Origin of the sequence: Mesorhizobium sp. M0968 (genome assembly GCF_040319065.1) — a bacterium.
Lineage (GTDB): Bacteria > Pseudomonadota > Alphaproteobacteria > Rhizobiales > Rhizobiaceae > Mesorhizobium.
Map to the genome: position 1 here is coordinate 1 of NZ_JAMYNL010000029.1, position 52799 is coordinate 52799.

General features: G+C 59.9%; 35 protein-coding genes, 8 pseudogenes and 1 riboswitch. Of the genes and pseudogenes, 25 read left to right on the forward strand and 18 right to left on the reverse strand.

Features of this window, described 5'->3' with window-relative positions:
• The 8 genes and pseudogenes from NKH67_RS29025 to NKH67_RS29060 all read left to right on the forward strand — a co-directional run.
• On the forward strand, positions 1 to 728 hold a 728-nt coding region (locus tag NKH67_RS29025), incomplete at its 5' end, for a N,N-dimethylformamidase beta subunit family domain-containing protein (protein ID WP_353032330.1).
• A gap of 909 nt (positions 729 to 1637) precedes the next feature.
• A pseudogene (locus NKH67_RS29030) lies at positions 1638 to 1858 on the forward strand (helix-turn-helix domain-containing protein); the annotation flags it as partial.
• Between the two features lie 522 nt (positions 1859 to 2380).
• Positions 2381 to 3085, forward strand: coding sequence for a glycosyltransferase (locus NKH67_RS29035; protein WP_353032332.1), 705 nt, complete (start codon positions 2381 to 2383; stop codon positions 3083 to 3085).
• Entirely contained in the window at positions 3063 to 3578 is a 516-nt protein-coding gene (locus tag NKH67_RS29040; RefSeq protein ID WP_353032334.1) for a GtrA family protein, read from the forward strand. The genes NKH67_RS29035 and NKH67_RS29040 overlap by 23 nt, the downstream gene beginning before the upstream one ends.
• A 232-nt stretch (positions 3579 to 3810) precedes the next feature.
• Complete coding sequence (locus tag NKH67_RS29045) at positions 3811 to 4836, forward strand: glycosyltransferase family 2 protein (RefSeq protein WP_353032336.1); 1026 nt, start codon at positions 3811 to 3813, stop codon at positions 4834 to 4836.
• A complete protein-coding gene (locus tag NKH67_RS29050; protein ID WP_353032338.1) occupies positions 4817 to 5593 on the forward strand; it encodes a class I SAM-dependent methyltransferase in 777 nt (258 codons plus the stop codon). The genes NKH67_RS29045 and NKH67_RS29050 overlap by 20 nt, the downstream gene beginning before the upstream one ends.
• Positions 5594 to 5819: 226 nt before the next feature.
• Positions 5820 to 5981, forward strand: a pseudogene (locus NKH67_RS29055) (IS110 family transposase); the annotation flags it as partial.
• A gap of 447 nt (positions 5982 to 6428) precedes the next feature.
• Positions 6429 to 8264, forward strand: a complete 1836-nt coding sequence (locus tag NKH67_RS29060) for a hypothetical protein (RefSeq protein ID WP_353032340.1) — start codon at positions 6429 to 6431, stop codon at positions 8262 to 8264.
• A gap of 833 nt (positions 8265 to 9097) precedes the next feature.
• Here NKH67_RS29060 and NKH67_RS29065 read toward each other — a convergent pair.
• The 5 genes and pseudogenes from NKH67_RS29065 to NKH67_RS29085 all read right to left on the reverse strand — a co-directional run bounded on the left by NKH67_RS29065 (position 9098) and on the right by NKH67_RS29085 (position 16037).
• Positions 9098 to 9835: an SDR family NAD(P)-dependent oxidoreductase gene (locus NKH67_RS29065; protein ID WP_353032342.1), complete on the reverse strand. Its 738-nt coding sequence runs from the start codon at positions 9833 to 9835 to the stop codon at positions 9098 to 9100.
• A gap of 891 nt (positions 9836 to 10726) precedes the next feature.
• A pseudogene (nadA, locus tag NKH67_RS29070) lies at positions 10727 to 11698 on the reverse strand (quinolinate synthase NadA).
• A gap of 469 nt (positions 11699 to 12167) precedes the next feature.
• On the reverse strand, positions 12168 to 13289 hold the full coding sequence (locus NKH67_RS29075; RefSeq protein ID WP_353032344.1) for a tyramine oxidase subunit B: 1122 nt from the start codon (positions 13287 to 13289) through the stop codon (positions 12168 to 12170).
• Between the two features lie 61 nt (positions 13290 to 13350).
• Complete coding sequence (gene eno, locus NKH67_RS29080) at positions 13351 to 14625, reverse strand: phosphopyruvate hydratase (protein ID WP_353032346.1); 1275 nt, start codon at positions 14623 to 14625, stop codon at positions 13351 to 13353.
• Positions 14626 to 14627: 2 nt separating this feature from the next.
• Positions 14628 to 16037 (reverse strand): glycerate kinase type-2 family protein, encoded by a 1410-nt coding sequence (locus NKH67_RS29085; protein WP_353032348.1) that lies wholly within the window; start codon positions 16035 to 16037, stop codon positions 14628 to 14630.
• A 257-nt stretch (positions 16038 to 16294) separates the two neighbouring features.
• On the opposite strand from NKH67_RS29085, the gene NKH67_RS29090 reads away from it, so the two are divergent.
• The 6 genes and pseudogenes from NKH67_RS29090 to NKH67_RS29115 all read left to right on the forward strand — a co-directional run bounded on the left by NKH67_RS29090 (position 16295) and on the right by NKH67_RS29115 (position 23993).
• Positions 16295 to 17290: a glycine betaine ABC transporter substrate-binding protein gene (locus tag NKH67_RS29090; protein ID WP_353032350.1), complete on the forward strand. Its 996-nt coding sequence runs from the start codon at positions 16295 to 16297 to the stop codon at positions 17288 to 17290.
• A 193-nt stretch (positions 17291 to 17483) separates the two neighbouring features.
• On the forward strand, positions 17484 to 18371 hold the full coding sequence (locus tag NKH67_RS29095) for an ABC transporter permease (protein ID WP_353032352.1): 888 nt from the start codon (positions 17484 to 17486) through the stop codon (positions 18369 to 18371).
• Positions 18364 to 19494, forward strand: coding sequence for a quaternary amine ABC transporter ATP-binding protein (locus NKH67_RS29100; protein ID WP_353032354.1), 1131 nt, complete (start codon positions 18364 to 18366; stop codon positions 19492 to 19494). Before NKH67_RS29095 ends, NKH67_RS29100 begins: the two co-directional genes overlap by 8 nt.
• A gap of 358 nt (positions 19495 to 19852) precedes the next feature.
• The gene (locus tag NKH67_RS29105; protein ID WP_353032356.1) at positions 19853 to 21511 is read left to right on the forward strand and encodes an MFS transporter; all 1659 of its coding nucleotides are present in this window, start codon (positions 19853 to 19855) and stop codon (positions 21509 to 21511) included.
• Between the two features lie 282 nt (positions 21512 to 21793).
• On the forward strand, positions 21794 to 22522 hold the full coding sequence (locus NKH67_RS29110; protein ID WP_502893825.1) for a LuxR family transcriptional regulator: 729 nt from the start codon (positions 21794 to 21796) through the stop codon (positions 22520 to 22522).
• A gap of 1254 nt (positions 22523 to 23776) precedes the next feature.
• Positions 23777 to 23993: pseudogene (locus NKH67_RS29115) on the forward strand (helix-turn-helix transcriptional regulator).
• A gap of 386 nt (positions 23994 to 24379) precedes the next feature.
• Here NKH67_RS29115 and NKH67_RS29120 read toward each other — a convergent pair.
• The 3 genes and pseudogenes from NKH67_RS29120 to NKH67_RS29130 all read right to left on the reverse strand — a co-directional run bounded on the left by NKH67_RS29120 (position 24380) and on the right by NKH67_RS29130 (position 26065).
• On the reverse strand, positions 24380 to 25060 hold the full coding sequence (locus tag NKH67_RS29120) for an OmpW/AlkL family protein (RefSeq protein WP_352484833.1): 681 nt from the start codon (positions 25058 to 25060) through the stop codon (positions 24380 to 24382).
• Between the two features lie 167 nt (positions 25061 to 25227).
• Positions 25228 to 25626 (reverse strand): annotated as a pseudogene (locus NKH67_RS34225) (hypothetical protein); the annotation flags it as partial.
• Positions 25627 to 25750: 124 nt separating this feature from the next.
• Complete coding sequence (locus tag NKH67_RS29130) at positions 25751 to 26065, reverse strand: hypothetical protein (RefSeq protein WP_353032360.1); 315 nt, start codon at positions 26063 to 26065, stop codon at positions 25751 to 25753.
• A gap of 1125 nt (positions 26066 to 27190) precedes the next feature.
• Here NKH67_RS29130 and NKH67_RS29135 point away from each other — a divergent pair.
• The 3 genes from NKH67_RS29135 (at position 27191) to NKH67_RS29145 (ending at position 32123) form a co-directional block, all read left to right on the forward strand.
• Entirely contained in the window at positions 27191 to 28495 is a 1305-nt protein-coding gene (locus tag NKH67_RS29135; protein ID WP_353032362.1) for a lysine N(6)-hydroxylase/L-ornithine N(5)-oxygenase family protein, read from the forward strand.
• 506 nt (positions 28496 to 29001) lie between these two features.
• The gene (locus NKH67_RS29140) at positions 29002 to 29781 is read left to right on the forward strand and encodes a phytanoyl-CoA dioxygenase family protein (protein ID WP_353032364.1); all 780 of its coding nucleotides are present in this window, start codon (positions 29002 to 29004) and stop codon (positions 29779 to 29781) included.
• 338 nt (positions 29782 to 30119) lie between these two features.
• A complete protein-coding gene (locus tag NKH67_RS29145) occupies positions 30120 to 32123 on the forward strand; it encodes a class I tRNA ligase family protein (RefSeq protein ID WP_353032366.1) in 2004 nt (667 codons plus the stop codon).
• 476 nt (positions 32124 to 32599) lie between these two features.
• On the opposite strand, the gene NKH67_RS29150 is transcribed toward NKH67_RS29145, so the two are convergent.
• From NKH67_RS29150 to NKH67_RS29165, 4 genes are all read right to left on the reverse strand, one after another.
• Positions 32600 to 32812 (reverse strand): hypothetical protein, encoded by a 213-nt coding sequence (locus tag NKH67_RS29150; protein WP_353032368.1) that lies wholly within the window; start codon positions 32810 to 32812, stop codon positions 32600 to 32602.
• Positions 32813 to 32951: 139 nt separating this feature from the next.
• On the reverse strand, positions 32952 to 34409 hold the full coding sequence (locus NKH67_RS29155) for an NAD-dependent succinate-semialdehyde dehydrogenase (protein WP_502893826.1): 1458 nt from the start codon (positions 34407 to 34409) through the stop codon (positions 32952 to 32954).
• A 508-nt stretch (positions 34410 to 34917) separates the two neighbouring features.
• Positions 34918 to 36339, reverse strand: a complete 1422-nt coding sequence (locus NKH67_RS29160) for a M16 family metallopeptidase (protein WP_353032370.1) — start codon at positions 36337 to 36339, stop codon at positions 34918 to 34920.
• 958 nt (positions 36340 to 37297) lie between these two features.
• Positions 37298 to 37552 carry a hypothetical protein gene (locus NKH67_RS29165; protein WP_353032372.1) on the reverse strand — a complete coding sequence of 85 codons (255 nt, stop codon included), beginning with the start codon at positions 37550 to 37552 and terminating at the stop codon, positions 37298 to 37300.
• A gap of 345 nt (positions 37553 to 37897) precedes the next feature.
• Between NKH67_RS29165 and NKH67_RS29170 the strand changes: the two genes are divergently transcribed.
• A complete protein-coding gene (locus NKH67_RS29170) occupies positions 37898 to 38110 on the forward strand; it encodes a cold-shock protein (protein WP_023679670.1) in 213 nt (70 codons plus the stop codon).
• 226 nt (positions 38111 to 38336) lie between these two features.
• On the opposite strand, the gene NKH67_RS29175 is transcribed toward NKH67_RS29170, so the two are convergent.
• A complete protein-coding gene (locus tag NKH67_RS29175; protein WP_353032374.1) occupies positions 38337 to 38801 on the reverse strand; it encodes a Ros/MucR family transcriptional regulator in 465 nt (154 codons plus the stop codon).
• A gap of 493 nt (positions 38802 to 39294) precedes the next feature.
• A complete protein-coding gene (locus tag NKH67_RS29180) occupies positions 39295 to 39456 on the reverse strand; it encodes a hypothetical protein (protein WP_167391251.1) in 162 nt (53 codons plus the stop codon).
• Between NKH67_RS29180 and NKH67_RS29185 the strand changes: the two are divergent.
• A pseudogene (locus NKH67_RS29185) lies at positions 39443 to 40444 on the forward strand (IS256 family transposase); the annotation flags it as partial. The gene NKH67_RS29180 and the pseudogene NKH67_RS29185 overlap by 14 nt on opposite strands.
• A gap of 309 nt (positions 40445 to 40753) precedes the next feature.
• On the opposite strand, the gene NKH67_RS29190 reads toward NKH67_RS29185, so the two are convergent.
• The gene (locus tag NKH67_RS29190; RefSeq protein WP_352516397.1) at positions 40754 to 41971 is read right to left on the reverse strand and encodes an IS110 family RNA-guided transposase; all 1218 of its coding nucleotides are present in this window, start codon (positions 41969 to 41971) and stop codon (positions 40754 to 40756) included.
• Between the two features lie 265 nt (positions 41972 to 42236).
• Between NKH67_RS29190 and NKH67_RS29195 the strand changes: the two are divergent.
• The 3 genes and pseudogenes from NKH67_RS29195 to NKH67_RS29205 all read left to right on the forward strand — a co-directional run.
• Positions 42237 to 42452 (forward strand): annotated as a pseudogene (locus NKH67_RS29195) (transposase); the annotation flags it as partial.
• 150 nt (positions 42453 to 42602) lie between these two features.
• Positions 42603 to 42905: a DUF982 domain-containing protein gene (locus NKH67_RS29200; RefSeq protein ID WP_353032376.1), complete on the forward strand. Its 303-nt coding sequence runs from the start codon at positions 42603 to 42605 to the stop codon at positions 42903 to 42905.
• Positions 42906 to 43716: 811 nt separating this feature from the next.
• Positions 43717 to 44772, forward strand: coding sequence for a cytochrome-c peroxidase (locus NKH67_RS29205; RefSeq protein WP_353032378.1), 1056 nt, complete (start codon positions 43717 to 43719; stop codon positions 44770 to 44772).
• Between the two features lie 354 nt (positions 44773 to 45126).
• Here NKH67_RS29205 and NKH67_RS29210 read toward each other — a convergent pair.
• Together NKH67_RS29210 and pdxR are read right to left on the reverse strand one after the other, a co-directional pair.
• A pseudogene (locus tag NKH67_RS29210) lies at positions 45127 to 45204 on the reverse strand (MOSC domain-containing protein); the annotation flags it as partial.
• Between the two features lie 158 nt (positions 45205 to 45362).
• Complete coding sequence (gene pdxR, locus NKH67_RS29215) at positions 45363 to 46868, reverse strand: MocR-like pyridoxine biosynthesis transcription factor PdxR (RefSeq protein ID WP_353032388.1); 1506 nt, start codon at positions 46866 to 46868, stop codon at positions 45363 to 45365.
• Between the two features lie 74 nt (positions 46869 to 46942).
• On the opposite strand from pdxR, the gene NKH67_RS29220 reads away from it, so the two are divergent.
• From NKH67_RS29220 to NKH67_RS29230, 3 genes are read left to right on the forward strand one after another with little or no spacing between them, the layout of a single operon-like run.
• Positions 46943 to 48175, forward strand: a complete 1233-nt coding sequence (locus tag NKH67_RS29220; protein WP_353032380.1) for a trans-sulfuration enzyme family protein — start codon at positions 46943 to 46945, stop codon at positions 48173 to 48175.
• Between the two features lie 52 nt (positions 48176 to 48227).
• Positions 48228 to 49130, forward strand: coding sequence for a dihydrodipicolinate synthase family protein (locus NKH67_RS29225; protein ID WP_353032382.1), 903 nt, complete (start codon positions 48228 to 48230; stop codon positions 49128 to 49130).
• Positions 49131 to 49164: 34 nt separating this feature from the next.
• Complete coding sequence (locus tag NKH67_RS29230; protein WP_353032384.1) at positions 49165 to 49401, forward strand: FMN-binding negative transcriptional regulator; 237 nt, start codon at positions 49165 to 49167, stop codon at positions 49399 to 49401.
• A 79-nt stretch (positions 49402 to 49480) separates the two neighbouring features.
• Here the strand turns inward: NKH67_RS29230 and metE are convergent, their stop codons facing one another.
• On the reverse strand, positions 49481 to 51826 hold the full coding sequence (gene metE / locus NKH67_RS29235; protein ID WP_353032386.1) for a 5-methyltetrahydropteroyltriglutamate--homocysteine S-methyltransferase: 2346 nt from the start codon (positions 51824 to 51826) through the stop codon (positions 49481 to 49483).
• Positions 51827 to 51921: 95 nt separating this feature from the next.
• Positions 51922 to 52122, reverse strand: a riboswitch (cobalamin riboswitch).
• Between the last annotated feature and the right edge of the window lie 677 nt (positions 52123 to 52799).

A 52799-nucleotide genomic window follows, 5' to 3' on the forward strand; every position in this document is an offset into this window, starting at 1 on the left:
GTCATCCGGAGTATTGGTCGCTACCGATGTTGCAGGCTCTCGACGGCTTTCTAGCCAAGGGTGGGCGGCTCATGTATCTCGGCGGGAACGGGTTTGCTCACACGATCGATTTCCATCCGCGACGGCACGGCTTGGTAGAGCTCAGGCGGCGCAATTCAAAGATGGGGCGTGTCGACGGGGGCGACGCCCACAGCAGCTTCACTGGCCGGCTCTGCGGCCATTGGAGGGAGCTGGGGAGACCCGAACAATCTCTAGTGGGTGTCGGATACCGGGCGCAGGGTTTCGATCGCTGCAGTCATTATCGCCGCTTGCCGGCAAGCGACAACCCTCGCGCGCGCTTCATCTTCGAGGATATCACCGAAAACATCATTGGCGATTTTGGTATATTGGGCGGAGCCGCGGGTCTTGAGCTGGATGTGGTGGATGAAGCGCGTGGCACACCACGTCATGCGCTGGTGGTAGCCGCCTCTGAGGCCCATAGCAGCTCTTACACACGTGGACTCGGGAGTGATTTCTTCACCGCTCTTTGGAACGAAGCCCCAAGAGAGCCGATTCGTGCTGATATGACGTTCTTCGAGACGCCCGCAGGCGGCGCCGTCTTTTCTGTCGGCTCGATAGCGTGGGGCAGCTGCCTGCCGTATGCTGGCTACGCCAACAATGTCGCCCGCATTTCCGATAACGTGCTACGCCGGTTCCGCGATCCGTGCCCGTTTCAGATGCCGGCCTAGCGCAGCTGCGTTATACCGATTGGAGGTGTGCCGTAGGCGCAGGCTCAGTTTTGTTGCAACGGCTGAATAGGGGGCAACCGCCGTTCTCAGGCATTGCGGGCAACTTGTGTGGAACGCTTGAGAGGCATTCAACCGCAAGAGCAGGCGCCGCGTCGTCCCGGCCTTGATCGCGACCGCCTTCGCGCAGAAGACGCCGAAGCCGCCAGTGCCCAGGGGCGCGCCGTCGCAGAGCAGATCAGGCCGAAGGTGCCTAGCGCGGCGTCTAGCTCGGCGCGCGCTGACATAGTGACGAAGAATATTCGCCAGCTGACCACCGCGATGAGAGCGAGGAACTTCGCCAGCCTCTCTGCGGTCTCGAGCCTCGCGTCCTCGGCACGGCAGCCGCACTTCATGACCTTATGGAACACCTCCGCCTTACCAGCCGAGCTTCTCGACCACCACGGAGAGATCTTCGACCGGGAGGTTGGTTACCAGCTTCCAGTCGATCGGCTCGCGACCGGGCGGTGCGCGGCGACAAACAAGGTGAGATTCGGCTCATCCAGATTGTCGCGCTATAGGGCGGCGAATTCTCTTCGAGGGCATGGATGTAGGTCAGAACCTGCGGACTGCCGGCAAGGTGCGGCTGCGGATTCCGCTGACCACGCCGCCGACACTGGAGGCGGCGAGTGTGAAGGCGCTGGGCGTTGCATGATCCCGGTCCCGAGCTAGGTGCGGATCTTGTTGACGGACCGATATGCGTCGCGGAATGCAGGGTCTCGCATTCTCGCCGCATCATGTCTATGTCCGCAGCGGCCTGGCGATGCGTGGCGGCAACTTGCGAATGCCCCAGCCAAGCCTGGATGGTCAGAAGGTCCACCCCGGCCTGGCAGTAGCGTCAACGCGAGCGAGTGCCGAAGGATATGAGGCGAGATGGATTTGCGCGCCAGTTCCGGCCGCATCAACGTGGCTGTGGCGACGGCCGGCCGCGCCTTGCACCGAAACGCGTCGGCACTGTCGGTCATTGAGGGGCGTCTTTCCCAAGCCCATGCGGCGCGCGTCTACGGCGTGTCGGCCAAGATCGTGGCGCGCTGGGTCGAGAGGCCGAAGGGCGGGTCGGTATGGTCGATCGTTCCTCGCAGCCCGCCCATATGCTCCACCTATAGACTAGAGAGTGACGAGGTTGGAAATCGCGCAAACTGCGGCTGATCCTTGTCGATTTTCTGACAACCGTATGCAAGGGCTGTCGGGTTCAAAACACGGGCTGCTGTTTGCGCGTACAAACTATTTCAAAGTGAATCAGAAGCTTAAGGCAAGCGAACAGCCATGGCATGGCCGTTGCTAGGAGTGATGTGCTCGTTCCCTTGAAAAACGGTGCGCCCCGTTTTCTGAGAGAGAAGCGACATCGCACTAAGTCGTTCAGCATTTGGTGATGGCTTTGGAGAGCAACATGGCACTGCGTGTGGAGTCCCTCGCTCCTCCGATCAAAGTGGAGAGCTGGCTGGGCGGCCAGCCTCTCACGAGCTTCCAGCCCGGAAACGAGCGGCCGGGACGATCCTACCCGCCATCAGCGGCGGGATGCGCCTCTTGGCGGCTTGCTTCTTCGCCATCAAGAATGATCTTGGCGCCCGCGCCGGAAAATGCTGCTTCGAGCGCGCTCGCCTATGTGCGAGAGCATGGGCGGGCGTTTCATTTTCATTCTAGACTCGGTGATCCAACGCACCAGGACGGAAGTTAAAGTGTTGCCACTCTACCCGCTGGTCCTCCCGATATATAACGAAGAACAGGTGCTGCCCAGACTGGTCGAGCGAATCAGTTCGCTAATGTGCCGGTTGGACGGAGAGGCGGAAGCGATTTTCGTCGATGACGGAAGCGATGATGGAAGCGTAGAATATCTTTCGCATGCCGTCGCCGCTGACCCGCGTTTCCGGCTGATCGAGCTTTCCCGCAATTTCGGGCTCCAGATCGCGATAACGGCCGGCATTGACGCCGCTGCCGGTGGTGCCGTCATCGTCATGGATGCCGATCTGCAAGACCCACTGGAGGTCGTTCTTGATCTGGTGGCGAAGTGGAAGGAAGGTTTCGAAATTGCCTATGCTCGCCGTGTCAATCCTGGGGGCAAATCCTGGTTCAAGCGCTTCACGCGGCCGGGCGGCGTCGCCTGCATCATCGAGCACAATCCCTATAATCTTCTGACGCGTCTTGCGGTGTTCCGGTGTCCGTTCGATCAGGACGCGGTCCTGCTCAACGCCGCCAAAGCAAGGTGCCTTTTTCAGCATTTCCTGCTGCTGCCGTTGGCCAGGCCCTTCGCCAGAAAAATTGAACGGGCGCTCGCGCCGCTGCCACTGGGAGCACAGTATGCGTGTAGTACCCATCCCTGAGCATCGGTGTGCCGCCAGTGCTCGCCTGAAGCTTCTGGCGCGGTTCGGGTTGGTCGGCATCGCCGCGACAATCCTGTATGCCGCCTTGGCTGCAGCTTTCGCAAAATGGGAACGGATCGGGTTCACTCCCACCCAGGCGTCGCTTGCGGCGTACGTAGCAGCCGCCCTGTTTTCCTATCTCGCTCACAAATCCGTAACCTTCGTGTCGGTCGGATCGCATCAATCTGAAGCTCCGCGTTTTATTCTATTAGCGGCGACAGGCTTGGCCGTCGCCTATGGGGCTCCAGCGCTGTTGACGGTGAAGCTGGGCCTGCCGCTCATTATTCCCGTTCTGGCTACCTGCTTGCTTGTCCCGGCGATCAATTTTCTCGTGCTCGATCGATGGGTTTTTGCCAAGCGCAATTCAAATCAGCACGGCGACCGCTCCGCGTTGTCAGAGAAAACGAGCTCTAACGGCATCCAGCCGGAACGGCACCAACTTGATGGTTTTTGAAGATGTTGCTAGCGGCGGGGATGGGCGGAATTTCGTCGAGATGGTCGAAGCCCATTTCGAGTGCCTCCGCGTTGGCAAAAGCGGCGTGCCGATCACGAACGAGACTGTCGAGGCGTGGCAAGCTATCTCATCGCGGGCTTCTCCATTGGGGCACAGTCTATCGTCGTCAAAGGAGGCGAGTAGGGAAGGGAAATAGTCGTGGATTGACGTCTGGTCCCGGGTTTGGAGTTGGATGATGAGTTCGCAGAGAAAATCTTGGCTGATTTCATTAGTAGTTCCAGTGCTGAACGAACAGGACGCGATCGTACCGTTCCTCCGGCGCGTCATCCCCTGCCTGGAAGAGGCTGCCCGACGGATAAGCAACTGCGGGGCTTACGAGATCATCTTCGTCGACGATGGCAGCACGGACGCAACGCTCGCTGCGCTTTCCGCTGAACGGCGAAACAACTCTGCCATCAAGGTTGTCGTGCTTTCTCGAAATTTCGGCAAAGATGCCGCGTTGGCGGCGGGGCTGAATTATGCCCTGGGCGACGCCGTCATTCCAATCGACGTGGATCTTCAGGATCCACCGGAGACAATCCCGCTGCTGGTTGATAGCTGGCTGGAAGGCGCGAAGATCGTCAACGCGCTCCGCGTCGACCGGAGGGCAGATACGGCGCTGAAGCGGCTTACCGCGCGGGCCTTCTATTCCGCCTACAACTGGATGGCTGAACGACCAATACCCGCTGAGGTGGGCGATTTCCGCCTGATCGATCGCGAAGTGATCGAGGTTCTGAAGCTCTTGCCAGAGCGTGCGCGCTTTATGAAGGGCCTGGTCTCCTGGGTCGGGTTCCCGACCCAGGAAGTCCGTTATGTGAGGGAAGAGCGCGGAGCCGGCCTGACCAAATGGAACTACTGGAGACTGTGGAATTTCGCGCTCGACGGTGTTACCACCTCGACTACAGCCCCCGTGCGCATCTGGACCTACTTCGGCGCGGGGGTCTCCACAGTCGGTTTTGGTTATGCGCTCTTTATCGTCCTGCTAACTTTGATAGCTGGCCGCAGTGCGCCGGGCTATGCATCTCTTATGACCGCAATCCTGCTTCTCGGTGGCCTCAACCTTGTGTCGCTCGGCATCCTCGGTGAATACATCGGTCGCATTTTCAATGAAGTGAAAGGAAGGCCGCTATTCATCGTCCGCTCCACTGTTGGGATCGACACCGGGATTCCGACAAGCAAGCAGATTCCGGAGATGAGCGATGGACAGAATCATCTATGAGCGCTTGGCGGTCAACGAAGAAATTCATTGGTGGTTTACTGGCCGCCGCACCATAATCGAACGTCTCCTTGTCCAGCTTGGTCTGCCGCCGAAGGGCGAGGCACGTATCCTTGAGGTGGGGTGCGGAACTGGCGGAAACCTATGTCTTTTGCAAGAATTCGGCGCTGTCGACGCTGTCGAATTCGATGCTGCCGCGCGCGAGATCGCAAACCGCAAGAGCGGGCTCAGGATCGGCTTCGCGGCGCTGCCGGACCAGCTTGCAGCCCATGATGGCAGTTACGACCTGATCGCGCTGCTAGACGTGATCGAGCACATCGAGCAGGACGTCGCCTCGCTTGCGGCGCTAAAGCCCAAGCTGCGGCGCGCAGGGGCTATCTTGATCACGGTGCCCGCGCATCCATGGATGTGGTCGGCACATGACGAAGTGCATCACCACAAGCGACGGTATACCCGCGCCACGTTAAGATCGGCGATCGAGCGCGCTGGCCTGGTGACGGTTAATATTGGCTACTTCAATACATCTCTGTTTCCGCTGGGCTTGCTGCGCCGGCTAACAAGCAAGCTGACCGGCGGACAAACCCATGACGACATTCCGCCGTCGGCCCCTTTGAACCAACTCTTTGCCACGATATTCGCCTTCGAGCGTCACCTAGTGGGACGGGTTCCTTTGCCAATAGGGCTATCCTTGTTCGCAATGGCTCGGCGGTCCGAGGATCGAGAACCTACTTCGTCAGGCGGGCGAACTCTCTCAACATGACACCGAAAATTGCAAGCAGCGGCTCGACCATCGCCAACACCTCGGTGCACCCGTCAACTCACGCACGCTGAGGGCAATGCGCTGCGCGACGGCAGGCCCAGCTTGACGCCGGCCTCGCGAAGGATCGGCCGCAATAACAAATGAGTCGACGCGGCGGCCGCTCTTGCCGGCGCGCGCTAGAAGTTCCTCATTCCGTCGACGTGGCAGCGTTTTGCTGGCGCGATCGAAAGTGTCGAGCCTCAGAGAATGGGGCATGAACATCGCCAGGCGGCGCGGCATGGCACGAGCTTGGGTCGCGGTGGTCCGCAAACTGGCCGTCATTCTCCATCGCACGTGGACCGACGCGACCGAGTTCCGCTTTGGAAGGAGGGCCAGCCGCGTGAACTAAGACAGATCGAGGAGCAAACAACATGAAGAAGCTTCGTCCGGCAACACATTCGTCACCAAAATTTAAGGAATCTTTGCGGCCGCTGGCCCGTGAGAGTGGTACAAAGTCTGAAGTCTTCACGCTTAGACGGCCACACAGTAAGCAACGGAGGATCAACAGCCGATCACAAGAAGAGTGCCCATCCTGGTGAAGGCCATAGGAGTGTCTGCTATACGTGAAAGTGGCGGCCCAGCGTCTTGGTCCAAAGTCTGACCTGCTGCTCTCGACCATGTTGGAGGGCGAGTTTGACGCCTTCGTCCACGAGCGGTGCAAATATTGAGATCGGACCACAGGCGAACATCCTACCGATTCTCGTAGCCGATTGCGGGAGCTCAGGTTTGCTAGAAGCATCATTGATGCTGACATCAATTGCAATGGGCCTCGTCTAGGAGGCTGGAAGGAGGGCCTATGACAAGAGAGAACCACTTTGCCAATGGAAGGACGTCGTCGGTCTTCCTGGAGCGGACTTTGCTGACTCTGTCCGCCGTAACCACAGCAATCTTTTTCGCTTGGCTGCTATACTACAGCAGTTACGGCCTCAATCTCGAAGACGAAGGCTTATACCTTAACTTCATCGCGAACCCATTCCCCTACGCAATCAATATTCCGCCGTCCCTTTTCGGCTTCGTCTATCACTGGCCGTATCAGTGGGCGGGGGGCGATATTGCAGTGCTTCGCATGGCGAACGCTACCCTTACCATGGCGCTGGGCTGGATTCTCAGCTTCCTTGTGATCTGGCGCCTCTGGACAGTGGGCTTGCTGCAGGCGGTGGTGCTATCGGCAGGGATCGCCAGCATGGCATCACTCGCCCTTCGGAACGGGCTGCTCACCCCTAACTACTACACGCTGGCCTTCCATTCGCTCTTGATCGTGACGATCGGCTTGCTACTAGCCGACCGGCCAAGGCACTTGCTCCAAGTTTTGGGATGGGTCCTGGTCGGCGTTGGCGGCTGGTGCTGTTTCATGGCTAAGCCGACCACCGCTGCGGCCATTGCCCTCGTCGTTATACTCTATGTCGTCATTTTGCGCCGAAAGTCGTTGCTGCCCATGCTTGGCGCGGCGCTGGTCGCTCTCGCTCTACTGATTATTACCGCCTACTTGATCGATGGCGGCATCACCGGGCTGGTGACCCGGATGATTAACAGCGCTGAGATGGAAATCCTGTTGGGTGACGGCCACGAGGTGTTTCGCAGCTTGCGGATCGACTGGCTACCCACCAGCCGCGCGCAACTCGCCATCGCTGTGTTGCTGGCGATAGCTCTTCTGCTCAGCATTTTCATGGAGTCTACGGACAAGTTGCTCTCCTCGCTGGCTCTCGCTGCGGTGTTGATCGTAACAATAGCGATTACGCTGCTGGGGGTCGATCCGATCAACATCCAGCCCTCGACCCTGTTCTTGGTGCCGGCGTTCACATGCCTTGGCGCGATGCTCTATCGTGAGGGATTGATTCTGCGCACCCAAGCTGCCACGAGCATCTCTCTTACGCTAACCTTTCTGGTCCTACCGCACGTGTTCGCACTGGGATCCAATCTCAATTACTGGTACCTTGGTGCGTTCGTCGCGTTGTTCTGGATGCTCGCGGTCCTTGCTTTCCTGAGCCCTCTTGCGCAACAGGGACGCAGCCTCGCCACCCTACTGCCCCTGGCGGTGTCGGCACAGTTGCTCAATGCATCAGTCATCAATGATAGCGTCCTCAACCCCTTCGCTCAGGTGAAAGATCTGCGCGCTTATACTGCTGTCATGCCCATGCCGGGCGGTGGAAAATTGATGCTTTCGGAGTCCTTCCACCACTATCTGGCCACGGCCAGAGCCGAGGCTCGTGCAGCCGGCCTTGAAGTTGGTACCCCGGTGGTCGATCTGACTGGCGGCTCGCCGAGCCTGCTGTATGTGCTCGAGACGCGAGCGCTAGGTCTTCCATGGCTGAGCGGATGGTTTCCCGGCAGCAGCGCGGCGGCGGTGGAAACGCTCGGACTTGAGAATTGCGCCGATCTGGCCAAGGCGTGGGTCCTGATCGAGCCAAAGGGCCGGTATCATCTTGACGAGGCCGCTGTTTTGGCCTCCTTTGGAACTAGCCAGGCGGACTACGAAACTGCCGCTACGACCGACCCCTTCGTCGTTGACGGGGATTATCGGTATGGTCGGCAATTTCTGTTAAAACCCGTACGTCCAATCGCGCCAGCGGAGCAATCGTGCCGGGAAGCCAGGCGACAGCGGCCGGATAACAAGAAATGGAGCCGATACTGAAAGCACGGTTCTCGCGAGCGACGGCCCTGGAGCAGAGCCAGCTTCGGCCCAAGCCGATAGTCAAGATCGGCGGCAAGCCGATTCTATGGCACATCCTCGAGATCGACTGCACCACGGCATCATCAACGATTTGGTTATCTGCCTACGGCTCCAGTCGAAAGCCGGCGAGGGCCGCCTTGCGCGAGCATGGCACGGTAGCGAGGCTACGCTCTTAAGGTCGTCCTTACGAGCGTAGGCACAGCATGAGCCATGTGATGCCGCGCCGCTTGGTATAGGCGCAAGCAATCTCGACGGCATCCTCGACGGCCTCCGCACCGGTGGTGACGAGCAATGTCTTGGCCCCCCGCCCACCTTGCAACGCTGGTTCAACCGCTCGGCGACGGCAAGGTAACTCTCATACGGAGCAGTAGCGAAGAAGGTGTGACTGAACTTGGGAAGCTACGCCTGGATGGCGGCGACGACCTTAGGATGCGAGTGTCCGACCGCGAGAGCGCCCATTACCCAGGAAGTCGATATATCGCCGCCCCTCAACATCCCAGATCTCCGCACCTTGAGCCCGCTCGACATATAATGGAAAGGGCGGAGCGACCGACGCCGCAACAGCAGCATTCCGGCGTCCGTCCATAGCACCATTCGACACCATTTAATCACCTCCAGTTAAATTCGCATTGAGACGCACCAGAAAAACTTCGCCTTATTCGCCGCCTGCGGCAATGAAGCCTTTCATCTGCATCGGATGCAGGATTCAAAAGACGACTATTAGCCAAATTCCTGTTTGCGCTTTTCAGCGCTGTTCCAGGCAGCGCGCTTCTTCGAAAGCGCGAATTCTGCCGTCACTGCGGCAGGCTCAGCATAGCCATTCGGCCGCCATCAATCGTCCATACTTGTCCGGTGACAAAGGAAGACTCGGACGAAGCCAGCCAGGCAATCAGGCTTGCGACCTCCTCCGGCTTCCCGGTGCGGCCTACCATGTGGATCTTCCCGACCTTTTGGCGAAAACCCTTTGGATCGGGCAGTTTCTGGATGAATTCCACATTGATGTCAGTGTCGATCCACCCCGGTGCGACCGCGTTGCAACGGACGCCTTCGCCGCTGTGGTCGATCGCCACTGCCCTGGTGAGGCCATGGATACCTGCTTTGGATGTGCCGTAGGCCGCATGCTTCGGATTGGCACCGAGGCCCTCTATTGAGCCGACATTCACGATCGAACCACTCACGGACCGCAAGTGGGGCAGGGCGGCTTTGATCAGCATGAACGGCGTCGTCAGATTGACGGCCATCGTGCGCTCCCAATCCGCGAGTGTCATATCCTCGATCCTTGCTTCCTCCATCATGCCCGCGTTGTTGACGAGGATATCGAGCCTTCCAGCTTTGTCGACGACGGCATCGACAGCACGACCTGCTTTGGCCGGTTCGGAAAAGTCGATCGAGATCGCTTCGAACTCCCGGTCCTCTCCGCGCTGCGCCGTGAAGACGTGTGCACCCTCATCCCGAAGTCGTCGCGCAGTGGCTTGACCAATTCCGCTACGTCCGCCCGTCACGAGGGCGACCTTTCCTTCAAACCTGTTCATCTTGGCTCCTTTTTCCATCGTTAATTTAGACGAGCGACTTCTGTAGGCCGAGAACGGAGACTCAGTCTCCGGATACCAGCCCCGGAGTGCTAAACGCTGCCACATGGCCGGATAAAGACTGAAATCCGTGCGGAGCATCGGCGCGCCAGATGCTCGGTTTTTGAAGCCATATTGCCGATGGCGTTAGCCTATCACACGTTCTGGCGCCAAGGTCTCACTTAAGCCAATCCCGAGGCGCTGTGGTCAAACGCACTCTTGAGGCGAAAACCAGCTTGGAGAGAAAATACATGGATCCCGCTCTGGCGGACACGAGACAGGCTTATCGACATCGGCGCGCTACCCTCCGTCGCCTGATGGTTTCGCCTTGAAATCGATGCTGACGTCGTGGCGAAGCATTGGAACCGCGAGCCCCTTCCTGCTTCCCACGGCGCACCCACCGAACTGTTCTGCGCTGCCCCAGAAAGCTGGAGTGTCAGTATCCATCAAAGCCTCACTGCGGCGCCGGAGTAGATAATGGTCGTTCTGGAAAAAGGAGCTACACCGCCCGGTAGGGCGGTCTTGCTCACCATAAGAGTGATGATAGGGGATCAGGCGCAGCCAGGAGAATACCTAAAAGTTTTAGCTGGCGCTAAACCCAGTTTATGCCTAGCGCGACCGGGCAAAGTTGAGAGATGGCACTCAGCGCACGTCGCTTAAGATGACGCTCATGCTATGTGAAGTTGCCTTCGGCGTGGCTCAGCCGCATCCATCGTTGTGTCTCGTGAGGAGAGGGTGCGCAATGCTACTTTGTCTCTTGGTAGCGGGCTCGGCTGCTTCACGTTGAGCGCTCTCTTGAACTGGGCAGGGCAGCCGCTCGAAGTAAAGAAGTAAAGAGCAACTGGATACTTGATGTCACACTAAGAGCATGCGCTCGACGGCAACGCGAGCGCGTTCCGCAACGCGCGGATCGATCGTGACGATGTGGCCGTTCTCCTCGAGCGCGCTGCGAATATTTCGAAGCGTGATGCGCTTCATGTGGGGGCAGAGACTGCAGGGACGCACGAAGTCCACGTCCGGATGCTCGATTGCGACGTTGTCGCTCATCGAACATTCCGTCATCAGCACCACCCGCGCCGGCTTGTGCCGTCCGACATAGTCGGACATCGCCGCCGTCGATCCGGCGAAGTCAGCCTCGGCGACCACCTCGGGGGGCACTCGGGGTGGGCGAGCGCACTCACGCCAGGATACGCTTCCCGAACTTGGCGGATATCGGCCGCCGTAAACCGCTCGTGCACCTCGCAGCGTCCTTTCCAGGCGATGATCCAAACCTTGGTATGGGCCGCGATGTTCCTCGCCAGATATTCGTCGGGCAGCATGATCACACGCGGCGCGCCGAGCGATTTCACGACTGCCAGCGCGTTGCCTGAGGTGCAGCAGACGTCAGATTCGGCCTTCACAGCCGCTGATGTGTCGACATAGGCAACCACTGGAACACCAGGATGCCGCTGCCGCATCAGCCGCACGTCCTCGGGGGTGATCGAGTCGGCAAGCGAGCAGCCGGCGGCAAGGTCGGGAATGAGCACGGTCTTGTAAGGATTGAGGAGCTTGGCCGTTTCCGCCATGAATTGCACGCCGGCCAGCACGACAACGTCTGCTTCGACCGACATCGCCTTGCGGACCAGCGCCAGGCTGTCGCCGACAATGTCGGATACGCAGTGAAGATTTCGGGCGTCTGATATTTGTGCGCGAGAATAATCGCGTTTCGCTCGCGCTTCGGCGCAAGGATCGCGTCAACATCCGCTGCGAACGTTGCCATTCGATAGGCGGGATTACGCGCCGAACGCGCGCGTACAGGGACGCGGCCGTTGACAAAGCGCTGGTCATCCGCGCCTCCACTAGTATAATCGATGTCAAGCACGCGGAAACGGCAACTTTGTCTCCAAAGCGACAACGCTGATTGCATGACGAAAGTGATTAAACCTCATGGCCGGCCACCGGAATCCAGACACGTCCCGCCGGTCTCCTCGACCCGACACTTCCTGTTGTGTTCGCTGCAGCTGGAGCAGCGTGAAGTGGTCGCACGGGCTCGAACACTTCCCTGCCGGTCATTGACCTTCGAGCGCAGCCGTGCACTGCTTGTCGCGAGGATCCGCGGATGGTCGCCGAACATCGCTTCCTAGCATGCACCAAATTTGTGTTCGGGTCGCCTTGAGCCTCTTCGCTCAAGCCGGCTTCAAAGCAGCTCAGGGCACTGATTCCAGAGGCGATCATCGTGGGCGAAGTAAGCTTCGGCGCGACTGGCAATGTCTGGTGCCGATCGGCACCGTTCACGGCGCGGCGCAGTCTTTTTTGGTCAAGCTTGGCTTGGCTGTTCCCAGAGGCTTAAGGATTGGCCAATTCCTTTGCGTTTAGCATTCTGAAGAACTTCGAAACCCCAGCTGATGTCGAACACAGCCATGCCGCAGGCGATGAAGATTACCCGCTCTGCCGCGCTTTCTCGCCCGGGCTTGTCGCCGTTGACGGCGTCGCCGAGGCCGGTTGATTGCTTGAGGGCTGGCAGCTTGCCGGCATCGATAAGACGGAAGAATGGACCACCGATAACACCGCTATAGTAAGCTTCCTTGTTCCCGGAGGCGACCGCATCCTCGACATAGGCCTCCTGTAAGGCGGTGTGATCGTAGACGATCTTGGCACTAGTCAGGAACGACTCGTCGGTGTTGAAGGGGCCAGACACCAAGATGGTCGCGCCTTCCTTGATCCACTCGTCCTTGAAATGAAGCGGCTTGAGGCGGGAAGCCGCTACTGTGATGAGGTCTGCGCCCCGGAAACCAGCCTCGGTATCATCGACGCCGACGGCGTCGACGCCGTATTCCTTATGTACCCATCCTGCGAATTCGTTGGCCTTCTCGAGGAAGAGGTCGAAGCAGACTACCCTTTGAACGGCTCCAAGCTGGGTCATGATCGCCGTAAAACACGCCTTGTTGATAGGGCCACAGCCGACGACCGAGACGACCCTGGCATCTTTGTTGGCGAGGTGCTTGGCCGCCACGCCTGGCACACCGCCCGTGCGCGCTGCGCTCAAAAGGTTCGCCGACATCAGCGCCAGCGGCGCGCCAGTGTCCTTGTCGTTGAGCATCATGGTCAGGATGGAACGTGGCAGGCCCTTTTCAGCATTGGCATGGTTGGACCCGTACCATTTGTTGCCGCAGACGTCGAAACGTCCACCGAGGTAACCAGGCATGGCCGCGAAACGACGATCCGGTCCGGCCACCGGCATGTTCGGGAACTTCGTTTCCTTCGGAAAGACGATGTTCAGGCCATGATTGTTGTGGTTGGCGCCGCCCATCAAATAGTCGCCCTTGCCGAGGAGGCGGAAGGTTTCCTCGCAAACTTCAACGCAGCGTTCCGCGTCGAGAACGCCGGCAGCAATCATGTCGGGCTCGGAAAGGTAGAAAAAATCAATCCTGGGATACATGGAGGCAACCTCTTCTTGGTTGATTGACGTTTGTGTTCCTGCCTTCCGCGGCTGAGCCGCGTCAGAAACGGAGGAGGGGCTTGATGTCGTAGAGACGGCAGCCGGGGCTTGCCGCGTTGGCACGCATCAGGAAGTTCAGCTTTTCGATGCGCTCTCCCGAGCGCGGCGCGCCATTCTTCTGAAAAGGCACTTCAAGGCCGGCGGAAAAATCCATCACCACGTCATCGACGACGCCGCCGGAACGACCTGAGGGAACCGAGATCATACCATGCTCGCTCGCAAAGCGATGGGCATCCATCGCCTCGGTGATGGTGCCGACCTGGTTGGGCTTCAGGATGAAGCCGTCGACGGCATGCGTTTCGTAGGCGCGTTTGAGCAGGGTAGGGTTGGTGACGGTGAGGTCGTCGCCGAGAACAATCGTGCGGGTGAGTTCTCTGACCGCCTTGCTGTATCCGTCCCAGTCGTTCTGATCGAGCAGATCCTCGATGAAGACGAGATCGAACTTTTCGGTCAGCGCTTTGGCGTATGCGATCAGTTTGTCCCTCGAGACACGCTTGCCCTGCAGCAGATAGGTGCCGGTATCGCGGTCGTACATTTCGCTGGAGGCGCAATCGAGTGCGAAGGCAATGCGACCAGTATAGCCGCAGGCGTCGATCGCCTCCTGCATTAGCGATAGGATCACCTCCGGGTCGTCTGAAGGGGCCGCGTAGCCATAGGAACTCGCTACTTGCGGCTTGTGACCGAGATATTTCGTTAGGACGTCGGCGAGCTGCTGGAACGCTGCGACCCCCATCTCGACCGCCAAGTCTACGCTGTCGGTACCATAGGGCACGATCAGAAATTCGTTGAACGCCTGGATCAACGTCTCGAAGCGGCCGCCGTTGATGACGTTGAAGCAGGGCACCGGTAGGGTGCGTATGTCTCGACCCGCAATATACTTGTAAAGCGGGATCCGGCGGGCATCGGCCGCAGCACGGAAAGCGGCAATTGAGGCTGAATAGATGGTGTTGCCGCCGAGACTGCGCTTGTCCGGCGTACCGTCGAGCTGAATCATCTTCTCGTCGATGGCGCGCTGGTTGAACACGTTCATGCCGATCAACGCCGGCCCAATTACGTTCACTGCGTTGTCGACGGCCAAGTGGACGCCGAGGCCCTTGTAGCTCGCCAGGTTTCCGTCGCGCAGGACGAAGGCCTCGTGCATGCCGACCGAAGTTCCGGTAGGTGCTGCCCCTCTGCCTACAGCGCCGCTTTCGGTGCGGATCTCGACCTCCACGGCAGGCCGACACTTGCAGTCGATGATCTGCTGGGCCCGGACGGATGTGATCCTGTCTTTCATGGCTATCGATCCTCTTCGGTCGCCGGGACATAGAGGATGTTGAGGTCGCAGAGGTTGGTGCCGGTGTTGCCGGTGAAGACCGTGGAGCCGATGGCCGAAAGCACCTCGAAGCAGCTATGTTCGCGTAGCGACCGATACAAGCTGATCCCCTTGGCGGCGGCCGCCTTCAAGCTGCTGGAATCGGTAATGCCGCCCGCGACCTTCGCCGTGCCGTCAGTGCCCTCGCTGTCGATTGAGAGAAGGCAGGCCCCCTTCGTCTTGGCAGCGGTGATGGCGAAGCTCACCGTCATTTCCTGGCCGGGACCGCCATGTCCCTTGATTGAGCTGTTGTCGAGGATCTGCGTGGTGACTTCACCTGAACTAAGCAGAACGCAGGGCGGCTTGACCGGATTGCCGTACGTTTGGATTTCCCGCGCCATCGAGGCGAAGAAGGTGCCCGCGTCGCGGCTTTCGCCTTCCAGGAACGAGGTGACGATGATGGCGGGAATGCCCATCTCCTCGCAGACTTGCTTTGCATAGATGCAGGAGTCCGGCAGCGTGTTGAGCAGGAAATAGGTGTTGTCGGGAAAAGCCTTCGGCGTTTCCTTGTCGGGACCAGCGTTCATCAGGTAGTCCACGACGCTCTTCGGCAGGCGGTCGGCGACTTCGAAATCGACGATGGTGGCGCGCGCGTCGTCGAGTGTCGTAGCATCTGGCCCGATCGGCGTGCTCTTGTAGGCCGCGTAGGGCACCGCGATGTCGCCGGTCGCCGGAGAACCGACCGCATCGCTGATCCCGAAGCCGATCAGTTCGGCCCCAACCTGCTGAATGCGCTTTGCCAGCATCCCGCCGTTCAGTGCCGAGATGTGGCGGCGAACGGCATTGATTTCGTAGATGCCTGCGCCCGACTTCAAAAGCACGTCGGTCGTGTCGATCTCATCCTGGAGGGAAATGCCGTCGATCGGGCAGGACATCAGAGCCGAGCTCCCACCGCTTATGACGACGATGAAGAGATCCTCCGGCCCGGCTTGGTCGACCACTTCTATGATCTGCCTCGAGGCGCGTAGTCCCTCTTCGTTCGGAAGCGGGTGCCCGCCGACATAAACTTCCGTCTTGTTGAAGCGGTCCGATTGTTCGTGGATCTTCACGATGGCGATGCCGCGCGTCAGGCGCTCGCCGAGCACGTGATCCACCGCCATCGCCATGTGGTTGCAGGCTTTGCCGGCGCCAAAGAGATAGATGTTGCGTTTCGTCGACAGGTGCCAGGATCGTGTGCCGATGTGCAACACGTCGCCCTCCAGCCGCATGATGCTGCGGAGCCGCCTGTAGCTATCCAGCCTGTCTAAGGTTCGGTCAGCGATCTCGAGGACCAGGCGCCTCGAAACGACATCACCCTGTTCAAGGATTTGCTCGGCGTTTCTTATTTTCTTCATCTGGTAAATCGGGACGACTTTGAGGGACAACGATAGGGGCCCGCATCCGGGCGTGAATCCCGTCGCGAATTGGAATGGCCATCAGGTACCACTTTCAAGCTGTGCCCGGTACGGCGATACAATCTCGTCAGCTATAAAGCCATTTTATCCGAGCCCCATTCTTTTCGGCGTTGATGCGTCGGGGTACCGGAGTACTAAAATGACGTCACTGCGGTGGATCATCAACAAAATGTCACGGACAATGGGAGAACGTTTGGATGAGAAAGTACTTGCTTTCGTTGACTACGGTCGGGGCTCTGATGAGCGCCGGTGCTGCCCATGCTGCCTGCGGCGACATTACCTTGGCTCTCTTCAGCTGGCAGTCGGCTGAAGCGAATGCGTACGTCGATCAGTTCATCCTCAATAATGGTTATGGCTGTAACGCAACGACCGTGGCGGGTGACACGGTTCCGACGGTCACTTCTATGATCGAGAAGGGTCAGCCCGACATTGCCCCGTCAGTGGCCGTGAGTTTGTTGGGCGACTTCTATGCTAACGGCGTCGCCGAGGGGCGGGTCAGCCGAATTGGCAACGGAATCAGCGATGGCTCTGTCTCAGGCTGGTACATTCCAACGTACGTTGCCGACGCCCATCCCGACATCAAGACGGTCGAGGACGCCATGAAGCATCCGGAACTGTTTCCGTCTCCTGAGGATTCCTCGAAGGGCGGCGTGATCCAGGGCCCACAAGGCTGGGGCGACACCGTGGTGACAGCGCAGCTGTTCAAGGCCCTTGAGGCTGACAAAAAGGGGTTTGTCCTCGTCCCGAGCGGATCTGCAGCGGCGCTCGATGGTGCAATCGCCAAGGCTTATGAAAGCAAGAAGGGCTTCATCGCGGCGTACTGGGCTCCGACTTCCCTTCTTGTAAAGTATCCGATGGTGCAACTCGAAGCCACACACGACGATGCCGAGTGGGTGCGCTGCACCACGAAGCAAGATTGCCCGGATCCGAAGCCGAATTACTGGAAGGCGGCCGAAGAAATCACCTTGGCCTCCGAAAAGTTCTTGAAGCGCGAGGACGTGGCTCCGGCGAAAGACTATTTCGGAAAGCGCAGTTGGAGCCAAGCCGAGGTCGGTAAGGTGATGCTGTGGATGACCGAGAACCAAGCAAACGGCGAGGACGGCGCGAAGTGGTTCATCCAGCACATGCCTGAAGTTTGGACGAAGTGGGTCCCGGCTGACATCGCCGACAAGGTCAAGGCGGCGGCCAAGTAAGTCGCACAATGATTGTAGAGGCTTCGAATTGCGTCGAAGTCTCTGCTCTCAATAACCCGGAGGATTGGCAACACCGTGCAGCCATGCTCTTGCGCACTGACCCAGAATGGCAACTTTCTTCCCGGCTGCCTCTCATTTTTTGAAACTCAGGAGTGCTCACGGACTCGCCGCGAACATGATTAGGGGCTTTGATATGGACTGGCTATTCAAATTTCCCCAGTTAGACCCCGACTTTCTGCTGACTATCAAACGCGCAATCGACGGCTCCCTCAGGGCCCTCACGCGCCTCTATGGCGACACGATTGAGAATTTCTTTTACCCGCTGCAGCGCGTTCTGATCTTCTTCGAAGGCATAATTGCGGGTTCGCCATGGCCGCTCGTGGTTGGGGTGCTGGCTGCCGTCGCATGGTTCGCGGCGCGCCATTGGACCGTGGTAGCGGCTGTCGTCGGAACGCTGATTGCGATCGGTCTACTTGGCCTGTGGCAGGACGCAATGAAGACGATTTCGCTCGTCTTTACGGCAACGATCTTCTCCATCGCTGTCGGTATGCCACTCGGCATTCTGATGAACCGCTTTAGGCGCATCGGCGGCGTACTGCAGACAATACTCGACGTCATGCAAACGATGCCACCTTTCGTCTATCTTATTCCGGTCGTCATGCTGCTCGGCATCGGCCGCGTGCCAGGCTTCATTGCCGTGGTGATCTACGCCGTCCCACCGATCATCCGTTTCACCGACCTCGGGATTCGCTTGGTCGACAAGGAGGTGCTGGAGGCGGCCGATGCTTATGGCTGTTCGCGGTTGCAGAAGCTTTGGAAAGTCCAAATGCCGCTTGCTATGCCGACGATAATGGCCGGCGTCAATCAGACGATCATGATGGCCCTTGGCATGGTTGTCATCGCTTCGATGATCGGCGTGCAGGGGCTCGGCCTCAACGTGCTTCAAGCAATTGCCAACCAGTATTTCACGCAAGGCATCTTCAACGGCTTTGCAATCGTGGGTATTGCCATCATTTTCGACCGCACTACCCAGGCCTATGGCCGGCGGCTTCAGAGGCGTCGGGGCACAGCGCATGACTAAGGGGGACACGTCGATCGAGGTACGCGATCTGTACAAGATATTTGGCAGAGCGCCGGAGCAATACATCAAACCCGTCCAGAGTGGACTGTCCAAGGCCAACCTCGGAAAGATGCATGGACACATACTGGGGCTGAACAATATCAACATTTCCATGCCGGCAGGTCAGATCCAAGTTGTCATGGGACTGTCTGGCTCCGGCAAGTCGACGCTGGTCAGGCACATCAACCGCCTGATAGAGCCAACGGCAGGCTCAATCATAATCGAGGGACGCAACATTCTTGAAATGTCGGAGCTGGAGTTGCGGGAATTCCGCCGTAACAAGACGGCGGTGGTGTTTCAGAGATTTGCCCTCCTGCCGCACCGTAGCGTCATCGACAACGTCACGTTTGGGCTGGAGGTGCGCGGTATCGATAAGGCGAAGAGCCGGGCTATTGGCATGCGCTGGATCGAACGCGTGGGCCTTGTGGGGTTTGAGCAGCGCTATCCAGACGAGTTGTCTGGCGGCATGCAACAACGAGTCGGGCTTGCGCGTGCCCTCAGCAACGACGCCTCGATACTCCTTATGGACGAGGCCTACTCGGCTCTGGATCCGTTGATCAGGACCGACATGCAAACCATGCTTCTTGATTTGCAGGCGGAGTTGAAGAAAACCATTGTCTTCATCACGCATGACCTCGATGAGGCGCTTCGGCTTGGCGACCGGATCGTTATCTTGCGGGACGGGTCGGTTATTCAGCAAGGCGACAGCCAGGACATCTTATTGAACCCCGCCGACGACTACATCGCGAGGTTTGTGAAGGACGTTAATCGGGGGCGCTTCCTAAAAGTGAATGCTGTTATGGATCCCGTTCCGCCATCCGGGATCAGATCGCTGCCGACGCTTAGGTCTGGCTCGACGCTCGACGTTGCCGCCAAGGAACTGACGAATTCGCCCTCCTATGAAGCCGTTGTTGTGGATAACAGCGGCAAGCCCGTTGGAACAGTTTCCCTCCGTCAAATCACCGCAGCCATGTCATCACCATTTGAGAAGGACGCCGCGGAGCAAGGTGATGGCGGCAGCGATACTGTGGACGCACACGGCCGATGCCCCGGCGTGCAACGTGAAGGCCGACAGGTACTATGACGCCTGGAATTGCGCCATTATCGATCGGCGGTCGAGAACGGGGCCATGAACGAGCTAATGGCTACCGCCGCCGCGCTCGCTCGAAAGCTGCGAGGCCCCGAGTCTGGCCAAACCTTGTTGAGCGGTGGAAAGCTTATCTGTTTGCCGCTCCTTCCTTAGCTCTGAAATCGGTCAGGCGTTCTGGTTGACCTGCAAGGGATTTCGGCATCGAGGGTATCTTTGTGGCAGGTTAGTAGTTGCACACATAATGTAGCGCCTCCAACCGGTTCAAGGCCCTGATCCTGCCATTCTCTCTAGGCAGCTGCACCATGGTGAAATCTTCAAAGCGGCCTGTACTGCTAAAAAGAGGCTCAGTAAGATGAGCAGGGTGTCGCGCGCAGACGCAGTTTCGTCGGCAACGTTTGCTCCGCTGGAGAATCACACGTTTCGTGTGATCTGGCTTGGCGCACAGGTGTCCAGCCTGGGCTGGCTGATTCAGACCGTTGCGGTCAGTTGGCTGATGGCGACCATCTCGACCTCGGAGGTGATGGTCGCCCTCGTGCAGACTTCCACGACGCTGCCCGTGTTCATTCTGTCGATCTTCGCCGGGGCAATTGCTGACAATTTTAGCCGGCGCAATGTGATGACGCTGGGCTGGTGCGTGATAGCGTTGTCGTCGATAATGCTGACGGCTCTCGTCGGCCTGGGATTTTATAATCCATGGATGATCCTGGCATTCAGCTGTCTGGCCGGATGCGGCGCCGCTTTCACCGATCCGGCCTGGCACGCCTCGGTCGGCGACATCCTGCAGAAACGCGAAGTTCCGGCTGCGGTCACGCTGATTTCGGTCGGCTACAATGCCGTGCGAAGCATCGGTCCGGCGCTCGGCGGCGTCGTTGTTGCGTCCTTTGGACCTCTGACCGCTTTCGCTCTGGCGACGCTGACTTACCTGATAATGCTGTGGGCCATCGGGCGCTACAAATGGAATGGTCGCTCTTCGCCTCTTCCACGTGAGTCATTGACCACCGCGATCCATGATGGAGCGCGCTTCACGGCAGTGTCGGCTGAGATCATGGCAGCCATCGCGCGAGGAGCGCTTTTCGGCCTGACTAGCATTTCCATACTGGCGTTACTCCCCCTGATCGCCCGCGATCAGCTGGGCGGAGGACCAATCGCTTATGGCATCCTCATGGCCGGCTTTGGGGCGGGCGCCTTGACCGCCGGCATATCCAATAACGTGCTGAGGCGGTCGCTGTCGCAGGAGCGGCTGACGACACTGGCATGCATAGCCAGCGCTGCGTGCTGCCTGGCTCTGGCGTTCACTCCTTCCCTGGTAGTGGCCACTGTTGCCTTGACGCTCGGCGGGGCGGCCTGGGTAGTCACCTGGACGGGGCTTGACGTCAGCGTGCAGTTGTCGAGCCCGCGCTGGGTGGTTGGTCGGACGCTCTCGATCCATTATGCCCTCTGCTCGGGCGGCGTTGCCGCTGGCAGCTGGCTTTGGGGCGCGGTGGCTGAGAAGTATTCGCTCACATTGGCGTTGGAAAGTTCCGCTGGCGCTCTCCTGTTGGTTGCAGCCACCGGGCTCCTTCTCCCCATCCGTCAATGGAAAGAGGTCGACCAGGACGCTCTCAGCTTCGAAATCCCAGAAGTCGCGCTGGAGGTGAAGGCGAGAAGCGGGCCTATCGTTGTCAAGATCGAGTACTCGATACCGGAGCCGAATGTCGAACCTTTCCTGGACCTGATGCGGCAAAGACGTCGTTTGCAAAGGCGCGTCGGTGCTCGGCACTGGAACCTCCAGCGCGATCTGCGGGAGCCGTTGATTTGGACAGAGACATTCCGCACGCCTACATGGATGGATTACCTTCGCCTGAACCATCGCCTCACAGCGGCGGACAAGGAGTTGGATCAGCGCCTCGTCGAATTGCAAGTGGGAGAGCTTCTACCTTGCACTAGGCTTTCGATCGAGCGTCCGACGGGAGCGCCTCGCAGGCGTCATGAATCGACGCTGCCTAGCCCGTCCTCTTCTTGGGTTCGGTGACCAAATTTCAGCCTCGTCCGCTGTTTCCAGTGATGCGCTTCGCCCTGTCGGACTGCTCCATCAGCACCTTATTGCGTTGGGAGGATGCTGGGCATCTCGGACAAGGCCATTCGAGCATCGCCGAGTAGCTACGGTTGGCGACGACCGGTGCGAATATCGTGCAGGCGTCGCGGCATTCTGACGGTCAGCCAGGCCACGTTTGTGCGGGCACGATGAGGTCTACAGGCCGGGTGGCGCGCAGCAGACGGATGGAGGGATTGAGTGAGGACAATGACGAAGGACATGCCGCTTCTCTTCGAGACATTCCTGGAAAAGCTGTCGGAGAGTGTCGATGAAACAGATTTCCGGGATGCCATGGCTGGGGCGGCCGCAGCACTTGATCTACTCACCTTTGCCTATCTGTCCTTGCCATTGCAACCTTGTGGCGAGCCCAAGCTGATCTCGAATTATCCGACTCCCTGGACCGCGCACTATCTGCGAAACCAGTATCAGAAAGTCGATCCCGTCATTATGCGTGCGCGGTGTGGCGGCTGCCCGTTTCGATGGGCGGGGTCGGATTTGCTTGGCGTTGAGATGTCGCCGGCTCAACAGAAACTATTTGATGAGGCGGCCCAGTTCAGCATCCGCTGCGGTTTGACGATCCCCATTATTGATCGTAGAGGCTGTGTTGCAGCGATAACCTTTGCCGCTGATAAGCCCAATTCCGCGTCCCTGCGCGTTGCTGAGCGATACGAACAGGCGCTCCAACTCATGGCGACATGTTTTCACATTTATGCTCGTCGAAAGCTGTCCGGCAATCGAACAGTGGACGGCGTTTCGTTGACACCTCGTGAATATGAATGCCTGCAATGGGCGGCGCGCGGCAAGTCCGCCTGGGTTATCGGCTGCATCCTGGGCATCAAACCGCGCACCGTCGCTTTCCACCTCGACAATGCGAAGAAGAAGCTCGGCGTGCACACCAAGGATCAGGCCGTAGCCCTGCTGGCCTCCTCACGATCTTCAATTGTCTGAGAAACTGAATTCGTCTTTGATCGTCCTGAGCATGAGCACAGGCTGTTTCGGCTGGCCATTCGCCTCCAATTCAGGGCCATTCCTTCCCAGACGTCATCATGATGCACTTATTGCGCTCGATTGGTACGGTGACTTTGCCAACGAATTACATGCAATGCACCCTCTGCGATACCGCGTTTTGAAAGAGCGGCTCCACGGATGTACGGACGAATGGCGGGAGATGGATTCGAACGACGCGTTGAACCTGCACTATACGATTTTGCGAGATTCCGGCGGTCGTGTCGATGGTTGCGTTCGCTTCCGTCGAGCGGGCCGACTATGCTTCGCGATAACCTTCCGGTGCTGTTGGAGGAAAGACGGCGCCTAAGGAACCGACGTCTGGGAAAGCGCCCGCCTTACTCGACGTTGCCTCATCCACCCCCGAAGGGAGCGGGTGGCGTTCTGTTGGTAACTACGAGCTCTTCGCAGCTATGATCGAGTTCGGCCTGTCGCGCTGTGTCAGCCGAATTGTCACCGTCACCGATCTGCGCATATCCTTTCGCCGCGCCGGCCGGCCGCGCGCGGATCGGCGAATCCACACAATCGGGACACCCGCGGCGTGGCCGGATATCTCAGCGGCTCAAACGAGAGGGTGGATGCCGTTCGGCTAAACGACGGTTTTCATGAGCCGGTGCTGTGGGCGCCGGTGGCCTACAGGGCCGCGTGATGTCGGGAGTTGCGTGATCCTGGCGGGCCTGGGTCATGAGCTGGGCGGAAGGCAGCGCCGCCGACCGGCCGGATCGGTGGGATAAGATGACTATACCATCATCGCTCGCGCGTCGACCTGGCGCGTTGGGGCGCTTCTGTCTCGCGGACTCTCTCAGGCGTGATGTGGCCGTATTCTGGTGTCCACGCCCCCGACCGACATCTCCAATTCCCGGGTTCGGGTGCGAGTGTTATTCAATCCGTGCGGCGCCATATGGACGGGATCTGCCCGGCGGGCAATTGAGACATCGGCTGTGGGCCTTGAGTGTATCATCAGTTTTAGCTGCGCCCGGACGACTGCCAGCCCCCTTTGTCCGCCGGAAGCGCGTGGCCGTCGCTCCTGCTTCGTCCTCAAGGTTCGCTTGCCGGGGGGTGCAACGGAAAATGCCGAAGCCCTGATTGGCGAGCCACGGGTTCACGCCGACCGGTGAGATCCTGCGATCATCTGATGCTCGATGTAGATTTACATTATAGTTGATAACTTAAGCTGCCTAATCCGCTGGGTCGCGCATGGATATGCGCAGGTTGGTCGGACGTGATGTGCAGAGGATCAGGCTAAGGAAGCGTCTGACGCAGGAGCAGCTTGCCGAGATTTCCGGGTTCAGTCCCAGTACATCAGCGGCTTCGAGAAAGGCCGAAGAAATCCGACGATCATCACGATCTATGAACTGGCATTGCCCTCGGCGTCAGCCACACGGATCTGGTTCGGCCCGACAAACAGGCCTGACCTACCCGACTTCCAAGTAATTGCTACGGGCCCGCGCGCCTGACGGCGCGAGCCGGCTGCTCGTGAACCGCGCCCGGTCTTCTTCGGCGCGGGGCAGCCTGTCGGCTGCTACTGGTAAGTACCTGGTCGGGTGCAGGCGGGGACGCCCAGTCTTAACAACGGCTTCTTCAAGAATCCCGACAATCGGATGCTATGCGTTGGATGGTCATCGCATAAAGTTGATCAGAATATTGCTCCGATTCGGACACCTCCCCGCCCAAGGGTTACAAGGCCCCACCCCTCTAATCGATCCGGGTCGACTCGCCGTGCACCGCCGGCGTGGAAAGGGCGCCCGAGGCGCCCTTCATTTCAGATCGGCTGTCGGCAGGCCGCCTTCGCGTTGCGTATCAGAAGCGGTAGGTGACACCTGCGCCTATCAACCATGGATCGAGCGCAGCCTTCCCCGTCAGCTTCGCGCCGTCGACCGTGACGTCGAAGTCTGGCTTGAGGAAAAGCTTCTTCACGTCGAAGTTGACGCCCCAGTGCTGATCCACCATGTAGTCGAACCCGACCTGCAGCGCGGCGCCGAACGTGTTCCTAACCTTGAGAGCGTCGGCGCTGCCGACATCCTGGTTATAGAATATCGTGTAGTTCACGCCGGCACCAACATAGGGCTTGAAAGCGCCGAAATTGGTAACATGATACTGCAATGTGAGCGTAGGCGGCAGCAGCCAAACCTTGCCGATCTTGCCCAGCCCGCCGATCGCTCCTTGGGCCCCGATGTTTGCATAGGTGGTGCCGAGTATGAGCTCGGCGGCGATGTTGTCCGTGAAGAAATAGGAGATATCGAGTTCCGGCGTCACCGTGTTCGAATAGGAAAGATCGGAGCCGGGCACTGCTTTGACGTAGCCCGAATCCTCAGTGACGACCCCCAACGCACGCAGGCGGATCTGCCAAGGGCTTGGCGCTTCCGTGACCGAGGCTCCCGCCTGCGGGACGCTCGCGGCTTGCGCAAGGTCCGCCGCGACGGCCTGCTGTCCCATCACGATGAGGACAACGGCCGCTGTTACTCCCCGTGCCGCGCGCATTTGGTTTCTCGCCATGATATTCTCTCCTTGCTGTTTAGAAATGATGCACTGAACTACGAAAAGTCTTGTTCGAATTGCGTGATGGCGGAGCGCTCATGCGCAGTTTGCGTGGGACCGCGCACCCATTATTTGCGCCGTGCTCGCAATCATCGACCTGTACTCACTTAGAAGTAAGCGGGATAACCAAAGGCCTGCAGCTTTGCGGCCGTCTTACGCGCGTGACCCGGGTGGGACGCGGTCGTCCCGCTTCGTGGTGGCGAGCAGGATCGGCGGACGGGCGGCAAGGGTGGTCCCGGCGCCATAGTAGTGCGGATTTCCGGCATCTTGCCAGAATTGTAGAGGTACTGACCGCGGCGCGTGATCACGGGAACCTTGTCAGGACGGTCGAAGATCGCTGTCAGGGCCTCGTGGTCGCGCTCGAACTGTGTTCCACCGAAGTGCCTCAGGGTCCTGGCAGACTGGCTGGCGGCCCAGGCAAGTGTCCGTTCTCCTTCTACATCTTCGAGCCAAAGATGGGGATCATCGTACGGAGCATTCAGCGTTGGGCGGAAATCGAATACGGTCATGTCCGGATAACGTGAAGAATGATGTCGACTGGAAAACAGCCGCAACGTCCTGTCGGCTCGGAAAGGCCAGTTTTCGCGGCTGCGACCGCATGTTCGGCGAGCTTGATCATGGCATGATTTCTCCTCAGTCCTTGCCGCAGCGCGTTTGCGGATAGCCTTGCACGTGTCGTGCCAAACGGGAAAATCGTTTTACACCAATGACATGGCTCTGATTGCGGTGTGTCTCATGTCCGACTTTGTCGAAGACCCGACAACGAGTGCAGCCGTGACCGCCTGATAGAACCTCCTGTGCGAGCTCGGTGGGCACGGCGGAATAGCAATGAAGCTCACCGCGAAACTGGCCGAGCTTCGGATTGACATCGGCGACGGGGCGATCGACGACCACTACGTCGCTGGTGTCGTGCGCGGCACAGCCTGAGGACTCCGCGGCGGCGATCATCGAATAACTGCGTTTACGACGGCTCCATCCTGGCCGACCGGCGGGCGCGCAAAAGACTGCTGTGCGGCCTCATCCCTCCGCCTGGATTGAGTCGCAGGGACCGAATGGCGTCGTGCTTTTGGAACCGGCAGAGTGGTCAGAACGCAATTCTCCTTCCCGCTATCTTTACAGAGATTCGACAATCCAGTTGGTGAAGGTCCCAGATCGCGCAATCATTGATGCGCTCAGGTCTGGGCATGCGCCCATCCGCAACCATGTCATCAAGAGCATCGATCCGACACCAACACAGAGAATTGCTTCCTCATGAGAGAGGCGTCGCGGCGGACATGAGATTGCGTCACTCTTCATGATCGCCGCCTCCGAGGATGTCGGGATCGAGCCAGTGCAACGGCACGATAGGGCGAAGGATTTGGCAGCTCTTGCAACTGCCGACCTCGATGGGAGACGGCATATCGCGATCTGTCCGGCAGAGACACCAGGTTATGCACTGTCCGTTCATGAAGGCTTCGTGCTGGTCTCCATGAGAAGTATTCTGGTGCAGAAGGTGCCCGATTAGCTATTCGGAAAAGGCGACATCGACGTGCAAATCGGGCGCCGCCGGTAGGCGTCCCCCCTCAATGTCGGATTTCCGACAGGATCGCAAATCCGCCAACCCACTGTTTAACAAGGTTTTCCTTCTCTGGCACGGCCCATGCACGGGATTCTGCGAACGCATCAGCGAGAGGTCGTCCATGATCATGCGTACCGAAAATGCCGTCGCCGCAGTGAAACCCGCGCTCTTGCCTGCCACCAAGCCGGCGAAAGGCCGGCGCGTCATGGTCGAGGCGGGCGACTCGGCCCGCTTCAAACGCCTGATGGCCTGGAAAGCGTCTCGCGTAACGGCGACGCGGTCATCGAGGCGGGCGGAAAGGATATACATTGATGCCCCCAACCCACGTCGCCGGCATGACCCGTCGATTGTCACCGCGCTGGAATGCTCGGGTCTACATTCGACAACCCGCAGGACAATTCTCGCAAATCCGGTCGGCACCGGGGATCGAAACGTCCGCGAGGGGGCCCAATGGCTATGGCCGATATTCGCCGCGAACAAGCGCCTAGTGGGAAGACTCTATAGGAGGAAAGCAAGTGGAGTTATCTTGCGTTGGGGTCGGTGCTGGGCCGTCTAATTTGAGCCTTGCGTGTCAGATACACGAGCAAGTTGGGCAAGGGGCACTGTTCCTGGATCGGCAGGTCGACTTCCGCTGGCATCCAGGCATCGCTTTCGATTCCTCAGAGCTCCAGGTGAGCCACTTCAAGGATTTGGTCACGCTGGTGAATCCGCGATCAGCCTACACTTTCGTAAACTACCTGTACGAGAACGGGCGTCTGTACCACTTCCTGAACGCACAGTTCGAGGCTGTGTTCAGAGCTGAGTTTGAGCAGTACCTGAACTGGGCCTTCCACAGGAACCCACTTGTCCGTGGCGGTGAGACCGTGCACGAAATCCGCTTTGACGGCGAGTTTCGGGTGCGGACGGATAAGGCGGTTCTCGGCGCCAGAAACGTCGTGGTCGGCATTGGCAAGCAGGCGCAAATTCCGCCTCAGTTTCAGGGCTGGATTGGACGCAACCTGTTCCACTCATCTGTTTTACTGCACATCCACCCTGAGGTGCGGAGAAAGCATGTCTGCGTGGTGGGCGGAGGCCAGTCGGGAGCCGAGGTGATGTTGCATCTTGTCAGCCTGCCGAAAGAACGGCGGCCTGCCTCGATCACTTGGGTCTCGCAGCGCGAAAACTATCTGCCTCTCGACAACAGCCCGTTCACAAACGAGTTGTTCATGCCCTGCTTTTCGGATCGTTTCGCGGCGATGAGCGAGTCGCAGCGTAAGCTGCACCTACGGCGTTTCGTGCTTGCCTCGGACGGCATTTCGGAAAGCACGTTGCGCGCGATCTATCAGGCGCTGTACCGCCACGCATTTTTCGAGCCAAACCGATCCGACATCACACTGCGGCCGGGCTGCACCGTCTCGCACTGCATCAACGCCGGCGCGGGTCACAGGCTGACCCTGCAGCACGGCATGGTCGAGGTCGAAGAAGTCACGGCTGACATCGTCATCCTGGCCACCGGTTACGAGAACGCGGTGCCAGACTTCTTGGAACCCATCGCGCACCGGCTGGAGCAGATCGACAATGAATTAGCTATTCGCGAGGATTTTTCGGTGAGCTGGGACGGACCGGGTGACAGACGCATCTTCGTACAAAACGCGAGCCTCGGGCAGCGCGGCCTGGCCGATCCGAACCTAAGCCTGCTGGCCTGGCGCGCGCGCCGCATCCTCGATAGCCTTCTTGGGCGCGCGCCATGCGCGAACCCCGAGCATCCTGGCTTCATCAGCCATACCTCGATCGAGAGCTGGCCCGCCCCCGCAGCCGAAGAAATGGGCAGCGGGATATGACTCGTAGACTTTTGATCATCGGCGGTGGCATCCTAGGAATGATGTCCGCCTCCGCTGCGGCGAAGGCCGGAGGCTTCTCCGAAATCATCGTGACCGAACAAGCCCTTGGACCAAGCGGCGCATCGCATTATTCTGGGGGCGTGGATTTCCCCTACGGTTGTCAAGACCGTACCAGGTCGCTCACTCGAAAGAGCGCCGTGGTCTTGGCGGCCATGGCTGGGTCGGCGGTCAGCGGATGGTGCCGGCCTTTAGGGATGCGTGTCGTGGCTGGACCGGGTGAAGCGATTGATCCGGCCCAGTTTACGGAACCCCTGGACCCGGCTGAGCCTGACATAGGCAGTCTCGCGCCGAGCTTCTGCGGAGAATATCCGCCGGAGCGGAACGCACTTAGCATCGCCGTCCCACATGACGTGAGTCCGTCTCCGTGGACCCGCAACTTGACCAGCGCCCGACTGCCCTAATTGGGATGTCCGACCAACCAGTCTTTCCAACAGGAGGCTTTTCGCATGTTGACTGATGCACAAAGAGAAAAGTGGCAGAAAGACGGATACGTCAGGCTCGAAAGGTTCTTCGCTCCAGCGGCTCAGGACGATATCTCTACTTTTGTCGAAGATATGTCACGCTGGGATGTCAGCGATGATAAATGGCTCATGTGGTTCGAGAAGACGACGGACAATCGAAAGATCATCTCCAAGATCGAGAATTTTCTCGACTTCCATGATCCATTGCGTCGTTTGCTCTTAGAAGATCAGCGCATAAAGTCAGCGGTCGAGGATTTGCTTGGCGAAGATTCGCGCAGGCTCAAGGAGTTGATGATTTTCCACTACCCCGACAGCGGCGGCTATCTCCCGCATCAGGACATTTATCACATTCCACACAAACTCCCCGACCGGATGGTCCATGCGGTGGTTGCCATAGGCATCGACGACTCCGACCCGGAAAACGGCGGGCTTTTCTTCAGCCCCGGCAACCACAAGAAGGGGGTGTTTCCCATGGATGCCGGTGGGGTGATCGATCCTCAAGTCGCCGAAATGTTCTCCTGGGAACCCGTAGTATGGAAGGCTGGCGACATCTTCATCTTCGACGATTACGCACCGCACTACTCACGACCGAACAAAAGCAATCGTTCGCGGCGGACACTCTACTTGGTGTTCCAGCGTGCTTCAACCGGTGGACCGACCCGCGCTGAATATAACGTGCTTAAGCGCGCCCTTAACCCGCCCGAGGGCAAAGTGGCCGATCTCGACAAACTCAAGCCCCCAAATGGCATTTTCTATCGCGATTGAGCTCACGCAGCCAGGCGGAGGCATGCACACGAAACTGGTCGACCGCTCAAAAATGCGCGGAGAGTATGGCGTTCTGATTTGCGGGCTCGCGGAGCATCGACCGCAGCCCGTCACGACGCTTCGGCACGTGGATTGTGGAGGTGGTCGCAGGGCGGTCTTCTATGACGCCTACAGCCCGACTGGCGCCCCCCCTCGTCGCCCGCCTGGCGCCCAGAGCCGCATTATTCTGGCCGAGGCCGCCAACGGGTTGGGCTGCCGCTTCTCTGCGCAACTTGCACAAGAGGCTGTTGCGTTGGCAGCCGAAGATCCCACGGCTTCAACAGCTTAGGTTCGTTGTCATGCGCAAATACACGTTTTCTCGAACGGAGCTGTCGCGAGCGTTCGGTATCGACATGGCCACGCTTGGAACGGGAAGCGTCGGCACGGGTTTTTCGTTCGGCAGGGTGGTACCGGGCGTTACATCCGAGCCCCATCGGCACGACGAAATCGAGGCCTTCGTGATCCTGTCAGGATCGGGCAAGGTCAGGACCGACCTTGGGGAAATCTCGGTCGAGGCGGGCGATGTCGTTCTGTTCCACCCTTTTGAAGCGCATGTGCTGTGCAACGACGGAAACGAAGACCTAGATTTCGTCGATGTCTACTGGCGAGACGGCGAGGCCGCCCTTGACGTCGCTGCAAAGACCACGGCTCCACGCGGGCCGATCTTCGTCTTCTCCACGCCGCCAACGCCAAATGGCGATCTGCATCTGGGGCATCTTTCTGGCCCTTATTTTGGCGCTGATGTCTACACGCGTTTCCTGCGCATGAAAGGAGTCGAGGCCTACCACCTGACAGGAAGCGACGATTACCAGAGTTACGTCGCCACTCGTGCCGATGCCGATCAATCGACGCCCGCAGAGGTGGCGCGCTACTACGCCGACGAGATTCGCGCCACGCTTGCACTTCTCGATTGTGACGTCCACAGCTTCCAACCCACAATGGGCGATGACGGTTACGGCGAGTTTCAAGCCGCGTGTTTCCGCAGTCTTCTGAGCAGCACGGCGGTAGATCTGCGCCAGAGCCCTGCGCTTTTCGATGCTGTGACAGGCCACTATCTTTACGAGCCGGATGTTAGCGGCCTCTGCCCCGATTGCGGCGGCTCCGCCGGTGGCAACATCTGCGAGGAATGCGGCGCCCCAAACCTTTGCCACGACTTGGGTGCAGCCCGGTCACGGCAGTCTGCCGAGGCGCCGCTGGTCGGCTCCGTCCCCCGCCCGGAACTTGCCTTGGACCGATGCTACGACAATATCGACCGGCATCTAAGGGCGTCGGGCGTCCCGCTACGGATCTTGGATCTCTTCGGGCGCCTACGCCGACGCGGCAACTTTTCAGTGCCCATTACCCACCCCTCGGACTGGGGCCTGCCGGCCGAAGGGTTCCCGGGGCAAGTGATCTGGGTCTGGCCGGAAATGGCCTTCGGTTTTCTTTACAACATCCAGGCGCTCGGCCGCTTGCTGGGTCGCGACTGGAAGGCGGAGATGCCCGGCAACGACTGGCAGATTGTCCATTTCTTCGGCTTCGACAATTCGTTCTACCACGCGCTACTCTACCCCGCTCTTTACGCCGAGGTCTTCTCCGACTGGACGCCACGCATCCGCTATCACGTCAACGAGTTCTACCTGCTCGACGGCAAGAAGTTCTCAACCAGCTGCCGCCATGCGGTCTGGGGCAAGGAGGTTCTGAGCCCAAAGACAGTCGACGTCGTGCGCCTCCATTTGGGCCTGACACGCCCCGAAAGTGAGCGGACGGATTTCACGCTGGACGCGCTGCGCGGCACCGAGAACGAGGTGTTCCAAGGGATTTGGCTGAACTGGCTTGATGCGTTGAACCAGGAAATCAAGCAGGACTTTGCCGGCCGTGTACCCGATGCAGGCGACTGGAGCCCGGTCGACCGCGCCTTCTTTGCTCGGATAGAGATCTATCGCGCGGCGATGGAGCGCGCCTATTCGGACGAAGGCTTCTCGGTCCGGCGCGCGGCCGCGCAGGCCTGTGATTTCGTGCGCGATTGCGTGATCTACCGTCGGGCGCAAGACTATGCGGAGGCGCGACGTTTCTATCCCGCCCGCAATCGGACTTCGCTAGCCCTTCAGACGACGGCCGCTGCGTTCCTGGCACCGACACTCGCTCCGCTGATGCCCCGATTCGCCAGAACGCTGGCGCGAGGCATCGATGGCGTCTCAACCGAAACATGGCCCCGGTCCGTCCAGCGCCTTGCGCCCGGGACGCGCTTTGATCTCGGACCCGTGTTGGTGTTCTACGCCAAATCCGGCAATCCTCATCTCGATGAGGAGGAAGCACTATGAGCCCAAAGGTGCACCAGTGAGCTATCCCAATCTCGACCAGATCTGCGCGGCAATCAAAGCCGATGATGCCAAATATCTTTACTCGCTGTCACTGGCGACCGAAGCCGCCATCAGACGGTAGAGACCAGATTGGCGGACCTGAACCAAGGCATCGTCGACACCCTGGCCCGCGCCTTCGAGGACCGCTCGGCCGATCGCTTCCCAGCCCTTGCTGTTTCGTGCCGCAAATGCCGTGTGGGCTCGACTGCGCTGACCAACCTCTTCGGCATCGCGGGATTTCCGTCCTCCAGCCGGTCAAGACTGTCATGCGGTTCGAGGCGCTTGGTCAACATGGCGCGCCCCGGATCGTGCGCCGATCACCGGAATGTCGAATGCGAATGCCTGCCTGATGGTATCTTCGATTCTGGCCGAGCCTGTACCGGCGCGGCAGTCGGCCGAAGAACAACTGAGCTACTGACAATCGGAAGGTAGCAGGTTCAAAATTCTGCCCCAGAAACCGGATATTGCGCACAGCCAGCGTTCACGATCGCGATGGTGAACAAGCTTCCAACCAGACCCGCGCAAGGACAGCCCGTCGCCTGAAGATAGTCGGCGAGGGCCGCCAAATCCCTCGCAAGCGTATCCTCCGTCACATGCACGCCGTCTTCGCCGACAAAGCAGACGCTTGTCTCGTCGAGAGATAAGTCCAACCAGGGTGCTCCTTCAGGAGCGTGTTTGCTCGGGTACGGAGCCGCCCCTCAGTTCCCAATCGAGGAGCGATCCTACAATTCACATATTTGGAGATCGCTCGCTAGGTTACCCGGTCTGTGAACCCTGCAAGCCGAAAATTCAGATGCCACCCATGCAGAGATATTTCATTTCGAGGTAGTCCTCGAGGCCATGGCGGGATCCCTCCCGCCCGATGCCGGACTGTTTTATCCCACCGAACGGGGCCGCTTCTGAAGACATCCGGCCGGTATTTACCCCGACCATTCCATATTCCAAGGCCTCGGCCACACGCCAGACACGCTTCAGGTCGGAGGCATAAAAGTAGGCCGCGAGGCCGTAGATCGTGTCGTTGGCCTCACGCACGACCTGATCCGCATCTTTGAAGCGAATAATCGGGGCCAGCGGCCCGAATGTCTCTTCTTGCGCGACGGTCATCTCGCTGGAGACACCGGTCAGGACTGTCGGTTGGAAAAACGTGCCATTCGTGCCGATGCGTTTGCCCCCGCAGCGAATTGCGCCGCCTTTGGCGACGGCATCGGCAATATGGGATTCGATCTTGGCCAATGCATGCTTGTCGATGAGCGGTCCGATGTCCACTCCGGGAGCGAAACCATCACCAACTTGAAGTTGGCGAGCCCGTTGCACGAATTTCTCGACGAACTCGTCGTGAACGCCCGACTGGACGTAAAGGCGGTTTGCCGAAACGCAGGTCTGGCCGGCATTGCGGAACTTCGCCTGGATCGCACCGTCAACCGCGGCATCGATATCGGCATCATCGAAGGCGATGAAAGGTGCATTGCCGCCGAGCTCAAGGCTGACTTTTTTGATCTGGTCCGAGCACTGGCGCATGAGCAGGCGCCCGATCTCAGTCGACCCGGTGAAGCTGATCTTGCGGACCTTTGGATTGGTACAAAGTTCGCGGCCGACCGCGTCACCTTCGGACGCATAGATCAGGTTGACGACGCCTTCGGGAAAGCCAGCCTGATGGGCGAGGGCGAACATTGCTCCCGCCACGAGCGGCGTCTGTTCAGCGGGCTTGAGGACGATCGTGCAGCCCGCCGCCAAAGCTGGCGAGATTTTGCGCGCCACCATCGAGGCCGGGAAATTCCATGGCGTTATCGTGCCAACAACTCCGATGGGCTGCTTGATTACCAGCATTCGGCGGTCCATCGATGGTGCGGAGATCGTCTCGCCATAGACGCGATTGGCCTCCTCGGCGTACCATTGCAGATACGCCGCAGCATGCGATATCTCCGACTTGGCTTCGGCAAGCGGCTTGCCCATCTCCGCGGTGAGAATCGCGGCGAGATCGTCGGCGTGGTCGACGATCAACTGATGCCATCGCCATAGAACGTCGCTGCGCTCACGTGCGGTCAGCCCTGCCCATCCAGGCTGCGCGACATAGGCCCTGTCGATCGCAGCGCATGTCTCCTCGACCCCCATGTCGGGTAGTTCTGCCAGCACTTCGCCAGTCGACGGGTTGAGGACCTCGAATGTCCGCTCGCTAGTCCGCGTGCCAAGTGCCGGCAGGCGATCAATGGGTCCAAACAGGTCGGGGGATCTCAGGTGACGGATCATCGGCAGGCACAGGGGCAATACCGGATTCCTCCTCAACGCAGCAGGTATATATAGCAGGTGCGGTGTGTACTCCGCGACGTCCGGGTTCCTTATAGGGCCTCGGCCAGACAGCTGGTAGACCACAGTACCCGACTGCAAGGGAGAATACCTGAATACGCTAAAAGATGCCTCGCGGTTCTACTAGTCGAACGAATGAACAACGGACATCGGCTTCGCCAGCCGCGCGGAGTGGATGCTGGTGGCCTGCGCCTACAATCTGCGGACCACGAATCGGCGACTCTATCCACTCGAAGAGAGGCTGGCCTGAGGAGGAGCGCAGCCCAATAATGACGCCTGAACCGGCAAATGCCTGGCAAGGCCCGCGAAAACCGATCCTCGCGGCTTTAAACAGATCCCGTTTAGCGGGCGAGCGCCCGCAAGATGAGAAAGAGGATGGAGAGGAACAGGGTGGCGAAGGCGCGCCGAGGGAAGACCGGCCGGCGCATTTGCATGGGGATGGAGCTCATGATCAATTCCCCGACTGTTGCTGCGGCAAAAGATAGCCTGTGGTCGAATGGTCGAGCACCAGATAACGCGCGGCGACGGCCTTGACCTCGTCGATGGTGACCTTGCGGACGCGGTCAGGCCTCTCGAGCACGTCCTTCACATTGCCACCGGTGGTGAGCGTCTTGCCATAAATGTTGGCGATGTGGTCCAGCTCATCGTGCGCAAAAATCACCGAGCGGATATAGCGGTCTTTGGCCTTGTCCAGCTCGTCGCTGGTGACGCCATCCTTGGCGATCCGGGCGACTTCGGCAACGGCCGCCGCTTCGAGATCGACGAGTTTTGCATCGCCGCGCGGCGAGCCGGAGATGGTGAAATTGGTGTCGTCTAGCATGGTGCCCTGGAAGGAGGCGCTGGCCGCCGAGGCTATGCCTTGCTTGACCACAAGCTCCTGATATAGCCGGCTGCGGTTACCGCCGCCGAGGATCTCGGCCAGCAGGTCGAGCGCCTCGGCCTCGCCGGGCTCTGCCGTATGATAGGACGGCACCACCCATCGAGTGGAAAAGCTCGGCACCGAAACGCGCGCATCAGTCAGCGTCACTGTGCGCCTGGTGTTCTGCTCCGGCTCGACCGGGCGGTTGCGCGGGGGCAGGTCCGGCCCGCGCACAACCTTGCCATAGGTCTTCTCGGCCAGCGCCTTCACCGTCTCAGGCTCTACGTCGCCGGCCACCACCAGCACGGCGTTGTTCGGTCGGTAGTACTTGTTGTAGATGGTGAATGCGTCGGTGCCCTTCAGCTTCTCCATCTCCTGCATCCAGCCGATGACCGGAATGCGGTAGGGCTGGTTTTGCCGCAACGTCGCGTTGACCTCCTCGTCCAGCAGAGCCTGCGGGTTCGTCTCTCTGCGCCAACGGCGCTCCTCCAGGATCACGTCGCGCTCGGTCTTGATATCATCGTCGTTGAGGATGAGGTTGAACATGCGATCGGCCTCGAAACCCATCATCTCACCCAACGCCGAGGGCGCCACCGTCTCGAGGAAGGTGGTGTAGTCATAGGCGGTGGAGGCGTTATTGTAGCCGCCGATGGCTGAGACGGCTCGGTCGAACTCGCCGGCGGCGTGGTTGGTCGTCGCCTTGAACATCAGATGTTGGAGGAAATGGGCAAGGCCGGATTTACCGGGTGGCTCGTCGGCGCTGCCGATCTTGTACCAGACCATATGAGTGACGATCGGCGCGCGGTGATCGGGGACGACGACCACTTCCATGCCGTTGTCGAGCAGGAAATCCGTCACTTTGCCGTGGTCGGTGGCGGCCAGAGCCGCAGCGGTCGTCACCAGGGCCAGCGCGGTGGCAAGGAACGCCTTGCGCAGCCAGGCGGACGATCGATGGCTTCGGTTGTGGTGGCTGGTCGAAAGGCAAGGTTCGAGGCAAAGCGATTCGTTCCTCATTTTGATGAAGTCGCTGCGTCCCCGTCTCCCCGCGTGGGAGGATCGGGGGGCAGCGCCGAGCCAAATGAACAAGCTCTTCATGGTGCCAGGCCCTACTCGAGCCTCATCTTTGGATGAACCCAGGAGACGTGCGGCAGTATTTCTTGGTGAGGTGATCATGGGACGGATTCTCCTTGGTCCGCGACGCCTTGCGGATGACCAAGCATGCACCGTGCCAGATCAGAAAACCGTTCGAGGCAGTGGACAAATCGGGCACTGCCATGTTGCCCATCCGACATTGTCGGACATCGGACAGGGCCGAACGCGACTCGCGCGCGGCTGAGAATATCTTCTTCGTTCGGAACACGATTGGGCGCGCTGCCGGGGAGGGGTATAGGATGCGCTTCGAATGGCCGCTGCGCTGCCGGTGAGAATGGAGATGTTGGTCGCCCCAGCGGAACCCTGTCCTCGACAGCCAGACCGGGTCGATGCTGAAGGGCAGAGGCGTGAGCAGCCCAGCCAACTCGAGCGCGGAGCCTGCTCGCGCGCTAGGACGGATCTGATCCAAAAATCAGCGAGTTGGGCGATATCCGCGAGGCGCTGGACAACGAAGATCGTAGGACTCGGGCGGGAAAAAACGATGCGGTTGCGCGCTTCTGGCGTAATGCGCCTGCCGCGAGGCCGTCCTGATGAGTTGCTGCGGGAAAGGGGAGTGGTTTGCGCGGGACCTTGGTCAAACGTGAGAAATAATCGTCGAGCTCGCCGTGGATGGGGGCATGCAGGCACGTTTGTCGCTGGAGGACAGCAGCACGGAAGCTGTCCGCGCTTGCCGTCGTCGCTGGGTACCAAACAGGAGAATTTGGCGGTCGCGATCGAATTCATCTGCGTAAATACCGCCTGGCTGTGCTCGGTTTGCCGGCGAACAGATTTTGCCTTCTTTGCGGCTGCAAACGCATCCCTGGCGGCGTGGTCCCTAAGGTCAAGAGCATCGGGTGAGTAACAGCCTGATCCTGCTCAATCTGATGCGCGCCAACCGCCTCGCCGGATTGTGGAACCGCTCGCGGGTAGCTTCTACCACAAACAGCAAGGTCATGAAATCAAGTAGGAAGTGGTCGATCGCTTGGGCGATTGTTTCTGACTTGCCCTTGAACTGGTCCAGCAAAACGCGCGCGTTATCGATCGCTTCCACGCTGGTGGCATCGATCAACCCCTCGACCCTCTTGAAACAATCCAATTCGAAACTCCTTCAAGCGCTTGCCAAGCCGTTATGCACGAAGGTAGCTCCGTGAACTACCCGGCCTTTGACCTGGCGGCACGAGCAGCGGTCGGCCTTACGTCCCGTGCCTCCAAGCACCAGCCATAGACGTGCCGCTGAGGAGCGTTGGAAGGATCGGGCGCTTCCGGCCATGCTCGAGCGGTAGTGTAGGACAGTGCTTGTTGGCGACTACGGCCAAAATGGAGTGCGCCAGCTGATCGGGGTTTAACAATTTTTCGCTTTTTGCTGCGCCCAAGTCTCGGCTATGAGTCGGGCAGGCCTGATGGCCTGCCCACGTTGCAATTGTTAAGGAGGAACACGTATATGCCGACTGGAACGGTAAAGTGGTTCAACAGCACCAAGGGGTTTGGATTTATCCAGCCCGACAATGGCGGTCCGGATGTTTTCGTCCACATTTCCGCTGTCGAACGCGCGGGCCTCTCGACCCTCGCTGACGGCCAGAAGATCAACTATGAGATCGAGCAGGATCGCCGCACCGGCAAGTCCTCCGCTGGCAGCCTCAGCAAAGCTGGTTGAAATTTTCTCCTGCGTCCTGGCAAGAGTGGGCGCGTAGGTCCGGAGGTCCTCACGGCCGCTCGAAGGAGCGAGCAAAAACTGAGGGCAGCAGATTGCTGCAGGCGTCGCGAATTCCTCATGAAACAAAGTTGTTTGAAAGGAAGGCGGGGTTGGCCCCGCCTTTTTATATGACGCGCAGATTAAGCCGATGGCTGCAACGCTCCAGAACGAATCTCGATTGCCGAAATCAAGCCGCGACCTTCTTGCGGGTTCGCTTCGTCGGCTCCGGTGCTTCCGGCGCTTTCGGTTTGCGGCCGAGCCCCATCGTCTTGGCCAATGACGAGCGCGCCGCGGCGTAGTTCGGCGCGACCATGGGATAATCCGCCGGCAGGCCCCATTTGGCCCGATATCCATCCGGCGTCAGCCCATAGTGGGTCGACAGATGGCGCTTTAGCGATTTGAATTTCTTCCCGTCCTCAAGGGAGATGATGAAGTCCGGTGTCACCGACTTCCTGATCGGGACTGCAGGCGTAAGGGCAACCGGCTCTTCTGCAGAGACACCTCCGGCCGTCCCTTTCAGAGCCGCGTGCACTTGGCCGATGAGGGCAGGGAGATCCCCCACCGGGATCGGATTGTTGGAGACATAGGCTGAGACGACATCGGCCGTGAGCTCGATGAGGGTGTCGATGTTTTTTTCGGCTTCTTCTGTCATGAAACTCTCCAGGCGGCGTGAAACACAGTCGGCGAAGCGTCGCTTCATAGTGGCGGTCGCCGCTGAAAGCAACAAAGGTCTCGACATGATTATTGCGATGCTCGCCTAGCGAGATTCTATGGCGCGGTATCCGCCGTCGTGACCGTTGATCCGCCCGTTGTTAGCGACCTGCCGCGGTCCTTGCGCATTTTCAGGCGCGTCTCGGCCGTAAGCTTTGCGCCGAAATGACCAGTGATCTCGAAACGAAGCAGGCTATTTCTGTTTCGCCATCCTCTTTTTGGCTGTGAAATCGGTGGCAGAGCAGTGGCCGCTTCCTGGTGGCGCGGGAGGAACTATCAAGCGTTGGTTCGCAATGGTCGAAACGATGTAGATTCATCCGGTGAGCCGCTCTCGCAGCAGGATGTTAGGGATTGGCCCGCTGGTAAACCGAGGACATCACGCCGCTGCATTGCCATTGAACCGCTATCGCTGTGACAACACATTGGTCGCGTCCCTACAGGTGGTGTAGCTCGGCGGTAGCGAAGCCGCTCGCGAGCGCGCCCTCGATAGCGCTGTAGCGAGCGAGCGGCTTTGCGGTGGTCATCGAAAGTTCGCCGGTAAGGTCGGGTTGCTGACACCAACCTGATTCGAAGGAACCATCGATGACCGACGACATGATGAACCTGCGCGCGCTCGTGGAGAAGACTCCGGATTCCGATCTCTTGCGCGAGATGATTGGCTTTGCCGCCGAGCGGCTGATGGAGCTGGAGGTTGGCGCCGCCACCGGCGCCGCCTATGGCGAGAAGAACCCGTTGCGCACGGCCCAGCGCAACGGCAATCGCGAGCGCGACTGGGAGACGCGCGCCGGCACCGTCGAGCTGCGCATCCCCAAGCTCAGGAAGGGCTCCTATTTCCCCGGTTTCCTAGAACCGCGCCGCATGGCCGAGAAGGCGCTGACCGCCGTCATCCAGGAGGCCTCCGTCCAGGGTATCTCGACCCGCTCGGTCGACGACCTGGTCAAGGCCATGGGCATGAGCGGCATCTCCAAAAGCCAGGTCAGCCGGCTGTGCGAAGACATCGACGGCAAGGTCAAAGCGTTCCTTGAAAGACCCATCGAGGGCGACTGGCCATATCTGTGGATCGACGCCACCTACCTGAAGGTGCGCCGCGGCGGCCGCATCGTCTCGGTCGCCGTCATCATCGCTGTCGGCGTCAACGCGGACGGCCGGCGCGAGGTGCTGGGCATGGAGGTCGGCACGTCTGAGGCCGAGCCGATCTGGACGGAGTTCTTGCGCAAGCTGACCCGCCGTGGCCTGCGCGGCGTCAAGCTCGTCGTCTCCGATGCCCATGAAGGCATCAAGGCGGCCGTCACCAAGGTGCTGTGCGCGACATGGCAGAGGTGCCGCGTCCACTTCATGAGGAACGTGCTGGCCCATGCCGGCAAGAGCGGGCGCCGCGTCGTCTCCGCTTTCATCGCCACCGCCTTCGCCCAGGAAACGCCCGAGGCCGCAAGCACGCAATGGCGCGCCGTCGCCGACCAGATCCGGCCGAAGGTGCCGAAGCTGGCGACAATCATGGACGACGCCGAGCCCGACGTGCTTGCCTACATGACTTTCCCCAAGGAGCACCGCGCCAAGCTGCATTCGACGGATGACATCGACAAGCCTGATTTCGACTTTTTCGACGGATGACATCGACAAGCCTGATTTCGACTTTTTCGACGGATGACATCGACAAGCCTGATTTCCCACGCGAGCGTGTCGAGACGCAGTCAAGGCTGGCCGGTGCGATGGCGCCACGGCCGGCTGCGAGGTTTCCAGGCCACGCCTTGACGGCGTCGAGCACGGCGCCATTCTGGAGCGGACCGAGGGCGTCGGTCGTGCCGCCACATTTCCTTGTGCTATATTTGTCCGGCACGGACGACCACGTAGCAAAGAGTGGTGCGAGAGGATGAGAGTGCCGCCACGCAGCCGTTATAGTCGTTCCTCGTTTGTGGCGTCCGTGCGCCGCTTCGGCCCTCGTGACCGCCAATGCCGAACCATTAGCTCGTAGGCACGTTCGGCATTCTCGGCCGCGGCTTTCTCGCTGTTTCGCAACTCCTTCACGTTGTAGGCGTAAGCCGAACCGCGGCGACCGACACCGCGCTCGCCCGGCGCGCCGGCCTTGAGAGCGAGCTGCCTCTGCTTTGCCGCCACCAGCGCCGGGCGAGCCCAGAAGTAGTCCTGCTCCTTTGTCAGCAGATGCCAGATCAACACGGCGAGCTTGCGGGCGAGTGCCACGGCTGCGACCTGATGGCCGCGCTTGTTACGGATGCGTAGGAAGAAGGCCCTGAGCGGTCCGGGCGCCTTCGCCGTCGCCCAGGCGGCCTCGACCAGCATGGCGCGGGCATGGGAACGACCATGTTTGCTGATCCGGCCATATTGCGCCAAGCCAAGACCGGATTGGCGCACACGCGGATTGAGGCCGAAGTAGCTCACCAGCTTCTGCGGTTCGCGAAACCGCCGGATATCGCCGACGGCGGCGATGATACCGCTCGCGACGATGGCATTGACGCCGGTGATCGTCTGAAGCCGCCGGACTTGCACATCATCAATCGCTTCCCGGGCGATGTCGCGATCGAGGTCGGCCAGATCCTCGGCCAGGCGGTCAATCTCGCGGATGTGGCGGGCGATGGCGGCCCGCTCGTCGTCGGGAAGCACCTGCCGCTCGAGCCAGGCGCGACCGCGATTGTTGAACAGATCGGCATGCGGGCACTTCGGCACTAGGTGCGCCTGCAGGATGCCATGCACCTCGTTCTTCACGCGCGTGCGATGCCGAACTACCTGGTTGCGCCGCGCGACGAGGCGGCGAAGCCGCTCGGTCCGCTCGTCAGGTACCCAGACCTCCGGCAGAAAGCCGCTGGCATGGAGCTGCGCCAGAACGCCGGCATCGATCTTGTCGGTCTTAATCCTGGCATGGGCGATCGCCTTCACCTGCATCGGGTTGGCGACAATCACCCGGCCGACATAGGGCGACAGAACCCGCACCACCGCCATGGCGTTGCCCGTGGCCTCGACGACAACCTCATCCGTCCGTCGCAAACTGCGGCCGAACCCTTCCAGTCCCGAGCGGGTCATGTCGACCCGTCCGTGATGGCGCAGCCGGCCGTCTTCCCAAACCACCACCTCCGCAAAGGTGCGGTGGATGTCCATTCCAATCACACGTCTCATCGGCTCCCTCTCCTCAAACAGTCGGGAGCCGGCGGGCGACGCGACACCTACGGATCCGCGCTCTCGGCGCAACCGGGCAGGTCGCAGGGGCGGCCAGCTACTAACGCGAGCTCGCAGCTCATCGAATACATCGGCCTGCCCGCACTTGGCGTGCTCCCGGTGCCCCTGTCCCGGATGGTCGCACCATACGCCGAAAATCGCTCATCTCCAGCGGGGATCGGATGGCACCGTCATGATCATACCGGTTACCAACCCGATCGAGCGCCTCAACGGCGAGATCAAGCGGCGCACCGAGGTCATCGGCATCTTCCCAAATGATGACGCCATCGTCCGCCTGGTTGGCGCGATCTTGCTCGAACAGAACGACGAATGGGCCGTGCAGCGCGCCAGGTACATGACGCTGGAAACCATCAGCCAAATGAGCGATGATCCGCTCATCAGCCTGCCAGCCGTGGCACGCTGATCAGCCCGGCCCCATGCCGGAGAGCGCGGCGACCAAGCCGTCAGCTACACCACTCCCTGGGACACGATCAACACATTCCGCAATGGTGGGCGGGTGTAGAGCAGGCGCCTGTTTACGCAAACTAGCGGTTCAGCAGGTCGGGAGGAACGAATGAGCTCAGGGACTTTCAGCAGTCCAGTTTTCGGAAGGCGTGCAGCGCACATCGTGCAAGAGATTGCCAGTCCTGCGGATGCTATCGATTTTCTCAACGAATGGCCAGAAGATCGCAGAGACCGGATCTACGAAGCCGCTCTCACGGCGTGCTTTGATGCATACAACGGACGAATACCTGCGAGCGCAGCGCGCAAGACTTTTTTCCGCTTTGGGGAACAGGTCGCCATATTGGAAGATGCAACCTCCACGATGCAATGGCTCGCTGCCTGCATGTCGGGCAGTGGAAAAGCGCAAGTGTAGGCGTCGCAGTCGTATGTGAGGCTGGGGCGGGTTACGCCGACGAGGTTATTGTATCGAGATTTCGCCGGCATCTGGAGCGTACTATAGCGAACAAACAATATTTTGCGCGCTATGGCGATGTTAATCATCTTGTTGTAAACCAGCTGTCTCGCGACAGGACTGCAACGCTTCCGGTGTGAAAATCACTGCGTGGGACTTGGTTCTCTCGAATTCATGACGGTAAATTGCCCTGTAATTATAGCAAAGCAGTTGGCCCATTGAAGCTGATAAACGAAGCCAAAATTGTGGTCCGTCGCCTGCCAATATTCGCTCGATGGAGGCTATAGGCCTCACAAGCCAATCAAAACAGCTACTCGGGCGCCCTTTGAAATTCGTGTAATTTTGCTCACCCGAAACGGCCCTCTACAGTCGAAATAAGATCGTCCCGCAAAGGTGCTACAAGACACTATCGCGGATCGATTTGGGCCCACGTCGATCTGGCGAAGGCAGGCGGAAGTCGAGCAGGACCTGCTGCGGAACAGATAACCGGCCCCAAACCGAATCGGACACGGTGGCCCCGATTTCTTCATAGTTGAAGGCGCAGAGAGAACCGAAGCACGGCTCCGGGCTCCGGCGCCGCCGCTTGCCGAGCAGCGATCCTCCGCCTCCCTGAAATCCAATCGAGAAGAGCGTTCAATTCCGGGACGGTCCAAGCTCTGCCGCGAAAACAGGTGTCAGACCACCCGGTCCTCTCCCGCAACTGATCTAGCGCAGGGCGTTCATGAGCCGCATATCCCAGAGTGGCTGCGTGCACGACGCAGCGAGATCATTTATGAAAATCCTATTCAGTACGATGGCTGTCCCCTTGCTGACAGCCATCGCTTTTGCTGCGGATTCGATCCCCGCAGACCTCAGAGAAACGGCACTGGCCACTTTCAAGGCTTTGCCACCCACCACGCCGGTAGTCGCTAACAACCCGATCACACCGGAGAAGATCGCCCTCGGCAAGGCACTGTTCTTCGATCCACGCGTCTCGGCGTCAGGCGTCTTGTCGTGCAACTCGTGCCACAACTTGGCCACCGGCGGCGACGACAATCATGAAACCTCGATCGGCCATGGTTGGCAGAAGGGACCGCGCAACGCGCCGACTGTACTGAACGCTGTCTTCAACATCGCCCAGTTCTGGGACGGTCGTGCCGAAGACCTGAAGGCTCAGGCGAAGGGACCGGTCCAAGCCGGCGTCGAAATGGCCAATACACCGGGTCAAGTCATCGCCACGCTCAAGTCGATGCCGCAATATGTCGAGTGGTTCGATGCAGCTTTTCCGGCTGAAGCCGATCGGGTCACCTTCGACAACTTCGCTAACGCAATCGAAGCCTTCGAGGCGACACTGGTCACGCCGGCCCCCTTCGACAGCTTCCTGAATGGTGATGAGCTTGCCATGACTTCCGAACAGAAACAGGGCCTGGCGCTTTTCATGGACAAAGGCTGCTCGTCCTGTCATGCCGGCATCAACGTTGGTGGGGAAGCCTATTACCCATTCGGCCTCGTGGAACAGCCCAGCGCCGAGGTCCTGCCGGAAAAGGACAAGGGCCGATTTGCGGTCACCAATGCAGCCGACGATTCCTATGTTTTCCGCGTGGCGCCGCTGCGCAACGTTGCACTCACCGCGCCATACTTTCATTCGGGCAAGGTTTGGGATCTGAAACAGGCCGTTGCCATCATGGGAACCACCCAGCTTGGCGTGGTACTGGCGGACGAAGAAGTCGACCTGCTTGTTGCCTTCCTCAACTCGCTGACCGGAAAGGCACCCGAGGTCGCCTATCCCATCTTACCCGCCGAAACGGCGACAACACCCCGGCCTATAACGCAGATCTTAGGAAAATAAACGGCCAGCTGACTGCGGAACATCGCAATTGACAATGATTGCGACTTTTACTGGACGAGACGAGTCGCGACGTCCATGAGAACGCAAATGGCTCGTTTCCAAAGTGCAGACACTGCTTCCGTCACCAGCTCGTTGCGATGGAATCATGTTTGGGATCTGGCGTGCGACATGCCAAGGAAGGCGTCTGACGCATGAGGCTCGCGCGCTGTCGATACCGCGCGGCGGCCGGCCATCGCGCTGGCGGCCGAATTGCCGCGCGCCGAAGTGATCGGCCCCCTTAGGGCGAAGGGGCAGCCACTCCGTCCTCCATGTCCAGCGATTCTGCTCGAGCCCACCTCGGCCGGCAACAAGCTACGCCTCCTCCAGATCCTCCATTTCATAGGAGGCAGCGGGCGCGATATGGATGTGAAGCAGCTTTCCTTGCCGGGTCATGCATCGCTTTCGGAAATTCGTCTCGCACGAAAATCTACCGCCAAACTGGCCTGATCAACAGCATGGTATGGCGTTTTCCCAGTCCAGTTGGCTTTGCAACGAAACGCGGTTCAGCCCAAGGGTCGGTTTCCTCGCCAGCACGCCACGTCCCCGCCGTTTTAGCCACCGTGTCCCGGCAACGCGTCTTGTACCTGCCTGACAACCGCTCGCAGGACCTCAACGCCCTTCTCGATCTGCCGAATGCTCAAGGCGGCATAGCCCATGACAAGCCCCACGCGATCGATGTGGCCTTCGTCCGACTGCCGCTCGTAAAGGGGCGAGATCAGGTGTAGCCCCAGGCCCGCGCCTCGGGCGGCTTCGACCAGGGTCGTTTCCCGCGATCGCGGCAGTTCGTCGAACCAAACGACGACGTGCAGACCGGCCTCTGCTCCCTGGACAGCGATGCGATCTCCGAAGCTGCGCCGCAAGGCGCCCAACAACGTCTCCCGACGCTCGCCGTTCAGCCTGCGCACGCGCCGCACATGGCTTTCGTAGCCGCCACTCTCGATCAAAGAGGCCAGAGCCTCCTGTTCAGCTACCGGCGAATGCCGGTCCGCGAATTGTTTGGCGGTTGCGAAGACCTCCTGCAATTCCGGCGGGACGACGAGGTAGCCGATACGCAGCATCGGCGAGAGCGTTTTGGAGATCGTGCCGAGGTAGATGACAGCCCCGTGGTCCTCGAGACTGTGCAGCGGAGGGACCGGATTGATGTCGTAGCGATATTCGCTGTCGTAGTCGTCCTCGATCACATAGGCGTTGTTGTGCCGCGCCCATTCCAGAAGCTGATGGCGGCGCGCGATCGGCATGACGCCGCCCAGCGGAAACTGATGCGATGGCGTGACATAGGCCAGTCGCGCCCCGATCCCCGCCAGCAACTCCGTCTTCATCCCGTCCTCGTCGACGGTGACGGGGATGGGCAAGGCACCCGTACTGGCAAAGACCTGACGCGCCATCCTGTAGCACGGGTCCTCGATGACGAAGCGGTCGGCACGATCGAGAAGCAGGCGAGCGCACAGATCGAGGCCCTGCTGCGAACCGTTGATGATGAGGATCTGCTCGAGGTCGCAGCTCAGCGTTCGGGCGCGCCAGAGATAGCCCTGGAGCGCCTGGCGCAGCCGGCGCGAGCCGCGAGGGTCGTCATAGGCAAGACGCAACGGGCGCTGCCCCATCGCCTCGTTCATCGCACGTTTCCAGACCAATGCGGGGAAGTCTGACGTCGCCAGGTCGCCATAGCGGAAATCGACCTTCAGCCCAGTCGGCAGATAATCCGGCCAGGGCGGCGTGACGCGCAGTCGGCCCCCATAGGCGGACAGAAGAACCGAGCCGACCCGTTTCGCAGGCGTGCGGCTTGTCTCAGGACCGATCAACGAAGATGCAACGCGGGGTCGTGCGCCTTGACGGACGTCGATGAAACCTTCCGCGGCCAGTTGCTCATAGGCGACCGTCACCGTCGTTCGCGAAACCCCAAGGTCATTTGCGAGGCCTCGGGAGGAAGGCAGCTGACTGCCGGTTTCGTAGACACTTCCTAGGATCTGCTCGCGAAGAGCCTCGTAGATCTGGCGTGCACCCATCGCGTGCGTGCGACCTGCAGAACCGGCACTTGAAGACTGGACCATTTCATTCATCGCCAACTGGATATTTCACATTGGCCAGTTTGCCGTCAATCTTTCGGAAACCCAAGAAAGATCTTAGAGGCCGAATGACCCGCTCCTATCAATCCGAAACCGATGCTCTCACGCGGTCGCTCAACGACACCGGTCCCGGATTCGCCACTCGGGCGATCCATCATGGCTACGATCCGACCGGCTTTTCCAATGCCGTTCAGCCGCCAGTCTTCTTGACCTCGACCTATGGATTCGAAAGCGTGGCAGCTAACGAGGCCGCCGCCGCGCTTGGCGGAAGGCTCTATGCGCGCGAATACAATCCGACGACGGAGATCCTCGAACAACGGCTTGCCAATCTGGAAGGAGCCGAGGCAGGTCTGGTCGTTGCCTCGGGGATGGCGGCTTTCGGGACGCTGATCCTGTCGCTCCTGTCCCAAGGGGATGAACTCATCGTCCACAGGACGCTTTATGCGAACACGCTTGCCATGGTCGAACAGGCGGTCCCCCGCTTCGGCATCAAGGTCGTCGCGGTCGACCTGTCCGATCCTCAAAATCTCGATGCCGCGATCACCGAGCGGACCCGGCTTGTTTTCTTCGAGACGCCGATGAATCCGCTGAGCCGCATCCTTGATCTCGCTGCCATTGCCGAGCGCGCCCACGCGCGCGGTGTAAAGGTTGCAGTCGACAGCACCTTCGCCTCGCCCGCGCTCCAGCGGCCGCTCGAACATGGGGCCGACCTCGTGCTCCACTCCCTGACCAAATACATCAATGGGCACGGCGATGCCCTTGGCGGGGCCATTCTCGGCGACGCGCAAACGCTCCGCACGCTGCACGAAACGGGCCTGCGCTACATCACCGGCGCAGCGCTCTCGCCCATGTCAGCCTTCCTGATCCTGCGCGGTCTGAAGACGCTCACGCTGCGCATGGAACGGCACAGCGCCACTGCCCTTGCGCTGGCTCAGGCGCTCGAGGCGCACCCGGCGGTGGCATGGGTGAGTTATCCCTTCCTCGACTCGCACCCTGATCAGGTGACGGCGCGAAAGCAGATGTCCCAAGGGTCGGGCATGTTGGCCTTTGGCCTCCACGCTGGGTTCGAGGGCGCGCGGCGGATGATGGACCGGCTCAACCTGATCACCCGGGCTGTCAGCCTCGGCGATGCCGACAGCCTCATCTATCATCCGGCAAGCCTGACCCGTGCTCGTCAGCCGATCCGCAAGGATGCGCATCTGGCCGATGGAGTCGGCGAGGACCTCATGCGTCTCTCGGTGGGTCTTGAAGACGTCGATGACCTAGTCGCCGACCTGCGGCGGGCTCTGGACGCCTTGTGATGACCTGTCGTCCGGCCAGTCCTGCGCTCACGCACAAACCTGGAGCCTTGCCATGGCATTCCTGAGCGGTCTTTCCGCGTTTCCCATCACGCCCGCCGATCGTGACGGCCGCGTCGATACCGTTGCTCTGCGCAAGCTGATTGCCAGGCTTTGCGCCGCTCAGGTCGATTCCATCGGTCTTCTCGGCAGCACCGGCACATACATGTATCTGACGCGCGAGGAACGGCGACGGGCGCTCGCCGAGACCTTGGACGAAACCGGGGGACAAATGCCGGTCGTGGTGGGTGTGGGCGCGCTGCGCACCGACGAAGCAGTGAGGCTCGCGCAGGACGCTAAGGCCCTTGGGGCTGCCGCGGGGTTGCTTGCCGCCGCCTCTTACACCCCGCTCACTGATGACGAGGTGTTCGAACATTTCTCCACGGTGGCGCGCGAAAGTGGCCTTCCGATCGTCATCTACGACAATCCAGGAACGACGCATTTCCGTTTCACCCCAGCACTCGTCAGCCGCCTGGCAAAGGTGCGGGGGATCGTCGCTATCAAGAATCCGACAGACAAGGGCGATGCGATCAAGAGCCATCTGGCCGACCAGAGGCGCACTGTGCCGGAAGGGTTCTCGATCGGCTACAGCGGCGACTGGAACGCCGCAGAGGCCATGATCGCCGGCGCCGACACATGGTACAGCGTCCTCGCCGGCATCCTGCCCGAGGTCTGCGTGAAGATCGTCACGGCGGCGCAACAGGGCGATGCGGCCGAAGCGCGACGGATCGATGCCACGCTTGCGCCGCTCTGGAGCCTCTTCAAGGAGTTCTCGAGCCTTCGCGTCGTCTATGCACTTGCCGAATTGCTCGAGATTTGCCGTGCCGACCCCCCGCGTCCCATCCTGCCTCTGCCCTCAGCAGCGAAGCGCCAGATCGCCGCCGCGTTGGAACGCTTGCCATCGGATGTCAACCGGTGAATAGCGAACCCGGCGGCCAGTGAAAGGAACTGTCATGTATTTACCCGCGCATTTCGATGAACCGAGCCGAGAAGTCCTCTACGAACTGATCGAGAACAGTGCACTTGGCATGCTGATAACCCATGGCCGGAGCGGTCTCGACGCCAATCACATCCCCTTCGAACTCGACCGTCACAGGGAGAAAACGGTACCCTTTACTCCTGCGCGATTAATACACGTGCCGAAGGAAAGTGCACATTCTCGCTCGAGTGACTTATTTCAAAGGATGTGATCGCGTTTTGGCACATTCACGGCCGACATGCGGCAGCCGGTCACTCACCACATGGTGAGCAACCAGGAAACCCTCCGGCCTACACTTTCTCCCGGAGCGCGCGTGCTGCAGCAACCATGTTCATGAGGGCAGGGCGGACCTCCTCCCATTTGCGTGTTTTGAGGCCACAGTCCGGGTTTACCCACAGTTGGGCATCCGACAGTCGCTCGCGGGCAAGCATGACGAGATCCGAAATCTCGCCGACTTCCGGGACGCGTGGTGAGTGAATGTCATAGACTCCGGGACCGATTTCGTTCGGATATTTGGAGCTCGTGAAAGCGTCCAGCAGCTCCATTTTCGAGCGCGACGTCTCAATCGAAATGACATCCGCATCCATTTCAGCGATCGCGTCGATGATCTCGTTGAACTCCGAATAGCACATGTGGGTATGGATTTGAGTCGCGTCCTTTACACCCGTTGAAGCGATCCGGAAGCATTCGACAGCCCAGTCGAGATAGTCGTTCCAATCAGACTGGCGCAGTGGCAATCCTTCGCGAAACGCGGCCTCATCGATCTGGATCATCCTTGCGCCGGACCATTCGAGATCCGTCACTTCGTCGCGGATGGCGAGCGCGATCTGGCGGCATGCTTCGGAGCGGGATACGTCGTCGCGAACAAAAGACCAGTTGAGAATGGTCACTGGGCCTGTGAGCATTCCCTTCACAGGCTTTTCCGTAAGCGACTGGGCGAATTGCCACCAGCGCAGCGTCATCGGATTGGGCCTCGATACGTCGCCGAAGATGATGGGGGGGCGCACGTAACGCGACCCATAGCTCTGCACCCAGGCATGCTGGGTGAAGGCGAAGCCGGACAGCTGCTCGCCGAAATGCTGTACCATGTCGTTTCGTTCGAACTCGCCGTGCACCAGCACGTCCAGCCCGATCTCTTCCTGCCAGCGAATTGCAGCCTCGATCTCCTTCTTCAGGAAGGTCTCGTAGTCGACATAGCTCAGCTGGCCCTTCGCATGAGCGGCCCGCGCCCTGCGTACCTGCGGCGTCTGCGGGAAGGACCCGATGGTCGTCGTCGGGAACGGCGGCAGCCCCAGCGTGCCGGCCTGGACTCTGGAGCGCTCGGCAAAAGCGCTCTCTCGTCGCTTCATGCTGTCGTCAATGCTGGCGATCCGCCCCTCAACAAGCGGGTCATGGATCTTCGTGGATGTCACGCGGGTGGCGGCAGCCTCGGCAGACGCTTTCAACGCGCCTGCCACCGCATCCGTGCCTTGGGACAGGGCCTGGGCCAGCAACACCAACTCGTCGGTCTTCTGGGCCGCGAAGGCGAGCCACGACCTGATGTCCGCGTCGAGTTCCGTCTCCATCCGCAGGTCGATCGGCACGTGCAGCATCGAGCAGGAAGGCGCGATCTCGACGCGGTCCAAGGGCCAGCCGGCGACGATCGGTTTGATGCGGTCGAGAATGGCGGGCAGGTTCGCACGCCAGACGTTGCGGCCATCGATCAAGCCAAGCGAGAGCACCAGATCCTTCGGTGCGAGCCGACCCACGGTTTCCAGCTGCTCGGGAGCGCGCACGAGATCAATATGCAGCCCGGCCAGGGGCAGAGAAACCGCGGTTTCGAGATTGTCTCCCAGCGGCCCGAAATAGGTAGCCAGCATGATCTTCAGCTCGGGCGCGGCTTTCGACAGCTGGCCATAGGCGAATTCGAACGCAGCTCGTTCGTTCGGGTTCAGATCGAGGACAAGCGCTGGCTCATCGATCTGCACCCAGTCGGCTCCCGACAGCTTCAGCCTCTGCAGGAGTTGCTCGTAGACGGGCAGCAGCCGCGGCAGGAGCGCGATGGGATCGAATGCTTCGGCAGGCGATTTCGCCAGCTTGACGAAGGTGATCGGTCCAAGGATGACTGGGCGTGTGTGAATGCCGAGAGCTTTAGCCTCGAGGAAGTAGTCGACCGGTTTCGTCGACGAGAGGGCGAACGTCTGATCATCGTCGAGTTCCGGCACAATGTAGTGATAGTTGGTGTCAAACCACTTGGTCATTTCCATCGCGGTTACATCAGGCCGATGAGCCGCCTGCTGGTGACCAGCGTGTCCACAATCCTCCGTCTGACCCTGGTTGCCGCGCGCCATTGCGAAGTAGATGTCAAGTGGGACCTCGCCGCTATTCCAGCCGTAACGGGATGGAACGGCGCCGACCATGGCTGCGGTGTCGAGCACATGGTCGTAGAGCGAGAAGTCGTTCGACGGGATTTTCGACACGCCGCGATCGTGCTGCTCCTCCCAGCTAGCGGCACGGAGCGCCTTCGCGGTCGTGAGAAGGTCGGCAGCGGACGATTTTCCGGACCAGTAGCTTTCAAGCGCGAATTTCAGTTCTCGCCGACGACCGAAGCGGGGCACGCCGAGCGTTGCTACAGGAATTTGCTGAGAGACAGTCATGCCAGACCCCGATGGTTGGGGCGTCGGTGACAAGGAAGGCGCTAGCAGGCCGGCACGAACGCCAGGCTGCAGCGGCCACCGAGACACCCCGCCCGTGGACGTAATTCGCCGTGGCAGGTCTCCTGGCTCGCGGGGTCATAGCCTCTACCCGTCTTCCCAAGGCTATTCGCCTCAGTGACATGAGTGGGGTTGGCTCGCCGCTAACAGTTGCGGGGGCAGCGCCGGCATCGCACCGGCTTCCCTCTTAGCTCCGCTGCGGCAGCGCCGTACGGAGAACCACGACGCGGGAGACAATTACAGCAGTTCGCTTCTTTGTCAACGCCGCATAAAGAAATGTTTATGTCGTTATGTTAAATTTCCGATGGCATGTTCCAAAGGTCGCCTCGAAAGCGAAAAAAACTGTGGAAGCCTTGAGCGGCCGGTAAATCAAAGCAATGACGCACGGCGCCCTTGTCCAGGAGGATAGGAGTTCGTCGGCTGCCGGCAGCAAACATACCGGCAAGCGCCGTGGTGCTGCTTAGCGCATCATGCGAACCACCTCGGCGTCGAACTTCGGCTCCGACGTTCCGACCGCTTCGTTGGTGATCTGCTCGCGACCATATTCGGCTCAATGGCGAGGCTGTTGCCCATGTGGAAGCTGTTGGCCGTGATGCCCTCGGTGATATGACACAACGATTTCGGGGGGAGCACACCGAGGCCAGGCGCAGCGGCGTGTTGCGAAGTGATCGAGGCCAATGTCTCGAACTGCTTGTTCGCAGCCCACCGGCTCAAGGTAACCCGGCTCAAACCACCGGGCCAGCTCAAGTCCTGTCCAAATGAGGCCTGTCAATGCCGCTCGAATTTTCCCCAAAAGTGCCGAAGTAAAATTCCCCAGTTTCGCCGCTCAGGCTGTCGCGGAGGGGTGTCCATTTTTCGGTGGCCGGCCGCGCGGCCGCGATGGTGGATTTAATGTCGGCGGCGTGATGGAGGCTTT

What these genes read in the sequence shown, in the direction of transcription:
- NKH67_RS29140 (WP_353032364.1), top strand. Translation starts at nt 29,002, where the DNA reads ATGTTGACTGATGCACAAAGAGAAAAGTGGCAGAAAGACGGATACGTC.
- NKH67_RS29145 (WP_353032366.1), top strand. Translation starts at nt 30,120, where the DNA reads ATGCGCAAATACACGTTTTCTCGAACGGAGCTGTCGCGAGCGTTCGGT.
- NKH67_RS29160 (WP_353032370.1), bottom strand. Translation starts at nt 36,339, where the DNA reads ATGAGGAACGAATCGCTTTGCCTCGAACCTTGCCTTTCGACCAGCCAC.
- NKH67_RS29190 (WP_352516397.1), bottom strand. Translation starts at nt 41,971, where the DNA reads ATGGACATCCACCGCACCTTTGCGGAGGTGGTGGTTTGGGAAGACGGC.
- pdxR (WP_353032388.1), bottom strand. Translation starts at nt 46,868, where the DNA reads ATGAATGAAATGGTCCAGTCTTCAAGTGCCGGTTCTGCAGGTCGCACG.
- NKH67_RS29095 (WP_353032352.1), top strand. Translation starts at nt 17,484, where the DNA reads ATGGACTGGCTATTCAAATTTCCCCAGTTAGACCCCGACTTTCTGCTG.
- NKH67_RS29065 (WP_353032342.1), bottom strand. Translation starts at nt 9,835, where the DNA reads ATGAACAGGTTTGAAGGAAAGGTCGCCCTCGTGACGGGCGGACGTAGC.
- NKH67_RS29060 (WP_353032340.1), top strand. Translation starts at nt 6,429, where the DNA reads ATGACAAGAGAGAACCACTTTGCCAATGGAAGGACGTCGTCGGTCTTC.
- NKH67_RS29230 (WP_353032384.1), top strand. Translation starts at nt 49,165, where the DNA reads ATGTATTTACCCGCGCATTTCGATGAACCGAGCCGAGAAGTCCTCTAC.
- NKH67_RS29085 (WP_353032348.1), bottom strand. Translation starts at nt 16,037, where the DNA reads ATGAAGAAAATAAGAAACGCCGAGCAAATCCTTGAACAGGGTGATGTC.
- NKH67_RS29075 (WP_353032344.1), bottom strand. Translation starts at nt 13,289, where the DNA reads ATGTATCCCAGGATTGATTTTTTCTACCTTTCCGAGCCCGACATGATT.
- NKH67_RS29090 (WP_353032350.1), top strand. Translation starts at nt 16,295, where the DNA reads ATGAGAAAGTACTTGCTTTCGTTGACTACGGTCGGGGCTCTGATGAGC.
- NKH67_RS29105 (WP_353032356.1), top strand. Translation starts at nt 19,853, where the DNA reads ATGAGCAGGGTGTCGCGCGCAGACGCAGTTTCGTCGGCAACGTTTGCT.
- NKH67_RS29045 (WP_353032336.1), top strand. Translation starts at nt 3,811, where the DNA reads ATGATGAGTTCGCAGAGAAAATCTTGGCTGATTTCATTAGTAGTTCCA.
- NKH67_RS29225 (WP_353032382.1), top strand. Translation starts at nt 48,228, where the DNA reads ATGGCATTCCTGAGCGGTCTTTCCGCGTTTCCCATCACGCCCGCCGAT.
- NKH67_RS29050 (WP_353032338.1), top strand. Translation starts at nt 4,817, where the DNA reads ATGGACAGAATCATCTATGAGCGCTTGGCGGTCAACGAAGAAATTCAT.
- NKH67_RS29130 (WP_353032360.1), bottom strand. Translation starts at nt 26,065, where the DNA reads ATGATCGCCGCCGCGGAGTCCTCAGGCTGTGCCGCGCACGACACCAGC.
- NKH67_RS29180 (WP_167391251.1), bottom strand. Translation starts at nt 39,456, where the DNA reads ATGTCGTCGGTCATCGATGGTTCCTTCGAATCAGGTTGGTGTCAGCAA.
- metE (WP_353032386.1), bottom strand. Translation starts at nt 51,826, where the DNA reads ATGACTGTCTCTCAGCAAATTCCTGTAGCAACGCTCGGCGTGCCCCGC.
- NKH67_RS29035 (WP_353032332.1), top strand. Translation starts at nt 2,381, where the DNA reads ATGGGCGGGCGTTTCATTTTCATTCTAGACTCGGTGATCCAACGCACC.
- NKH67_RS29040 (WP_353032334.1), top strand. Translation starts at nt 3,063, where the DNA reads ATGCGTGTAGTACCCATCCCTGAGCATCGGTGTGCCGCCAGTGCTCGC.
- NKH67_RS29170 (WP_023679670.1), top strand. Translation starts at nt 37,898, where the DNA reads ATGCCGACTGGAACGGTAAAGTGGTTCAACAGCACCAAGGGGTTTGGA.
- NKH67_RS29205 (WP_353032378.1), top strand. Translation starts at nt 43,717, where the DNA reads ATGAAAATCCTATTCAGTACGATGGCTGTCCCCTTGCTGACAGCCATC.
- NKH67_RS29175 (WP_353032374.1), bottom strand. Translation starts at nt 38,801, where the DNA reads ATGACAGAAGAAGCCGAAAAAAACATCGACACCCTCATCGAGCTCACG.
- eno (WP_353032346.1), bottom strand. Translation starts at nt 14,625, where the DNA reads ATGAAAGACAGGATCACATCCGTCCGGGCCCAGCAGATCATCGACTGC.
- NKH67_RS29100 (WP_353032354.1), top strand. Translation starts at nt 18,364, where the DNA reads ATGACTAAGGGGGACACGTCGATCGAGGTACGCGATCTGTACAAGATA.
- NKH67_RS29155 (WP_502893826.1), bottom strand. Translation starts at nt 34,409, where the DNA reads ATGATCCGTCACCTGAGATCCCCCGACCTGTTTGGACCCATTGATCGC.
- NKH67_RS29120 (WP_352484833.1), bottom strand. Translation starts at nt 25,060, where the DNA reads ATGCGCGCGGCACGGGGAGTAACAGCGGCCGTTGTCCTCATCGTGATG.
- NKH67_RS29200 (WP_353032376.1), top strand. Translation starts at nt 42,603, where the DNA reads ATGAGCTCAGGGACTTTCAGCAGTCCAGTTTTCGGAAGGCGTGCAGCG.
- NKH67_RS29110 (WP_502893825.1), top strand. Translation starts at nt 21,794, where the DNA reads ATGCCGCTTCTCTTCGAGACATTCCTGGAAAAGCTGTCGGAGAGTGTC.
- NKH67_RS29220 (WP_353032380.1), top strand. Translation starts at nt 46,943, where the DNA reads ATGACCCGCTCCTATCAATCCGAAACCGATGCTCTCACGCGGTCGCTC.